This is a genomic window from Nonomuraea sp. NPDC050536, assembly GCF_044457685.1.
Taxonomy (GTDB): domain Bacteria; phylum Actinomycetota; class Actinomycetes; order Streptosporangiales; family Streptosporangiaceae; genus Nonomuraea.
On record NZ_JBITHD010000002.1, the window covers coordinates 390,122 to 446,470 of the forward strand.

Genomic DNA, 56,349 nt, shown 5'->3' on the forward strand with positions numbered 1-56,349 from the left:
CGGGTTGTCTTCCTCGCCGAAAACGTCGTTCATCGCGCTGTTGATCTGCCGCTGCAGGTCGTCGGACGCGTCACGGACCACCTGCTTGATCTTCTCCGACAGTTCGCCCGAGCTGAGCCGCATCGCCTTCGGGTGGAGCTCCAGATCGGTCAGCCCGGCGGCCGTGAAGCCCGCCGAGACCAGCCCGTCCTCATCCTCGGCCCGCCCGACCAGGTCGGCCATGGCCTTCTGCAGCTCTTCGACGCGCGCGAACTGGCTGTCGGCCGTCTTCAGCAACTTGTCGATGTCGATGTTGGCGAAATCCCCGAACTCCTGCATCGCTACTCCATCCTCTTCCCGGAGGGGCAAATGCCGAGCAAGGTACGGCAAGCGCCACTTCTACGCAATCAGGGCGCCTTGTGCGGCAGCTGCTTGTCGGGTGCGATCCACTCGAACTGCTGGCTCCCGGGCGGCAGCTGACCCGGCGTCGCGGGCTGGTTGTAGGAGGGCAGGCTGTGAATGTCGATCTTGGCCTTGGTGAAGTCGATCGCCAGGGGCCCGGTGGGGGTTACGTACTGGAGCTGGTGCCACTTCCTGGTCTCCATCGTGATCGCCCGGGCCGACGCCCCGTACAGCGCCGTCAGCTGCGCCAGCAGCCCCGCCGTCGTCCCGTACGCGAGCGTGCCGATCACCACCTCCTTCATCTTCGCCATCAGGCGAAGCTGCGGGAAGAGGCTGGCCGCCTTGACGGCCAGCGCGGCCCCCAGCAAGACGAACGCGAGGGCGCCGATCTCCGTCCAGTACCTGCGGACGGTGCCGCCGATCTCGTCCACCACGCCGCCGACGCTCTTGAAGGAGTCCCGCAGCTTGGCCACCTCGCTGGACATCCGGGCCACGGCCGCCTCGAAGGCCTCCTGGTCCTCGGCCTTCCAGTTCTTGCGCGACTCGTTGATGATGTTGGGCGAGGTCATCTTGACCCCGTCGTCCAGCGGCATGGACAGGCCCGTGGCCCAGTTGGTGGCGGCCTGCGCGATCCCCGGCTCGTTCACGATCGCGGTGGCCGCCAGCAGTAGGGCCGGCACGACGTACAGCGTCACCCGCCCGACCGACTTCAGCGCCTGCAACCCCGCCGGGGTCGGCCCAGGACCGGCGGGCGGTACCACCTTCGGCACGGCGGCCTCGCCCACAGAGGCTGCCCCCTTGGGCGCGTAGAGGCCGGACGAGGTGCGTTCGAAGCCCGAGGTGGGGTCGAGTGAGTGGGCCAGGCGGGGATTGATCTCCGGCGTGCTCACTGGTAGTCCACCATGTTCGCCTGCTCGGCCGCGGCCCAGTTCTGAGAGGCCGTCCGGAGCAGGTCCTCCCAGCTGCGAACGACGTCGGCCGCGCCGTCCAGGAAGTGCTTGGCCATGAGCTGCGCGTCCGTGTATGCCGCCGCCAGCTTCAGCTGGCCCATCAGGCCGAAGCCCGGTCCCGTGACGTCGGTGGCGGGAACCGCCGTGCTCAGGCCGGTGAAGATCGGCCTCAGCTCCTCGCCTACCCGGACGCTCAGATGTGCGATGCCGTTCGACGTGACGTGGATGTCCTGAGCCACAAGCCCCCCAAACTCCCAGAAACCTACAAATGTCACGTTAGAAGCGGAAATCACGCAGGTAACTGGAGTTCACGGGATTGTCCTGGACAGTTCGGCACTGGTTAACGGAGATCATCTTGGCTGGATCCTGGAAGATCCATGCCTGAGGGGAGCCCGATGTCCTACTTCCAGCCGGACGACCTGTCGCCCGAGAACCTCGAGCGAATGGTTCGAGACAGCGAGGAGTCGCTGCGCCGGCTCGCCGGCATGACTGACGAGCTGGCCTCGGTCACCGGCAAGGGCGAAAGCCGCAGCGGGTTGGTCGGGGCCGTCGTCGACAACGGCGGGCGCCTGGACCAGATCGAACTGGAGCCGCGCGCCATGCGTATGAGCAGCGCGGAGCTGAGCGAGGAGATCGTCGAGGCGGTACGGGCGGCGCAGGACAGCGTGCAACGCCAAAGTGAGGAGCTGCTGGCCCAGGCCATGGGCAGTGCGGAAGCCGGCCTGCCTGACATGGACAAGCTCCAGCGCCAGACCAAGGACATCCAGGACTCCTTCGCCCTGTCGGTGGAGAACAGCCTGGCCGAGATCGACCGACTCACCCGCCGCAACGACTGGTGACGCACCCGCGCAGCCCCGGCACCCGCTTGCGGTGCCGGGGTCACGCATCGCCGTGGCGACGAGGTCAGCCTGACAGGCCGCGCACCCAGGAGTAGATGTCCAGGACGCCGAGCGCGAGCGGGAACAGGGCGGCGATCAGCACCAGGTCGAAAATGTCCCCCGCGCGGCCCCAGAACGGCGACGGCTTGCCCGTCGGCAGCCACATGCCCATCCCCACGGCCATCAGCGCCACCCACAGCAGCGCGATCGCGGCGACCGCCGCCGCGATCCCACCGCGGCCGACGCTGAAGGAGACGGCCAGCAACACGATCCCGGCCAGCCCCACGACCACGAGCCAGACCCGCTGCGGCGGTCCCTGGAAGACGCGCGCCCGCATGATCGTGGTCAGCGACAGCACCACGCTCATGGTCTGCGCGATCCATCCGCCGTCGAGCACGAGCAGCGCCTGGGTGGCGAGGATCACCAGCGCGATCCCGGTGATCATGCCGGTGACGTAGCTCCTGGCCTGGGCGGTGCGCTCCACGATGGACGGCGCGTCCAGCAGGGAGTTGTCGTTGCGCAGTTCCTCGGCGGTGGTCGGCATGTTCGGCAGCGGCAGCCTGGCCAGCTTGAACGACAGCGTCGGGATCAGTGGGCTGAACGCCAGCAGCACGGTGGCGGTCACCGCCGCCACGCCCGCCGCCGAGGTCCCCCAGATCATGACCACGGCCGCGCCCGCCGCCCCCGCCACGGACGCGATGGCAGTGCCGAGGAAGCCCGCGAGCCCGTCGGCGGTCAACGCGCCGGCGAAGGCCGCCACCAGCGCGGTCGCGGCCAGCGCCGACAGCAGACTGGGCGCGCCCAGCTGCAGCATGCTCTGCGCGCCGGTGGCCGGCGCGAGCAGCCCCGCGAGAAAGCCGTACGGCAGGGCCGCGTAGCCCACCGCGGCGCCGGCGCCCGAGTCACCCATCGCCCGCGACAGGACCGCACCCGTGGCCACCAACAGCAACGCCAGCGCGCCCGCGATGATCGCGCCGAGCAGCCAGGGCGGCCCCGCGAGCACCAGGGCCAGCGGCCCGGCCGCCAGCAGCGCGGCGGCGGCACCGATGCCGAGCCGCCGCGTGTGCGAGGGGGTCCACGTGGTGGAGCGCTCCTTGACGCCGGTCGCGACCACGTCGGCCACGTCGTCGAAGAGCGCGGGCGGCATGGCGGCCTCGCGCGGGCGCAGGTAGAGCACCTCGCCGTCGAGCACGCCGAGCGCCCCCAGGCTCTGGGCGATGTCCAGCGGCGCGCCGCCGGGGCGCTGGAGCACCCAGCCGGGTGCGGCGGACGCGTCGCCGCCCACCTCGCCCACCGCGCGCAGCAGTCCCGGCAGGACGTTGGGCAGCGGAAGGTCGGCCGGCAGGGCCAGGTCCGCCCGCCTGCGCGGCGCGACGATCGTCACATGGCACAGCGGCGCCGGCGGCGCAGGTGTCTGCGGCAGCGCCGACTGAGGCAGAGCGTTCTGGGGCACAGGACCCGGCGCTCTCTGGGACAGCGACTTCACGCCTTTTTCTCCCCTTTTGCCACAGCCGTCACAACAGCACGAAGATATCGGTCAAGCGGACGTATGTGCGCTTCTGGTAAGAAAGTCTTCCTCAACCATTGGAGGCATTCCCAGGGTGAGCATCGTCATCGTCCGGCGCCCAGAGCGCCGCCCCAGCCCCAAGCCGCCGCGCGGGGAGATCCTCCTGGAGTCGCCGCCGGAGATCCCCGAGGTGCAGGGCCAGGGCCTCATGATGATCCTGACGTACCTGCCGATGGTGGCCGGCGGCGCGGCCATGGCCCTGATGTTCACCTCGGGCGGCTCGGGCAACCCGCTGATGTACGTGGCCAGCGGCCTGTTCGCCTTCTCGATGGTCGGCGTGAGCATCGGTCAGATGGGCAGGCAGGCGGGCGAGCGCAAGTACCGGCTCAACGGGCTGCGCCGCGACTACTTCCGCTATCTGTCGCAGGCCAGGAAGAGGTCGCGCAGGGCAGCCAAGCAGCAGCGCGAGGCCCTGGAGTGGAGCGGGCCCGCGCCCGACACGCTCTGGTGGATCGCGCTCGGGCCTCGCCTGTGGGAGCGCCGCCCGCGCGATGAGGACTTCAGCACGGTACGGCTCGGCACCGGCGTGCAGAAGCTGGCCATCCAGCTCGTCCCGCCGGACTCCAAGCCGGTCGAGGACCTGGACGCGCTGGCGGCCGGCGCGCTGCGCAGGTTCGTGCGCGCCCACTCCACGGTCTCCGAGCTGCCCGTGGCGGTGGCGCTCGGCTCGTTCGCCCGCATCAAGCTACGCGGCGACCCCCAGGCCATCCGCGACCTGGTGCGCGCCATGATCGCGCAGATGTCCGTCTTCCACTCCCCCGACGACATGCGGATCATGATCTGCGCGAGCCGGGAGTGGATGCCGCACTGGGACTGGGTCAAGTGGCTGCCGCACGCCCTGCACCCGGACGAGATCGACGCGGCCGGGCAGGTCCGGCTCATGTCCGAGAACCTGGGCGAGCTCGACCAGCTGGTGGGCGGCGAGCTGAAGGAACGGGCCAGGTTCAAGCCCGGCGCTCCCTCGGAGGCCCTGCCGTACCACGTGCTGATCGTGGACGGCGGCCACGTGCCGTTGGATTCGCAGCTGGGCATGGACGCCATCCAAGGCGTTACCGTGATCGACCTGTCGGACTCCACCGGGCTGGTGGAGGAGAAGGGCATGCTGCGGCTGGAGATCCAGCCCGACGGCTTCTACATGATCAAGATGGACCACGCGGGCAAGGAGAGCATGACCCGGCTGGGCTCGCCCGACGGGCTCGGCTTCCTCAAGTCGGAGGGGCTGGCCAGGCAGCTGGCGCCGCTGCGGCTGTCCAGCGGGTCCGGCAGCACGGAGGCGCAGGACGTGCTGTCGGTCAACACCACACTGACCGACCTGCTCGGCGTCGGTGACCCGACCCGGCTGGACACGGCGCAGACCTGGCGCCCCAGGGCGGGTCGGAACCGGCTGCGCGTGCCGATCGGCCTCGGCGCCGACGGGCGCGTGGTCGAGCTGGACATCAAAGAGTCCGCGCAGGGCGGCATGGGTCCGCACGGCCTGGTCATCGGAGCCACCGGCTCCGGCAAGAGCGAGCTGCTGCGCACGCTCGTGCTCGGCCTGGCGATCACGCACTCCTCCGAGACGCTCAACTTCGTCCTGGTCGACTTCAAGGGTGGCGCGACGTTCCTGGGCCTGGAGAGGCTCGCGCATGTCTCGGCGGTCATCACCAACCTCGAGGACGAGCTGCCACTGGTCGACCGTATGCACGACGCGCTGCACGGCGAGATGGTGCGCCGCCAGGAGCTGCTGCGGTCCGCGGGCAACTACGCCTCGCTGCGCGACTACGAGCGCGCCCGCGAGCAGGGCGCGCCGCTGGCCCCGATGCCGACGCTCTTCGTCGTGCTCGACGAGTTCAGCGAGCTGCTGTCGGCAAAGCCTGAGTTCATCGAGCTGTTCGTGATGATCGGCCGGCTGGGCCGGTCGCTCGGCGTGCACCTGCTGCTGGCCTCGCAACGGCTGGAGGAGGGGCGGCTGCGTGGCCTGGACACGCACCTGTCCTACCGGATCGGTCTGCGCACCTTCTCGGCGATGGAGTCGCGGGTCGTGCTGGGCGTGGCCGACGCCTACGAGCTGCCGTCCTCGCCGGGCAACGGCTACCTGAAGTTCGATACCACCGGCATGACCCGGTTCAAGGCCGCCTACGTCTCCGGCCCCTACCAGGCCGACCCGCGCTCGAGCGCCTCCGCCGGCCCCGGCGCCCCCATCCCCGAAGTGGTGGAGTACGGCCCGGCCTACCAGCCCGTGCCCCAGCCCGCCGAGCTGCCTGGCGAGTCCACCGTCGACGTCCAGGACAAGGGGCCGCAGATCAGTCTGCTCGACCTGGTGGTCGGGCGGCTCAAGGGGCGGGGGCCGTCGGCGCACCGGATCTGGCTGCCGCCGCTGGCCGAACCGCCCACGCTGCTGCACCTGCTGCCGCCGCTGTCGGTCACGCCCGAGCTGGGCCTGAGCACGGCCGCCTGGCCGGGGCGCGGGCGGCTGCAGGCGGTCGTGGGCATCATCGACAAGCCCTTCGAGCAGCGCCGCGACCCGTTCTGGCTGGACCTGTCCGGCGCCGCCGGGCACGTGGGCATCGCGGGCGGCACGCAGAGCGGCAAGAGCACCGTGCTGCGGACGCTGGTCTCCAGCATGGCGCTCACCCATACCCCGCGCCAGGTGCAGTTCTACTGCCTGGACTTCGGTGGTGGCGCGCTCGGCTCGCTCGACGGTCTCCCCCACGTCGGTGGCGTGGCCTCGCGCCTGGACGGCGACCGCGTCCGCCGCATGGTGGCCGAGATCGCCGGCATCCTCAAGGACCGCGAGCGCCGCTTCGGCGAGCAGGGCATCGACTCGATGCCGACCTATCGCAAGATGATGGCCGACGGAAAGAGCGAGGGCGACGGCTGGGGCGACATCTTCCTGGTCGTGGACGGCTGGCTGACGATCCGCCAGGAGTTCGACCAGCTGGAGCCGATCATCACCGACCTGGCGGCGCGCGGCCTGGGCTACGGCATCCATGTGGTGGCCGCGACCAACAAGTGGTCGGAGTTCCGCCCGGGCATCCGCGACCTGTTCGGCACCAGGGTCGAGCTCAAGCTCGGCGACGCCTACGAGTCGGAGGTCAACCGCAAGGCCGCGATGGCCGTGCCCGAGGGGGTGCCGGGTCGCGGGCTCACCAAGGAGGGGATGCACTTCCTGTCCGCGCTGCCCAGGATCGACGGCGTGCAGGACACCGAGGACCTGGCAGCCGGAGTGCGGACCATGGTCGAGGCCGTGCAGGGCGCCTGGCAGGGTCCGCCCGCGCCCGGGATCCGGCTGCTGCCGGCCGTACTGCCGGCGGAGACGCTGCCCGGGCCGGAGGAGACGGGGCCCAAGCGGATCCCCATCGGCATCGACGAGCAGGCGCTGGAGCCGGTGCTGCTGGACTTCGACGCCGACCCGCACTTCATCGTCGTGGGCGACACCGAGAGCGGGAAGTCGAACCTGCTGCGGGTGATCACCGAGGGCATCGTGGCGCGGATGACGCCGCGGGAGGCGATGATGATCGTCATCGACTACCGCCGGTCGCTGCTGGACAGCGCGGTCACCGAGCACCGCATCGGCTACGCGGCCTCCGGCACGGCGGCCGCCGAGCTGATCGAGAACGCCAAGGAGGCGCTGCTCAAGCGGCTGCCGCCGGCCGATCTGACGCCCGAGCAGCTCAGGTCGCGCAGCTGGTGGCAGGGCTCGGACCTGTACATCGTGGTCGACGACTACGACCTGGTGGCCACCTCCAACAACCCGCTGCTGCCGCTGGCCGACCTGCTGCCGCAGGCCCGCGACATCGGGCTGCACCTGGTGATGGCGCGCCAGATGGGCGGCATCGGCCGGGCCATGTTCGACCCGGTCATCACCAAGATCAAGGACATGGCGACCCCGGCCGTGGTCCTGTCGGGCAACAAGGACGAGGGCTTCGTCTTCGGCAACATCCGCCCGCATCCGCTCCCTGTGGGCCGCGGGTACCACGTCGATCGGAGGTTCGGCAACCGCCTCACGCAGACGGCGTTCCTGCCGATCCCGCAACTGGAGGAGTGACCGGTGCACCTGCCCGCCGCAGCCAGGCTCGCGTTCACGCTCACGGGCAACCCGCTGCCCGACGTCGATCCCCGGGATCTGCTCGCGTCGAGCCGCAGGTTGGTCTCCTTCGCCGACGCGCTCGACCGCCATGGTGGCCGGGCCGACGGAGCGGCCGCCGGGGTCCTGGCGGCCAATGCGGGCGACGGCGTCACGGCCATGCACGACCACTGGGCGTCCCAGGACGGCACCACGGCCCAGGTCCACGACACGAAGCAGGCGACGCTGCTGCTGGCGGCGGGCGAAGCCGGAGCCAGCGTCCCGATCGCCGCCTTCATCGCCACTTCTGTCTGGGCCGGCTACAAGCTGGTGCGGTGGTTGTGGAGCTCAGGGAAGTTCGGTGCAGCCGGGTGGTGGGTCGCCGAGCGGGGCGTCAAGCTGATAGGTGCGCTGCTGAAGTTACTGTGGCGGCTGACGCTCAACGCGCTGAAGTTGATCGGGCGGATGATCTTCAAGCGGGCGGAGATCAAGCTGGAGAAGCAGGCCGCAGCGAGGGCGGCCAAGGAGGCGGCCAGGCCGCTGTCCGAGACCGCACCGAAGCCGCCGCTTTCGCGAGCGGAGCAGCTGGCCAGGGAGCTGGCCGGGAAGAAGCCGCCCACCGTGGACCCGGCGGAGGCCGAGAAGGCCGCGCAGGCACAGCGCGAATTCGAGGCCTGGCAGCAAGCCAGAGGCGTGCAGCGGGGGAAGCCGCCCGGATCCGACGCGTAGTCAGATCTGCCGCATGATCTCGGACTCCGCTGCGTGGTGCGTATCGGACATCTTGCCGACCTTGCCGGAGGAACCCCGGTACTCCTCGGCCAGCTCGGCGCATCGCTCGAACAGGCGGCGCTTCAGAGACGTGTCCACGTCGCCGAGCGTGGCTCCCAGCAGGCCGTGTCCCCAGATGTCGCCCAGGCCACTGAGATCCGTCCTCAGGGCCACGACCTCCTCTTCCAGATCGTCGGCGGCGCCCGAGAGCCCGCCGGACGCGCCGTGCAGGCTCGAATGGGACACCATGCTCCCAGAACCCTTAATCCCCGTTGATCTCACAAGTAACATCAATATCGTCTTTTTCCGTCAAATGGCTAGAAAGAGGTCGCCGGTGGCAGGCGTGGAGTGGAGCCAGAAGGCACTCAAGGAGCTCCAGGACTCGGTTCATGACCGGGCCATCGACCTCGTCAAGCTCAAGGGCGGCAAGCCGGCGGACAACTGGGACAGCCAGGCCACCAGCGACTTCGGCGGCGACATCCCTGCCAAGCGCCCCGAATCCAAGATCTTCGGCAAGCTGCCTCATTCGGAAGGCATGAGCGGCGCCGTGGAGAGCGTGGAGAACAAGATGGGCGAGGAACTGGACACCGCCAAGAGCCGCCTTGACGGCGTCGAGCGTGCGCTCGACGAGGTGATCAAGAACGTCACCAAGGCCAACGCCGCCGCCGGCGCGAAGGGCGACTGATGGCAGACCGTGCCGCGATAGCCGCGCTCAAGGACGGCGAGAAGTTCACCGCGCTCATGGACAAGATCGACGGCAACCCCGCCGAGATCCGGCGCATCGCACAGCGCTGGCGAAACGCCGGCAACGACGCCCTGGGCAACATGAACAGGCTGGCCGGCGGCGTGACCAAGGTCGACAACGGCTGGAGCGGCGAGTCGGCCGACGCGTTCGTGGCCTACATGACCAAGTACGGCACGGCCGGCACCGCGGTCAACAACGCCCTGGTCGACTGCGCCATCTCCCTGGACGACGCGGCCGCGGCACTGGAGAAGGCCAAGACGCTCGTCGACGGGGCCGGCGACGACCTGCTCACCGATGTGGCCGCGCTCCGGCAGAAGTACAAGGGCAAGGACGCCGAGGACCCGAAGGTGGACCTCGACAGCCAGATCTCCGCGAAGGTCACCACGTACGCCGGCAAGGCCCAGCCGTACGTGGACACCGCCGACTCGGCGCTGGAGACGGCGATGAAGGCCATCAACAAGCGCTTCGGCGATGAGAAGCTGCTCTTCGAGGACATCCCGAAGGCCGGCGACCAGACGTGGGTGCCCGACCCGCACCACAAGATGGACTGGGTGCCCACGCCGCCCCAGGACACCCCAGGCTCAACCAAATCGGCCTCCGCCAACGGTTCGTCGGACAACGGCGGCACAGGCTCGTACGGCTACACAGGGACCTCCTCCGGCGGCACGACGCCGCAGCCCAAAGAGAAAGTCGTCGACTGGATCAAGCAGGCCATCACGATCATGAAGTCGCCGGAGATGAAGGCCGAGCTGGCCAGACGCGGCATCAACGTCGACGACCTCGACCCGAACGATCCCAAGGACATCGAGCGCATCTGGACCGTGATCTACCACGAGTCCGGCGGCAACCCGAGCGCCATCAACAACTGGGACATCAACGCCGAGAACGGCGTGCCGTCTCAGGGGCTGATGCAGACGATCCCGCCCACGTTCGACGCCAACTCCCTCCCCGGGCACAAGCAGATCCTCGACCCGGTGGACAACATCATCGCCGGGGTGCTGTACACCTACAAGCGCTACGGGAACATGGCGCATCACCCGGGCATCTACTCCATCGAGCACGGCGGCGGCTACCGCCCCTACTGAGACGAAAAGGCGGCCGGGGAAGCTCCCCGGCCGCCTTTCTGTGTCCGTGGCTGGATCAGCCGCAGTTGGCCCAGCCGGAGCTGGTGTTGTTGCCGCCCGCGCTACCGGCGAACCGGACGCACTTGCTCTTGGCGGGCATCTTCACCGGACCGGCGTACCACTCGTAGTTGCCGCTGTCAGTCTTGCTTCCGGCGCCCTGGACCTCGATCGTGGCGCTGACCGGGCTCGCCTTGCCGACGTCGGGACCGGACTTCAGCGTGACCACGCAGTTCTCACCCGTGCCGCTGTTGTACAGCTGGTACGTGGTGCCGCCGTAGAACGCCTGGCTGCGCTGGACGTAGAAGCCGCCGCCGCACACCTCGGTGGCCGTGTACTTCTGCGTCGGCGCGGTCGGCGTCGGCTTCGGCTCCTCGGTGGTCTTCGTGGGAGTCGGAGTCGGCTTGGGCTCCTCAGGCTTCACTGTCTGAGTCACCGTGCGAGTCGGCACCGGGGTCGGGGTCGGCTTCTCAGTCGGCTTCTCGGTGGGCCTGTCCGACGGCCTGCTCCACGTGGAGCTCGGCGTAGGAGCGGGAGTGGGAGTCGCCGACGGGGGCGGGGTCGGGCTCGTCGTGGGGCTTCCCGCCGGCGAGGGCTCGACCGTCTTGGTGACCGTGGCCGTGGGGGTCGGCTTCTGGTCGTCCTGGTTGTCCTTCGGCTTGTCGGTCGGCTTGCCGTGCCCGCGCCGGTCGGTGGTGGCCGTCGGCTGGACGGTCACCGTCGCCTGCTGGGTGGGCACGACCACCGGCTGTGTCGGCACCGGCGTCGGGACCTGCGTCAGCACCGGCACGCTCGTGGGCGGCAGGCTGGAGTCCGTCGGCAGAACCAGCGGCACCACCCCGTCGTCGTCCGGGCTCGGCGTGGCCGCCCAGGGCGCGGTCACGATCACCTGCGGCTGCTGCGGCTGCTGGGTCGTGCCCGGCTGGGCCGCCTGGCTCGGCTGTCCGTTCTGCGGCACGTTGGCCGCCGCGTCGGACGAGGCCGCCCCGGAGCCCGCGCTCGGCCTGGAGGCCGCGGCCTGCTCGGCGACGGTGGTCAGGTGCAGCGTCGAGTAGTGGCTGGCGCCCCACAGGCCGAGGCCCGACACCAGCACGACCGCGGCGACACCGGCCACCAGGCCGATCGGGAACGGCTTCTTGACCGCGGACGTGGCGGTCTGGCCCCTGACCGTGTTCGGCGGGGTCCAGTTCTGCTGCGGCGGCTGCTGCGGGGCGCCCGGCGGCGGTCCCCACATCTGCTGCGTCGGCTGCTGCGGGATCGCCTCGGGCAGCGGCACCGGCATCGCGACCGGGACGCCCTCGAGCGGCACACCCTCGATCGGCTCGGCCTGCGGCGGCACGGGCACGATCGACTGCATCGCCGGCGCCTTGTCGCCGAGCAGGCGAAGCAGCGCGGTGTAGGCGGTCGGCCTGCCCGCCACGTCCTTGGCCAGCGCCGCCGCCACGACCTCGCGCAGCTGCTCGGGCAGCGCGCCGAGCTGGGGCTCGGCGTTCAGCACGGCCTCGGGGGCCTGGTCGAACGGTGCGGCGCCGGTCCCCGCGAAGACCACGGTCGCGGCCCAGGCGAAGACGTCGGCGTAGGGCCCGTACTGCAGCCCGGCGACCTGCTCGGGCGCCCGGTAGGCGACCTCGCCCGCGGGGTCGCCCATCTCGAAGTCGGTGACTCGCGGCCCGTCGGCCGTGAGGATGACGTTGCGCGGGGTCAGCCCCCGGTGTGCGAGCCCGGCCAGGTGGATGGCGGTCAGCGCGGTCAGTGTTCCGACGGCCACACGCTCGAGCGCGTCGCCGGTCAGTGGTCCCTCGTGCTCGACAACCTCGGCCAGCGAGCGACCCTCGACGTTCTCCCTGACGATGTACGGCACGCCGTCCGCGATCCCCGCGTCGATCGTGCGCGCCACGTAGGAGCTCGATACCCGCTTGACGCTCTTGAGGCGTGGCACGAACTCTGGGTCGGCGCCGGGCACGGTCTTGATCGCCACGACGTCGGAGTCGTCAGACTCCTTACCCAGGTAGACGGTGCCACGGGGGCCATCACCGAGCCGGCCGACGATGTCATAATCGCCGACGCGCCGGGCGTGCTCCGGCTGCGAAGAGTCCTTCTCCGCCATGAATGTCCTTCCAACAGAGCACCATGATCGAGGGACACTTTAGCCAAATACGTCCCATACGCATCAGGGGTTTCGGTTACGATCTATGACATTTCACCGTCAATTCGCCCGACTGGCACGCCAACCCCTCTTCCGCCCCAACGGGATGACTCTGGCCGCCGCCACGAGCAGCGCGGTGAGCAGTAGCGCACCCCCCGCGACGGCGCCGGCGACGCCCATCGCGCGGGTGTCCGGCGGGACCACCTTGTGCACGGCCGTGGCCGGCAGCGGCGGTAGCGCGGGCGGCGCCACGGCCACCTGCTCCGAGGGCAGGATCGCGGTCACCGCGAGCAGCGGGTTCACCATGCCCGCCCCGGTGCCCTTGCCGAGTTCACCGTCGGCGGTCGCGATGATGCGCTGCCGTACCCTGACCTGGTCCAGCCTGGGGAAGCGGGAGCGCACCAGGGCGGCCACCCCCGCCACGTACGGCGTGGCGAAGCTGGTGCCCTTCAGGCCGCTGGCGTAGGCCTTGCGCGGCCACGTCGAGATGATGTCCTGTCCCGGGCCGAGCACCGAGACGGTGGAGTCCACGTTGGAGAAGTCGGACCGCTTGCCGTCGGGGTTGGCCGAGCCGACGGACAGCACACCGTCGTAGGAGGCCGGGTAGGCGGGACCCTCGTCGCTGCCCTCGCTGTTGCCCGCCGCCGCGACGATGACCACGTCCTTCCACAGCGCGTACTTCACCGCGTCGCGCAGGTCCGGCTGGTCGGAGGCCTGGATGGAGACGTTGATGACGCGGGCGCCCAGGTCGGCGGCGGTCCTGATCGCCTTGGCCAGCAGGGCCACGTCACCGGTGTCCTCGTTGGACTGCTTGATGGACAGCAGCCTGACTCCCGGCGCCACGCCGTAGAAGGCCGAGCCCTTGATGTACTGCCCCGCCAGGATCCCCGCCACCGCGGTGCCGTGTCCCACGCAGTCGCGGAACGTGGTGTTGGTCAGGTCGGCCTTGCCCGCCAGCCGGATCTGCGGATGGGTCTGGTCGACGCCGCTGTCGATCACGGCGACGGTGACGCCCTCACCCCGGGTCAGCGGCCAGACGCGCTTGACGTCGAGCCTGCGCTGCGCCCAAGACTCGGCCATCGTGTAGTGCCCGATGGGCGGATTGCACTCGGGCGCGGCTTTGGCCTGCGCCGGCATTGCCCCCGTGGAACCAAGGGCCAGCACCCCCGCCAGAACGGCTCGACCGATCATGCCGCCAGAGCCTACTAAACCCCCACAAACCCCACCCACCCCACAAACAACCCACCCAAACAAGGGAAGTACGGCGGGCCAGGGAACCGCGCCGGGGCTGGCGAGAAGGCACACGGCGGTCGCCGGACGCAACACACGGCGAGCACGAGGAACCACGACGCCCCTCGAGTCACACCGCGCCGGGGTCGGCGAGAAGGAGTACGGCGGTTGTCCGGCGCGATGTACGGCGGGCCAGGGGGCCGTGGTGCCCGGGGAAGGGGGCACCGTGGTGGGCGGAGTGAGGGGTCCGGGGTGCCCGCGTTACGGAGCGCCGTGGCGGCGGGAAACAGTCACCGACTCGCCGGAAGCGCCGGGCGCGGGTCCTCAGCCGGAGTACGGCGGGCGGCCGTTGGCGGCGGCCCGCCGTACAAGATCCCGTAACAGGGAGTACGGCGGGCGGCCGTTCGCGGCGGCCCGCCGTACAGCAGCAAGAAGGAGTTATCGCGTGGCGGATTCGATGTTGCCGCGGTAGGTGTTGATGACGCGCGCCGCCTCCTGGAGTTCCTCGGTCATGCGCTGGAAGGCGGTCCGGTAGTTCTGCCAGGCGCCGTTGAAGCGCTCGGCCCCCGGCCCCGTCCACGCGGTGCCGACCTTGGCCGCTTCCCGGTCCAGGGCCGTCATCGTGGTCCGGACGGCCTCCGACTGCTGGGTGAACTGGGTGGCCATCAGTTGCATTTCACCGGGGTCGCCACCGAGCAGGCTCTGGCCCATGCATACCTCCAAGACCGACGTGAGATCGACGTGAGAGCGCCCTCACCATAGGCATCGCGTGGCCCCATCGCCTCCGGTTATGCCGAGCGGCTATGGTCTTCCAGAGGATTATTCGGATCAAAGGGATGCCATGCGCGAGGTTGTGGTGACCGGCGGCGGCACCGGGATCGGATACGCGATCGCCGCGGCGTTCGTCTCGCTGGGCGACCGGGTCACGATCACCGGCCGCCGCGAGCACGTGCTCAAGGAGGCCGCCGGCCGCCTGGGCGCCTCCTATGTCGCCTTCGACGCCGCCCGCCCGGTGGCCGTCAAGGAGGCGCTGGAGCAGCTGCCCGTCCGGGTGGACGTGCTGGTCAACAACGCCGGCGGCAACACCAACCTGGACCGCCAGCAGGCACGCGAGCTGATCGACGTCGCCGAGGCCTGGTGGGCCAACCTCAACGCGAACCTGCTGTCGGCCGTGCTCGTCACGACCGCGCTGCTGCCCAGGATGCCCAAGGGCGGCCGTGTCATCTCGATCGGCTCGATCGCCGCCCGCGGCACAGGCTCGGGTTCGTACGGCGCGGCCAAGGCGGCCATCGAGTCGTGGACCGCCGATCTGGCGGCCGAGCTGGGCCCGCGCGGCATCACCGCGAACGTGGTCGCGCCCGGGATCGTGGTCGACACCGAGTTCTTCCGCGGCCGGCTGACCGAGGAAGGCATCAGGGCCAGGGTGGAGAACACCCGCAACGGCCGCCCCGGCACGCCGGCCGACGTGGCCGACACCGTGCTCTTCGTCGCCTCCAGGGGAGCACGCCACCTCACGGGCCAGGTCATCCATCTCAACGGGGGCGCGTACCTAGGTCGCTGAGGGCAATTGCCTAAACTCCGTTCAGGACGAGTCGAGGAAGGGTGCGAAGTCGGTGCGGAAGGTTCTCATCGCCAATCGCGGCGAGATCGCGGTAAGGGTCGCCCGCGCGTGCCAGGACGCGGGTATCGCCAGCGTGGCCGTCTACGCCGACCAGGACCTCGACGCCCTGCACGCCAAGGTGGCAGACGAGGCGTACGCGCTGGGCGGGCAGTCGCCCGCCGAGACCTACCTGGACATCGCCAAGCTGCTGGAGATCGCCCAGCGCGCGGGCGCCGACGCCGTGCACCCCGGGTACGGCTTCCTGGCCGAGAACGCCGACTTCGCCCAGGCCGTGATCGACGCCGGGCTGATCTGGATCGGGCCGCCGCCTGAGGCGATCGCCGCGCTGGGTGACAAGGTGCGCGCCAGGCACATCGCGCAGAAGGTGGGCGCCCCGCTGGTGCCGGGCACCAAGGACCCGGTCTCCCGCGCCGACGAGGTGGTCGCGTTCGCCGAGGAGCACGGCCTGCCGATCGCGATCAAGGCGGCGTACGGCGGCGGCGGCCGTGGCATCAAGGTGGCCAGGCGCATGGAGGAGGTCGCCGACCTGTACGAGTCGGCGGTGCGCGAGGCGGTCGCCTCGTTCGGCCGCGGCGAGTGCTTCGTCGAGCGCTACCTCGACCGCCCGCGCCACGTGGAGACCCAGTGCCTGGCCGACAGCCACGGCAACGTGGTCGTGGTCAGCACCCGCGACTGCTCGCTGCAGCGCCGCCACCAGAAGCTGGTGGAGGAGGCGCCCGCGCCGTTCCTGTCGCCGGAGCAGATCGAGACGCTCTACACCAGCTCCAAGGCGATCCTGCGGGAGGCGGGCTACGTCGGCGCCGGCACCTGCGAGTTCCTGGTCGGGCAGGACGGCACGATCTCCTTCCTCGAGGTCAACACCCGCCTGCAGGTCGAGCACCCGGTCACCGAGGAGGTCTCGGGCATCGACCTGGTGCGGGAGATGTTCAGGGTCGCCGACGGTGAGGCCCTGGGCTACGACGACCCGGTGCTGCGCGGCCACTCCATCGAGTTCCGCATCAACGCCGAGGACGCGGGCCGCAACTTCCTGCCCGCGCCCGGCACGCTGACCGTCTGGCGCCCGCCCGCGGGCCCCGGGGTACGCCTCGACGCCGGGTTCGAGCAGGGGATGACGGTCCCGCAGACGTTCGACTCGCTGGTGGCCAAGCTGATCGTGACCGGCAGGACGCGCCAGGAGGCTCTCGAGCGCTCGCGCAGGGCGCTGGCCGAGTTCGAGGTCGACGGCATGCCCACCGTGCTGCCCTTCCACCGGGTGATCGTGGCGGACCCGGCGTTCACCGCCGAGCCGTTCTCCATCCACACCCGGTGGATAGAGACCGAGTTCGACAACCGGATCCCGCCCTACGCGGGCGAGGTCGCCGTCGAGGAGCCCGCCGCCAGGCAGACGGTGACGGTCGAGGTCGGGGGCAAGCGCCTCGAGGTGGTCCTCCCCGAGGGTCTCGGTACGGCCGGCCGTGCGCCCGCCGCGAACGCCAAGGCGCCCAGGCGCAAGGCCGGCGGGGCGAAGCAGGCGGCGGCGGGCGGCGACGCGCTGGTCAGCCCGATGCAGGGCACGATCGTGAAGGTCGTGGCCTCCGACGGCGACACCGTGGCCGAGGGCGACACCGTCGTGGTGCTCGAGGCCATGAAGATGGAGCAGCCGCTGGCCGCGCACAAGTCCGGCATCGTCACCGGGCTCGACGCGGCGGTCGGGCAGACGGTGACGGCGGGCGCGACGATCTGCGAGATCAAGGACGCCTGAGGTCCCAGGATCCGCGAACACGCTGTCCGCTCGCCCGTCCGCTGACGGTAACGTGCGCAGTGAGGAACTTTGCCGACCGCCCGTTCGTCCTCATGGGCGAAGGAGGCTTGCTGCCAATGACCCAAACGCTGCGCCGAGCCGGGGCCGCGATCGCGGCTCTGATCGCCGGTCTACTCGTCGTACTAGCGCTTTCGCCCGCCGCCATGGCCGCGGCGCCGCCCGATGCCAACACGGTGATCACCGGTTGGGAGGGCGGCGATCCGCTCTTCGTGGCCTCGGGCTCGTCACTGAACTCCGACCAGCAGGGGGAGATCCGTGACGCGCTGAAGGGCGCCGACAGCAAGATCTACGCTGTGGCGCTGCCCGACGGCACCGTTGACAACTCCTCCGTCGGCCCCTACATCAAGTCGCTCGGCAACGGGCTGGCCCAGGCGGGCCGTCCTCGTGCGACCGTGGCCGTGCTCGACGGCACGACATTGTTCGCCGCGTCCAGCGCGATGAAGTCGGGTGTCGCCGGCAGGCTGGCCAACCTGTCGGTGAACGCCAACTCCGGCAACGTCGTGGAGGGCATGCAGGACTTCGTCAAGCGTGTCGACCTGGCCGTCGACGGCAAGCGCGCGGCGCTGGAGTCCGGCAGCAAGGCGGGCGCTGGCGGCGGCACCGGCGTGCTGCTCGGCCTCGGCGCGCTCGTGCTGGTCGGTGGCGGCGGCTACTTCCTGTACTCACGCAACAAGAAGAAGCAGCAGGCCATCCAGCAGGCCAAGGACCTGGCCGCGGTCAAGCAGACCGTGGAGGAGGACGTCACCAAGTTCGGTGAGGAGATCACCACCCTCGACACCGACGTCCAGCTCGCCGGCCAGGGCGGCCAGCACATCACCGAGTGGCAGCAGGCCCTCGACTCCTACGAGAAGGCCAAGACGCAACTGGCCGCGGTGCAGCGTGCCGAGCAGGTCCGCGATGTCACGCAGACGCTGGAGGACGGGCGCTACGCGCTGGCCGTGGTGAAGGCCAAGGTCGGCAACCAGCCGATCCCCGAGCGGCGCGCCCCCTGCTTCTTCAACCCGCAGCACGGCCCGTCGGTGCGCGACGTGCGCTGGGCCCCGGCCGGCGGCGCGGTGCGCGACGTGCCGGCCTGCGCGGCCGACGCGGAGGCGGTCGAGCGCGGCTTCGACCCGCAGATGCGCGAGGTCATGGTCGACGGCCAGCGCCGCCCGTACTACGACGCGGGCCCGGCCTACCAGCCCTACGCCTACGGCTACTACGGCGGCTTCGGCGACGTCATGACCGGCATGTTCATCGGCACGCTGCTGGGCAGCTCGTTCGGCGGCGGCTGGGGCTGGGGCGGTGGCGGCTACGAGGCCGGCTACACCGAGGGCCTCCAGGACGGCGGCGGCGGCTTCGGTGACTTCGGCGGTGGCGGCGACAGCGGCGGCGGCTGGGGCGACTTCGGCGGTGGCGGAGGCGACTTCGGCGGGGGCGACTTCGGCGGCGGCGACTGGTAAGCGAGCCACGGCAGGCGGGCGCGTTCCCCTCGGGGAGCGCGCCCGCCGCGTTTTCAGATGCCGATGGCTGCTTCCGGCTGCATGAGGCGGCGGGCGGCCTCGGTGATCGAACCCGACAGCGACGGGTAGACGGCGAAGGTGTGAGCCAGCTGGTCGACCGTCAGGCGCTGCTGGACGGCCACGGACACGGCCAGGATCAGCTCCGAGGCCCGCGGCGCCACCACCACGCCGCCGAGCACGATGCCGGTGTGCGGGCGGCAGAACAGCTTGACGAAGCCGTCGTTGAAGCCCTGCATCTTGGCCCGGGCGTTGGTGGCCAGCGGCAGCTTGACCACGTTCGCCTCGATCTCGCCGGACTCGATGGACCGCTGCGCCACGCCGACCGCGGCGATCTCCGGGTCGGTGAAGATGTTGGAGGCCACCGTGGCCAACCGCAGCGGCTGGACTGCCTCGCCGAGCGCGTGCCAGACCGCGATACGGCCCTGCATGGCCGCGACGGAGGCGAGCATCAGCACGCCGGTGCAGTCGCCGGCCGCGTAGACGCCGGGCGCCGAGGTGCGCGAGACCTTGTCGACCTTGATGAAGCCGCCCCTGTCGAGCTGGACCCCGGCCTCCTCCAGGCCGATGCCGCCGGTGTTGGGCACCATGCCGACGGTCATCAGCGCGTGGGAGCCCTCGGCCACCCGGCCGTCCTCCAGCGTGACCAGCACGCCCTTCTCGGTGCGGGTGACGGACGCGGCGCGCGAGCGGCCCATGACGTTCATGCCGCGGCGGCGGTAGACCTCTTCGAGCACCTCGGCGCCGTCGGCGTCCTCGTTGGGCATCATGCGGTCGCGGCTGGACACCAGCGTGACCTCGGTGCCCAGCGACCGGTAGGCCCCGGCGAACTCCGCGCCGGTCACGCCGGACCCGACCACGATCAGGTGCTCGGGCAGCTCGTCCAGGTCGTAGAGCTGGCGCCAGGTGAGGATGCGCTCGCCGTCCGGCTCGCAGCCCTTGAGGATGCGCGGGGTCGCGCCGGTGGCGAGCAGCACCACGTCGGCTCTGATCGTACGGTCGCCCGCCTTGACGACCTGGGGGTCGACCAGCCGCCCGTGCGCCTTGATGATCTCCACGCCTTCGGCGGCCACCCGGGTCGCGATGTCGGCGGACTGCGCCTGGGCCAGCTCCTTGACCCGCTTGTTGACCAGGGGCAGGTCGACGGTCGCCACGCCGACGTCGTGATCGTCGCCACCGGTGAACGACACGCCGAGCGAGGGCGCGTCGTGCAGTGCCTGCTTGCGGACCGAGGTCGCGATCAGGGTCTTGGAGGGCACGCAGTCGGTCAGGACGCAGGCGCCCCCCGGCCCGTCCTGCTCGATCATCGTGACCTGGGCGCCCAGCTGCGCGGCCACCAGGGCCGCCTCGTAGCCGCCCGGCCCGCCGCCTATGATCACGATCCTAGTCACGTGTCCTATTGTCCCGCATGGTTCACCGTTCCGACGAACGGGTCGCGCTACGCTTGTCTGCTGTGCCTGTCTACGCCGCATACGGCAGCAACATGGATTCGGAACAGATGGCCATGCGCGCGCCGCACTCGCCGGTGCGGGGCGTCGGCTGGCTGCAGGGCTGGCGGTTGACGTTCGGCGGTGAGGGCCGGCTGTCCACGATCGTCGAGGATCCACGCGAGCACGTGTTCGTGGTCCTGTACGACGTGCCCGAGTTCGACGAGACCTCGCTCGACCAGTGGGAGGGCGCCGCCCGCGGCGTCTATCACAAGATCAGGCTGCGCGTGCAGACGCTCGACGGCGAGCAGGTCGCCTGGTGCTACGTGCTCGACGGCTACGAGGGCGGGCTGCCCTCCGCGCGCTACCTCGGCGTTCTGGCCGACGCCGCGGAGCGCGCGGGAGCACCTGCCGACTACGTGAAGGCGATGCGGGAACGCCCGTGCGAACCTAGTTGAGCGGCTGGTCCTTGGTCTCCTTCAGCGCGAAGATGTAGACCAGCGTCGAGACCAGCGCCAGCGCCGACATGTACCAGGGGAAGGCGCCCGGGTTCTTGGCGTCGATGAACGCGGTGCCGATCAGCGGCGCGGTGCCGCCGAACAGCGCCACCGTCAGCGAGTAGGGGAAGCCTGCGCCGGAGGCCCGCACCCGGGTGGGGAACGACTCGGAGTTGACCGCCGCCGAGATCGCCGTGAAGCCGCTCAGGAAGACCATGCCGATGCACTGGATGATCAGCAGGCTGGCGAAGGAGTTCGACAGCAGGCCGAGCAGCGGCACAGGGAGCAGCGTGAAACCGATGCCGAAGGTGATCAGGATCGGCTTGCGGCCGATCTTGTCGGACAGCATGCCCACCAGCGGCTGCAGGATCATGAAGAACAGCAGCGAGATCGTGCCGACGCCCAGCGCCTCGGCCTTGTCGAACTTCACGGTGATCTGCGCGTAGGTCGGCAGGAAGCTGGTCCAGGTGTAGTAGGCGACGGTACCGGCGATCGTGATGCCGACGATCAGCAGCGCCTGCTTGGGGTAGTGGCGGAAGAAGTCCCAGACCCTGGGACGGGCGGTCTCGCCCTTCTGGATCTCCTCGGCCACCTGGGACGTCTCGTCCGCGCCCTTGCGGATCCACAGGCCCACCAGGCTGATCACGGCGCCGACCAGGAAGGGGATGCGCCAGCCGTAGGAGTTCATGCTCGCGTCGGCCAGGGTGGCCGCCAGCACGGCGGCCAGGCCCGAAGCGAGGAGCTGGCCGATGGTCGTGCTGACGTACTGGAAGCTCGAGAACAGGCCGCGGCGCCCGGGCGGCGCGGACTCCACCAGGAACGTGGTGGCCGCCGCGAACTCACCGCCGACAGAAAGGCCCTGGATCAGCCGGGCGATCACCAAGACGATCGGTCCGAAGATGCCCGCCGCCGCGTACGTCGGCGTGACGGCCAGCAACAACGAGCCGACACCCATCAACACGATCGTGAACGTCATCGCAGACTTGCGGCCGAAACGGTCGGCGAACGAGCCCACCAGCAATCCGCCCAGCGGGCGCATGATGAAACCGACCGCGAACACGACATAGGTCGCCAGCAACGGGACGAGGCTGTTGGTGGCCGACTTCGGAAAGATCTGGCCGGAGAAGAAGATCGCCAGGAAGGTGTAGGTGTACCAGTCGAACCACTCGGCGACGTTGCCGATGCTGGCCGCCATGAGCTGGCGCACGCGGCTTCGGGGGATACCGATCGGTGTTGTCGATGCAAGGGGAGGGGTGGCCACGGGGGCTCCTTTGCCTCAGGTGCGGTGATGGCTTACTGTGCAGGCAACAGGTTGAAACAGTCAAACATCCAGAAATATCTTTACATTTCCGACATACGAGCGGTTTGAGGTGGATGTTCTAGACCGGCGGCTGGTAGCCGCACTTCAGGTCAACCCGCGCGCGTCCTGGGGCGACATCGGACGCGCCGTCGGCGAGCACGAGCGCACGGTCGCGCGCCGCCTGCAGCGCCTGATCTCCGACGGCCATCTGCGGGTCACCGCCATCCACGACGACCTGCGCACAGGTCACGGCCGCCCGGTCCACCTGCACGTGCAGGTACGGCCGGGCAGCACCGCCCGCGTGGCCGAGTCGCTGGCCCAGCGGCCCGACACGCGCTCGGTCTACGCGGTGACCGGCGCGGCGGATCTGGCCTGCGAGCTGGTCGCCCCGACCAGGGAGGCGATGCACGACATCCTGACCTCGCAGGTCAGCGCCATCGAGGGGGTCCTGCACACGCGGACCCAGGTCGTGCTGCACACCTTCCGCACGGTCGCCGAATGGCACGCTCCGTTCCTCACCGAGGCCGAGGTGAAGGAGCTCACGGCGGTGGCGCCCTGCGAGGAGCCCCAGGACCAGGACGTGCTGTCGCCGCTGGAGCAGGAGATCGCCGACCTGCTGGCCGAGGACGGCAGGATGAGCTTCACCGCGATCGCCGAGCGGCTGGACATCTCCGTCCCGACCGCGCGCAAGCGGGTCGCCTCGCTGCTCGACCGGCGGCTCATCCTGCCGCGGGCCGAGATGGAGCCGGTGCTGCTCGGGCTGGAGGTCGACGCCATCCTGTGGCTGGCCGTACGCCCGCACGGCCTGGACCGGGTGGGGACCACGCTGGCCGGCCATCCCGGCGTGCGCTACTGCGCGGCCACCTCCGGCACCCACTCCGTGATCGTCCAGGTGACGGTCGCGCACGAGGCCGAGCTCTACCGCTTCCTGACCGCGGTCGTCGGACCGCTCGACGACGTCACCGACGTCGACGTCACGTTGATCACCCGGGCCTACAAGCGCGGTTTCCTGCGCAAGTCGGGCCTGCTGACCCTGGAGAAGGTGCCATGAGCCAAGCCGAGAACGAAGTCGCCGAGCTCTGCGTCGAGCTGATCAAGGTCGACAGCAGCAACTACGGCGACGGCAGCGGCCCGGGTGAGCGCGCCGCGGCCGAGGTCGTCATGTCGCGGCTGGCCGAGGTCGGCATCGAGCCCACCTACGTCGAGAGCGCGCCGGGCCGCGGCAACGTGATCACCCGGGTCGAGGGCAGCGATCCGTCGCTGCCCGCCCTGCTCGTGCACGGGCACCTCGACGTCGTCCCGGCCAACGCGGCCGACTGGTCGGTGGACCCGTTCGCCGGAGAGATCCGCGACGGCTACATCTGGGGCCGGGGCGCGGTGGACATGAAGGACATGGACGCCATGATGCTGGCCGTACTCCGGCAGCTGAAGCGTGACGGGCGCAAGCCGAGGCGCGATCTCGTCTTCGCCTGGGTCGCCGACGAGGAGGCGGGCGGCGTCTACGGCGCCAAGCACCTGACGGCGCACCATCCCGAGCTGTTCGAGGGCGTGACCGAGGCGATCAGCGAGGTCGGCGGCTACTCGCTGGAGGTGGATCCGTCGCTGCGGCTCTACCTCATCGAGACCGCGCAGAAGGGCCTGGCCTGGATGAAGCTGGTCGCCGACGGCAGGGCGGGGCACGGCTCGATGCTCAACGCCGACAACGCCGTGACCGAGGTGGCCAAGGCGGTGGCGCGCATCGGCTCGCACGACTGGCCGCTGACCTACACCCCGACGGTGCGGACCTTCTTCACCGAGGTCGCCGACGCCTTCGGCATCCCCTTCGACCCGGAGGACCCCGGGCCCGTCCTGGACAAGATCGGGCCGCTGGTCCGCTTCGTCGGGGCGACGCTGCGCCAGACGGCCAACCCCACCCAGCTCGAGGCCGGCTACAAGGCCAACGTGATCCCCGGACAGGCCACCGCTGTCGTGGACGGGCGCTTCCTGCCCGGGCACGAGGAGGAGTTCTTCAAGACCATCGACTCGCTGCTCGGCGAGCGGGTCAGGCGCGAGTTCGTGCACCACGACATCGCGCTGGAGACCTCCTTCGACGGGGCGCTGGTGGAGTCCATGATCGCGGCGCTGAAGGCGGAGGACCCGACCGCGCGGGCCGTGCCGTACTGCATGTCGGGCGGCACCGACAACAAGACCTTCTTCGCCGACCTGGGCGTGCGCGGCTTCGGCTTCGTGCCGCTGCGCCTGCCCAAGGACATGGACTTCGCGGCCATGTTCCACGGCGTGGACGAGCGCGTGCCGGTCGAGGCCCTCCAGTTCGGTGTGAGGGTCCTCGACAGACTGCTCCTAGACTACTGAGTTGACGTCCTCCTCGGCTGCGGGAGCCTAGGATTTCAGCACCACCACGAAGGTGGCCTGTTGGTTCGCGGTGCATCGGCCCGGCAACCCGGGCCCTTCCCGCGCAGCAACCGCCCGCCCGGCGGCCGTCAAGCATGCACAACAGTAGCGAAGGGAACCGACAGAAGCGTGAGCAATGCACTAACTGACGCCACGGGGATCGAGTCCTTCGACGTCGCGCTCGTCATGGGGTCGGGCTGGGCCCCCGCCGCCGACGCGCTGGGCGAGCCGGTGGCCGAGGTTCCCTTCGCCGACCTGCCAGGATTCGCACCGCCCGCCGTGGCGGGACACGGCGGCAAGGTCCGCGTGGTGCGCACCGACGGCGACAGGCACCTGCTGGTCTTCCTCGGCCGCACCCACCTGTACGAGGGGGTGGGCGTCGACAAGGTCGTCCACGGCATCCGCACCGCGGCCGAGGCCGGCGTGCGCACGGTGGTGCTGACCAACGCCGCCGGCGGGCTGCGCCCCGAGACGCAACACGTCGGCGATCCGGTGCTGATCAGCGACCACATCAACATGACCGGCGCCAACCCGCTGACCGGCACCCGCTTCCTCGACCTGACCGAGGTCTACTCCAGGCGACTGCGCGCCCTGGTGCACGAGGTCGACCCGACCATCGCCGAGGGCGTCTACGTCGCCTTCCGCGGCCCCACCTACGAGACGCCGGCCGAGATCCGCATGCTGCGCACGCTCGGCGGCGACCTGATCGGCATGTCCACGGTCCTGGAGGCGATCGCCGCCCGCGAGGCCGGGATGGAGGTGCTCGGCATCTCCCTGGTCACCAATCCGGGCGCGGGCCTGTCGGACGAGCCGCTGAACCACGAGGAGGTCCTCGAGGTGGGCAGGGCGACCGCCGCGCGGATGGGCGGCCTGCTCGCCAAGGTGGTCGACCGGCTGTGACCGACCTGCTCCGCCAAGCCAGGGAGTGGCTGGCCCAGGACCCCGACCCCGACACGCGGGTCGAGCTGTCCAACCTCATCGAGCACGGCGACCTGTCCGACCATTTCGGCAAAAAGCTGGAGTTCGGTACGGCAGGCCTCCGCGGCGAGCTGGGCCCCGGCCCGAACCGGATGAACCGGGTGACCGTGATGCGGGCCGCCGCCGGGCTGGCCAAGGTTCTCGGACCCGGCAAGCACGTCGTCATCGGCTACGACGCCCGCCACAAGTCGGACATCTTCGCCCGCGACACCGCCGCCGTGCTGACCGGGGCGGGACTGCACGCCTCGCTGATGGGGCGCCCGCTGCCCACCCCGGTGCTGGCCTACGCGGTGCGCCACCTGGACGCCGACGCCGGGGTCATGGTGACGGCCAGCCACAACCCGCCCAGGGACAACGGCTACAAGGTCTACTGGGGCGACGGGTCCCAGATCGTGCCGCCCGTCGACGCGGAGATCTCCGCCGCCATCGAGGCGGTCGGCCGGGTCGACGAGCTGCCGCTGCACGGCCCCGGCGCGCTGACCGAGCTGGGCGACGGGATCGTCGAGGACTACCTGGAGGCGCTCACCACGCTGCCGCTGGGCGAGGCCCATGACCTGCGGGTGGCGTACACGCCGCTGCACGGGGTGGGCGGCGCCACGCTGACGGGCGCGTTCCTGGCGGCCGGGTTCCACACCCCGATCGCCGTGGCGGAGCAGCGCAACCCCGACCCCGACTTTCCCACGGTCGACTTCCCGAACCCGGAGGAGCCTGGCGCGATGGACCTCGCGCTCGCACTGGCCGACCGGATGGACGCCGACCTGGTGCTGGCCAACGACCCCGACGCCGACCGGTGCGCGGTGGGGGTCCGGCAGTCCGACGGCTCGTGGCGCATGCTGACCGGCGACGAGCTGGGCGGGCTGCTCGGCGAGCACGTGATCACCCACACCTCCGGCGACCGCATGGTGGCCACCACGATCGTCTCCTCCACCCTGCTCGGCAAGATCGCCGCCGCGCACGGCGTGCGGTACGGCGAGACGCTGACCGGCTTCAAGTGGATCATGCGGGCCGGACCCGGGCTGGTCTTCGGTTACGAGGAGGCCATCGGCTACAGCGTGGGCGACGTGGTCAGGGACAAGGACGGCATCGGCGCCGCACTGACCGTGGCCGCGATCGCGGCGGCGGCCAAGCACGACGGCAGCACGCTGCTCGACCTGCTCGACGACCAGGCCAGGCGGTACGGCCTGCACGCCACGGCGCCGCTGTCGTTCCGCCTGGACGACCTGTCGATGATCGCCGACGCCATGGCCAGGCTGCGCGCGAACCCGCCCAAGGAGCTCGGCGGGCGCGCCGTCGAGGCGGCCGACGACCTGGCCAAGGGCGAGGGCGGGCTGCCACCCACCGACGGGCTGCGCTATCGCCTGGTCGGCGGGGCCCGCGTGGTGGTGCGTCCTTCGGGCACCGAACCCAAGCTCAAGTGCTACCTCGAGGTCGTGGTCCCGGTGACCGGGGAGGTGGCCGACGCGCGGGCGCTGGCCGTACACGACCTCGAGGCGCTCAAGGCGGACGTGAGCGCGGCGCTGGGACTCTAGGCCAGCCTGAACTGCAGCTCGGTGTCCCAGTCGGCCATGTCGGGATGCTCGCGCGGGTCGGTCTGATAGTGCTCGGTGCGGGCGCCCCAGTGCTCGCCGTCGGACTCCTCGGTCATGTCCCACTTCAGGCCCTGGTCCGCGGCCCAGCGCAGCAGGTCCGTCGTGACGCTCATCAGCCGGTCGGGGTGGCCGTGGTGGAGCACGGTGGCGTAGCGGCCCGCGGGGAGCACGTCGGCGAAGTAGTCCCCCTCCGGCTCCACCGGGCTCGCCACCGGGATGCCGGCTTGGACGAGCAGCCGATCGTGGGGCATGTCGATGATCTCGTAGCGGAAGAACGGCGCGCCGACCAGGGGGACGCCGCGCTGCGCCAGCCAGCCGATCATCTCTCCGATCCGGTCGCCGACCAGGCCGAACGTGGTCATCGTGATCTCGCGCTTGATCCCCAGGTAAGGGCGGTCAGGGTATTCGGTGATTGTAGGCATGTTTTCCTCCTTCAACCATTGGTACGGAGCCCGGCCTCGAAACTCATCGGCAGCCCGAACAACCGGAACAGTTCCGGATCGAGGTAGGTGGTCGAGCCCGTGACCAGGCCGCCCGCGGTCTCGAGCGCCAGCAGCCCGAAGGCCCGGCCGTCCACGTACTGGCCGTACATCCCCACCCCCGCCCTGACCAGGCGCGCCCCGCCGCACGGCGCGTCAGCCACGCGCAGCACGGCCGCGATGGCCCCGCGCCCGTCGAGCCACCAGCCGAACGGCGGCATCGTCATCGTCGCGTCCTCATGCAGCAGCGACACCAGCAGCTCGACATCGTGCCGCTCGAAGGCGTCCACATACCGCCCGAGCAGCTCCTCGTCCACCTCCTGGTACGGCAGGCCCGCCGCGGGCATCGAGGCCCTGGCCCGCTGCAGGGCGCTGTTGACCGAGGCCACGCTGCTCTCGAGCAGCCCCGCCACCTCGGCGGCCGACCAGCCCAGCACGTCACGCAGGAGAAGCGTGGCCCGCTGCCGCGGCGGCAGGTGCTGCAGCGCGGCCAGGAACGCCAGCCGTACCGACTCCCTGGAGATCGTGACGTCGGCGGGATCCCCGCCGGTGGGCGAGGGCCATAGCCAGCGCTCGCCGGGCAGCGGCTCGCCCAGCGGGGAGCCGGGCTCGACGGCGGGACCCAGGTCCATGGCGCGGGCCCGGCGTTGCGTGCCGCGCAGCATGTCGATGCAGACGTTGGTGGCGATGCGGAACAGCCACGCCCTGGCCGTGCCGCGGTCGGGGTCGAAGCGTCCCTGCCACGCCTTGATGAGCGTCTCCTGCACCGCGTCCTCGGCCTCGAAGCCGGAGCCGAGCATGCGGTAGCAGTAGCCGGTCAGCTCCGCCCGGTGCGCCTCGAGATCCATGGGCTCAGGCTATGCGGGGAAGACTTCGACCTGGAGTTCGGTGACCCACTCGTCGAAGTTGTCCGGGCAGTGCAGTGAGACCTCCCTGGCCAGGCCGAGCGAGCGGTAGCCGTTCTCCTCGATCCAGTGGGCCAGCGTCTGGAAGGTCGGGCCGACGTCGTCCATCGAGCCGTTGTGGATGATGGTCGCCGCGACCTCGATGGGCGGCAGGTCGACCACCTCGAAGTCCGTGCCCTGCGACGCCGAGACCTCCAGCCCGGCGTGCACCATGACGCTGCCGTCGGCCTCGGGCACGTAGTACGCGCAGCCCGGGCCCGTGACGATCACGCCGGCGGCTGCCAGCCTGGCGCTCAGCTCGCGGTAGAGCGGCTTGATCACGGGTCCGATGTCGGGGGCGTCGTAGCTGGCTGCCCTGGCGCTGAGCTCGGCGACCCGGAGCGGAGGGACGCGCTTGATCACCACCTCGTCGGTGTTCAGGTGCCCCTCGGTCTCGATGGTCCTGAGCCTGGCCTCCACACCGCGCAGCCTGGCCAGGTCGGCGCTGATCTGGGCCTCGAGCTGGGCGCGGCGCAGCCGTACCATGCCGTGCAGTTCCTCGGTGCTCACCTTGTCGTCGAGGATGGCGCGGACCTGCTCAAGCGTGAAGCCCAAGTCCTTGATCGCGACGATGCGGTTGAGCCTGGCCAGCTGGGCGGCCTGGTAGGAGCGGTAGCCGGTGACCGGGTCGACGTGCGCGGGCCGCAGCAGCCCGATCGCGTCGTAGTGCCGCAGCATGCGCACTGACACGAGTCCGAGGCGGGCGAAGTCTCCGATGCTGAACATGACCTCTCCAGGTGTAGGGCCTCACACGGTGTCAGGGTCAACCCAAGTCTTGCCGATGAGCGGTTTCGTCAGTTATGTTCCCATCGAAGGCGCGACCGAACGTTCGGTAGGTACTCATGACAGACGCGAAGCTGCGGATCAGGACGGCGGCGGTGCTGCTGTTCGCGCGCCAGGGATACGCGGCCACCAGCATCAGGGACCTCGCCCGGGAGGTCGACATGACCAACGCCGGGATCTACCACCACGTGGCGAGCAAGGAAGCCCTGCTGGCCGAGCTCATGCGGGAGGGCCACCGCGAGCTCATCGACTCCACGCGCAAGGCGCTCGCCGGCGTCGAGGACCCGGCGGACCGCCTGGCGATCCTCATCACCACGCTGACCGCCGTGCACGCCCTGACTCCGATGATCACCCGGGTGATGGACGGCGAGCTCCGCTCCCTCACCCCCGGCTCCGACTCCCACGCTGAGATCATCGGCCTGCGCGACGCCTACGAGGAGTTCTGGCGCGCCACGCTGGCCGACGGGATCGCGCGCGGCGTCTTCCGGGTGGCCGACCAGCGGCTGACCCGGCTGGCGCTGATGTCGATGTGCACGGGCACCAGCGAGTGGTACCGGCCCTCCGGCGACTCCTCGCTGGAGCAGGTGTGCGCGGAGTTCGTGGAGATCGGGCTGGCCGCCGTCCGCTGCCCGGTCCGGCCCTCGGCGGGGCTGGACCTGTCCGTGTTGCCGGATTACCCCTGGGAGCCGCCTCATGACCTATGACTCGATTCCCGACCTGCTCCGACACGCCGCCGAGAGGTACGGCGAGCGGGAGTTCCTCCGCTTCCCCTCCACCTCCCTGAGCTTCGCCGACGTCCACGAGCAGTCGGGACGCATGGCCGGGGCCCTGGTGGACAGGGGCGTCCGCCCGGGCGAGCGGGTGGCCGTGATGATGGACAACGTGCCCGGCTGGCCGCTGAGCTGGCTGGCGATCCTGCGGGCCGGGGCCGTCACGGTCCCGGTGAACGTCCGCTACCGGGCCGCCGATCTCGACCACGTGCTGCGCGACTCGGGGGCCGTGGCCACGCTGACGACGGCCGAGCACGCCTCCCGCATCCCCGGGACCGTGCACCTGGTCGACGACCTCACCGACGGCTCGCCGCCCGACATTTCGCTCTCCCGCCAGGATCTGGCGAATTTTCAGTACACGTCGGGGACGACCGGCTTCCCCAAGGCCTGCATGCTCACGCACGACTACTGGCTCAGGTGCGCCGGGGTCACCGCCGACGTGGTGAAACTCCGCCACGACGACGTCATGATCGTCGCCCAGGCCTTCTCCTACATGGACCCGCAGTGGATCGCGATCATGTGCATGCTGGGCGGCATCCCCCTGGTCGTACTGCCGCGCTTCTCCGCCTCCGGGTTCTGGGCCTCCGCCCGCGAGCACGGCGCGACCATGACCTACGTGCTCGGCACGATGCCGATGCTCATGCACAAGCAGCCGCCGCACCCGCTGGACGCCGAGAACCGGATGCGGCTGGTGCTGTGCTCCGGCATCGCCCCCGCCCTGCACAGCACGTTCGAGGAACGCTGGGGCGCGCCCTGGCGGGAGCTGTACGGCTCGACCGAGAGCGGCCCCGACCTGCTCGTCTCCCCTGACGCCGACGACACCGTCGGCACCGGCGCGCTCGGGCTCCCGCCGCCGGGCAAGCAGGTGCGTGTGCTGGCCCCGGACGGGGAGGTGGGCGAGATCGTGGTGCGCGGCGTGCCGATGATGAACGGCTACTGGAACCACGCCGAGGCCACCGAGAACGCCTTCCGCGACGGCTGGTACCACACCGGCGACCTCGGCTTCCGCGATCGCGACGGCTACATCCACCACGCCGGGCGGCTGAAGGACATGGTGCGCAGGGGCGGGGAGAACATCTCGTGCGCCGAGGTCGAGAGCGTGCTCGGCGAGCATCCGGCGGTGCTGTCGGCGGCGCTGGTGCCGATCCCGGACGAGCTGTTCGGCGAGCTGCCCAAGGCCTTCGTCCAGTTACAGCCCGGGCACGCCTGCGACGCCGCCACAGCCCGTGACATCGCCGACCACGCGCGGCAGCGGCTGGCCCGCTTCAAGGTGCCCGCCTACCTCGAGTTCGTCGAGGGCTTCTCGCTGACGCCGTCGGCCAGGATCGAGAAGCGCCACCTGCTCCAGCCCGGACGTGACCAGCGTGCCGGGGCCTTCCACGTCGAGGAGTCGTCATGATCGAGACAACCATCCGGGACGAGGTGGCCGTGGTCACCCTGCGGCGGCCGGAGAAGCTCAACGCGCTCACCGCCGAGATGCGTGCCGAGCTGGCGGCAGCCGTACGGGCTCATGGCGACGGGAAAGCGGCCCGCGGGATCGTGGTGACAGGCACCGGGCGGGCGTTCTCGGCCGGAGAGGACCTGCGGGAGGCGGCGAACCTGCCGATGACCGAGGGAGTGGAGAGCTTCCACGACCTGACCAGGGCCGTGCTGGAGACCCGGGTGCCGGTCGTGGCGGCGGTGAACGGGCTGGTCGTGGGCGGGGCCGCCGAATGGACGCTCTGCTTCGACGCCCGCATCGGCACGCCGGCGACCGAGTACTTCCTGCCGGAGAACGGGATCGGGCTGTCGATCTCCAACGCTTCCAGCTACCTGCTGCGCAGGGTGGTCGGCGGGCGGGCGCTGCGGCTGGTGCTCGACTCCTCCAGGACCGGCGCCGCCGACGCGCAGGCGCTGGGGCTGCTCGACGAGATCGTCGAGCCCGACGTGCTCATGCAGACCGCGATCGGGCTGATCCACCGCTGGACGCTGCCCGGCACAGCCACCTCGGTGCACCTGCGGCTGCTGCGGCCGCCGCTGGAGGAGGTGGAGCGGGCCTTCGCCAGGGAGACCGAGGCGGCGCTCGAGGTGGAGGCGAGCGGCATCGCCAAGGCGGGGATGAACAGGTTCATCGCCCGGCGGCGCTGACGCGCCTCAGAAGACGATCGCGACCACCACGAGGACCACGGCCAGGACCAGGACGGCTATCGCGTCGATCGACCAGGTCACCTTCGTGGTCACGGGCTCCTGGCCACCTTGCTTGGCTGCCTGGGAGCGCTCGGTGATCTGCTCCCCCACCCAGTCGGCGTGCGTCTTGCCGGTGAAGGCCTCGGCAGCCATCTGCTCGGCCTTGGTCTGCACCGGCTCGGTCTGGAAGCGCCCGCGGCGCGGCGTCTTGGGCACGCCGCGGCGCTGGGCCCTGGCCCGCTCGCGGGCCGAGCTCATCGGCGTCCACAGCCGCAGCACCTGGCCGCCGTCGTGCTCGACGTTGATCGAGTGGGAGACGCTCACGCTCTCGACGAGGGCCCACGGCACGAACGTCGAGCGCAGCGGGTTGCGCCCGAGCAGGCCCGCCTCGGTGAGGACGGTGGCGGGACGCAGCGCGATCACGTAGACCAGCGCCGTGATCACGCCCAGCACGGCGGCGGCGATCAGCGACGGCTTGCCGTTGTAGCGGGCGGTCAGGTCCCAGGCGTTGAACGCCACGAACGCCAGCCAGAGGCACCCGAGAGAGAAGGCGGTCTTGGAGCGGTAGGTCTGTTTCACGGCTGCCACTTCAGCTGCGCGAACCCGGGCTTGATCACACCGTTGATCAGCGCGAGCCGCTCGTCGAAGGGGATGAACGCCGACTTCATCGCGTTCACCGTGAACCATTGCAGGTCATCCCAGCCGTATCCGAACGCCTCGACCAGCTTGGCGAACTCCTCCGACACGCTGGTCGAGCTCATCAGCCGGTTGTCGGTGTTGACGGTGACCCGGAAGTGCAGGCGCCGCAGCAGCCCGATTGGGTGCTCGGCGATCGAGGCGGCCGCCCCGGTCTGCAGGTTGGAGGTCGGGCACATCTCCAGCGGTATGCGCTTGTCGCGCACGTAGGCCGCCAGCCGCCCCAGCTTGGCGCCGTCCTCGGAGATGTCGTCGATGATGCGGACGCCGTGGCCCAGCCGGTCGGCCCCGCACCACTGGATCGCCTGCCAGATCGACGGCAGCCCGAACGCCTCGCCGGCGTGGATGGTGAAGTGCGCGTTCTCCCGCTGCAGGTACTCGAAGGCGTCCAGGTGCCGGGTGGGCGGGTAGCCCGCCTCGGCGCCGGCGATGTCGAAGCCCACGACGCCGACGTCCCGGTAGCGCACCGCCAGCTCGGCGATCTCCATGGAGCGCGCCTGGTGCCGCATCGCGGTGAGCAGGGTGCCGACCTTGATCCGGCCCTCCGAGCCCTCCTTGAACCCCTCCAGCACCGCCTGGACCACCTCGTCCAGGCTCAGCCCGCGGGTGGTGTGCTGCTCGGGCGCGAAGCGCACCTCGGCGTAGACGACCCCGTCGGCGGCCAGGTCCTGCGCACACTCGGCGGCCACCCGCCGCAGCGACTCGCGGGTCTGCATGACGCCGACCGTGTGGGTGAACGTCTCCAGGTAGCGCTCGAGCGAGCCCGAGTCGGACGCCGCCTCGAACCACTGGCGCAGGTTGTCAGGATCCGTTGTCGGCAGGTCGCCGTAGCCGGATTCCCGCGCCAGCTCCACGATCGTCTCGGCGCGCAGTCCGCCGTCGAGGTGATCGTGCAGCAGCACCTTCGGCGCTCGCCGGATCTCGTCAAGGGTGGGGCTCATCTGGCCATGATACGGTCGCCCGCGCCAAGCGCCGCTCCCCTGGTACGGCGGACGTTTTCCGGTACGGCGAGCGGCGCGGCATCCTGGGCGCACGCCACAGCCCGGAACGGGGCCGACCTTGCCCACTTCTTCCACCAACCCGCGGCCGGGCCGACTTCGCCGACGTCCGGGCCACCAACCTCGCCGGACTCCGGGCGGCTACCCGGCCTGCCGTGACACCTCAGTCGCGGTTGGCGCTGTCCGGGCTGAAGGCGGGCAGGCAGACGGCGATGTACTCGGCGCCGTCGTCACCCGTGCTGTAGCGGACCTTCTCTCCCGGCTCCGTGACGATGGCCTGACCGGCCGTCACCTCGGTGGTCCCGCCCGCGTGCTCCACCAGTACGGTGCCCCGGAGCACCACCGTGTACTCGGTGAAGGACGGCGTCTGCGCGGGCTCGTCCCAGCCGGGCGGAGCCACCATGTGCGCGATCGAGACCGCCTCGTCGCCGCTGTTGACGCGGCCCACGTGCTCGTCGATGACCTTGCCGCCGGGCACCGGGATCCGGGTCGCCCCTTCGATCTTTCTCACCACGCAGCTCAGTTTGCCACGTCGATGACCAGCCGGTCCGGCCCCCTCTGCTCCGAGACCCGGAAGGGCGCCCGGTGGTCGAGCACGATGCCGACGCCGACGCGGCCCTCGAAGTCGCCCGTCTTGACCACGTCCGACACGTTGCCCAGGTCGGCCTGGAAGACCGGCCCGCCGGTCCAGGTGGGATCGCCCTTCTGCGTGTGGGCGTCGGCCGGGGTGAGCACGACCTGGAGGTAGGCGCCGCCCTTGACGTCGATCGGCTTGCCCGAGGCGTCCTGGACCAGCTCGTCCACCCATTTCACGCTATAGCCGGGCATGTCGCCGCGCAGGTCGATCACTACCCGGTCGTACCCCTCGTGCGTGGCGAAGCGCACGGCCGTCACCAGGGCCGCCCCGGAAGGCTCGTGCCGCACGTCCACCTCCCGCGTGGAGGTGGGCACGGCCACGGGACTCTCGGTCGGCGAAGCGGCCCTGGAAGCCGTCGAGGAGGCCGGCGGGGAGGCCGTGGCCGTGGTGACGGTGACCGACGTGCCGGACGGCGGAGCCGTACCGCACGCCCCCGCCAGGAGACACAGCGCGACGAACGCGGACAAGCCGCTGCGTGAGGGCCGCATATCCGAGGGATTCCCTGCTCACGCCGCATGCATGCGACGTACGCGGTATCGGCATGGCACCGCGGGTTTACCTGGTGACCAACTCCCCCGTACTGTGATCAACTCCACGAGGAGTCGAGCAATTGACCAAGAACGATGGCTTAGCGCAGTTCGCCGCCGACCATGCGGAGTGGTTCGCCCGATCGGCCTACCTCCTGACAGGAGACCCGGAACGCGCCAGGGACCTGGCCATCGGGGCCCTGGTGACGACGGGCCGCCGCTGGTCCATGCACCGATGGAACAGACCGGTCGAGGCAGTGCTCAGCGCGCTCTACCGGGCATACCTCACCACCCCCGCGGAGCCGCCCGCGGGCTTCCCGCTGGCCGGGATGTCCCCGCTCGGGCGCGTGGCCGTGGTCGCCCAGTTCCACGACAGCCTGGACCCGCAGCGCGCCGCCCAGCTGGTCGGCACCTGGATGCCCGGCGCGCTCCACGAGGAGACGGAACGCGTCCGGGTCACCCACCCGCACATCTTCGACCTCGGCGAGGAATCCACCGCGGGGCCCCGCCCCCATGAGGCCACCGAAGCGCCCGGGGACAGCCCGTGGGCGGCCCCCTGGCAGGCCGACGGCCTCGCGGCGCCCCCGAGCCCCTGGACGGCCTCGCCCTCACCGGCCCCGTTCACTCCGTCGCCCGCCCTGGTACGGCTGGCGGCCGAGTTGCCCGCCGCGGTACCCGTGGACGTCGCCCAGACCGCGCCGCGACTGGTCCTCAGACGCCGCCTCGTCAAGCGGAGCGTGTTCACCACGCTGAGCCTCGCGGGCGCGGGAGCGTTCGTGGCGGTCACCATCCTCGCCCTGAACGCGATAGCCGACAGGGCGGACATGGCCGTCCAACAAGCCGACGCCCCGTTCTCCGAGCCCGACCTCACGCCCACCGAGCTGGACCCCACGCCCACCACTGAGGACGCGCAGCCCGAGCGGTTGCCGGAGCGACTGGACGAGCCGATCAGCCGGGCCTATCAAGGCTTCTGCAACAGCGACGCCCCCTACGACACGCGTAAGCCTCCGGAGTGCGCACAGTGGCGGCTCGTGGGCAAGTCGGGCACGGAGTGGCGGCTGGACGCGGCCCAGACTGACAAGCCCCACCAGGGGACGTACGTACCGGAGGTGGGCGTCAGCCAGGACGGCCGGCGCATCGCCTACCTGGACAACCAGAACGACTACGTGGTCCGCGACCTGGCCACCGGCAAGTACAAGACGTTCGCGATCCAGCTGCACGGCTCCGATCCCGAGTTCGTCTCCTCGCGCAACGGCCGCTATTTCGCGGTCAACTTCCTCCAGAGCGGCGTCGACAGCCCGATGCTTGACTTCACCAAGGGCACGACGACGTACGGCGCCTGGACCATGGCCATCACGGACGACGGCAAGCGCGTGATCGACGAGTCCATGGAGAGCGAGGCGTCGTCGGACACGAAGATAAAGCTGGCCGGACGCCGCTTCCGCGTCGACGCCGAGGTGGGCATCAGCGGCGCGGCGCTCTCACCCGACGGCCGGACGCTCGCCGTGGCCGACGACGAGCGCGTGATCACGCTGGATACGCGCACCGGACACGTCACCAGGATCCGCAAGCTGGTGGACGGCGACGAGGAGGAGATCGACCAGATCGAGCGCTGGCTCGACGCCGATGAGGTGGTGGTCCGCACCGAGGACGACGAGGACGCCGTCTCCCTGGTCTCGGTGAACGTGCGCACAGGCAAGACGCGCAAGCTCGACGCCGACGGCCTCGAATACGGCGACGTGCTCGGCGCTTACGCCGAATAGCACAAAGGCCCCCGGCACGCGCCGGGGGCCTTTCGCCGAGGGGTCAGACCGTCTCGTAGGCCTTGGCCTCCTCGACGGCTGGAGCCGTACGGGGAGAGCGCAGGCCCAGCGCCGAGATCAGCAGGCCGATCACCGCGAGCACCAGCGGGACGACGATCGCCGAGCGGAGCGAGTCGACCGTCATGCCGTGCGGGGAGTTCGAGGTGAGCACGGCGGTGACCACCGCCAGCACGATCGCGCCGCCCACCTGGCCGGAGGTGTTGAGCAGCCCGGAGGCCAGGCCCTGCTCGTCGTCGTCCACGCCGTTGGTGGCCTGGATGTTGAGCGAGGGGAACGACAGCGCGAAGGCGATGCCCATGAGGATCATGCCGGGCAGGACCAGGCCGCCGATGCTGGGGTGCTCGTCGATGCCCAGGAAGATCGCGTACCCGCCGGCCAGCGCGGCGGCGCCGATGACGATGAGCTTGCCGGTGCCGAAGCGGTCGGCGAAGTCGCCCATCTTGGTCGAGGTGATGGCGACCAGCAGGCCGGCCGGGAAGAACGCCAGCGCGGTGCCCAGCGCGGACCAGTGCAGCAGGTTCTGGAAGTACTGCATGGCCACGAACTGGAAGGCCACGTAGGAGCCCATCAGGATGAGCAGGCCCAGGTTGGCCCTGACCAGCGAGGCGGACTTGAGGATGCCGAGCCGGACCAGCGGGTGCTTCATCCGCTGCTCGGCGAAGACGAACAGGCCGAGCAGGGCGGCGACGCCGACCAGCGAGCCGATGGTGCGCAGCGAGCCCCAGCCGACCTCGGGCGCCTGGACGACGGTGTAGACCAGCAGCAGCATCGAGGCGGTGATCAGCACGGCGCCGAGGAGGTCGTGGCCGCCCTCGGCCCGCTCCTCCTGCTCGTTGCTCCGCAGCACCCTGAAGGCGGCCAGCAGCGCGATGATCGCGACGGGCACCGGCATGAGCAGCGTCCACCGCCAGCCGATCTCGGTCAGGATGCCCGACAGCACCAGCCCCAGGGAGTATCCGCTGGCGCCGCAGGCGGTGAAGATGCTGAGCGCCCTGTTGCGCTCCGGCCCTTCAGGAAATGTCGTAGTGATGATGGACAATGCCGCAGGCGCGGTGAACGCGGCGGCAACACCCTTGATGAACCGGGCCGCGATCAGCAACCCCCCGTCGTCGACGAGGCCGCCAAGCAGCGACGCCACGGCGAAAACACCCAGCGCGACCAGGAACACCCTGCGCCGCCCGAGCAAGTCGGCGGTCCTGCCTCCAAGGAGGAGCAAACCGCCATAGCCAAGCACGTAGCCGCTGACAACCCACTGAAGAGAAGAGGTGGTGAGCCCTAGATCCTTCTGGATGGAGGGAAGCGCCACACCGACCATCGAGACATCAAGCGCGTCAAGAAAGATCACTGCGCAGAGCACGGCAAGCGCGCCCCAACGGGATGAGGAAGAGGACATGGATCAGAACACTACATGCATCGGCATCTTATGCAACAGCATTTAATTCCGTTGCATGAGATTTAGCGAGGTGGTAACCTCCGCGTCATGGACGAGGAGTTCGTGGTCGGGACCTGGCACTACGTCCTGGCCAAGCATGCGAAGGCCATGTGCGCGCTCGAACGCGAGCTCGGCGAGAAGCACGATCTCGGGCCCAGCGAGTTCGAGGTGCTCGACCGCATCGTCCATCACGATGCCAACCTGCGCATCCAGGAGCTCTGCGACGAGGTGCACCTCAGCCAGAGCGCGTTGTCTCGCGTGGTGGCCCGCCTGGAGAAGGCCGGTCTCGTCACCCGCGGCGTGTGCGCCGTCGACCGGCGCGGAGTGTTCGTCTGCATCACGGAAGAGGGCCGGGCACGCTACGAACAGGCGCGCCCGACCCAGCTGGCCGTGCTGAAAGAGATCTTCGCCGAGGATCCCGCCCTCGTCTAACCCGCCGTGATCCGGTCGATCACCAGCGGGAGCTGCTCCTGCGACGCGGGACCCACCGCGTAGCCGCCCTCCAGCGCCTCCAGTGCGCGGGCGAAGCGCTCCGTCTCGTCCGCGTGCAGGGTCAGCAGCGGCTGTCCTGCCCGCACCACGTCGCCGGGCTTGGCGTGCAGGGTGACCCCCGCGCCGAACGACACCGGGTCCTCCTTGCGTGCCCGGCCCGCGCCCAGCCGCCAGGCGGCCAGGCCCACGGCGTAGGCGTCCAGGCGGGTGAGCACGCCCGACTCGGGCGCCTCCACGGTCATCGTCTCGGCCGCGCGCGGCAGCAGAGCGTCGGGGTCGCCGCCCTGAGCGCTGATCATCCGCCGCCAGGCGTCCATGGCCGAGCCGTCCTTCAGCGCGTCCTCGGGATCGCGGCCGGAGACCCCGGCCGCCTCGAGCATCTCGCGCGCCAGCCGTACGGTCAGCTCGACCACGTCGGACGGCCCGCCGCCCGCGAGGACCTCGACCGACTCCTCGACCTCGAGGGCGTTGCCCACCGCGCGCCCGAGCGGGCGGTCCATCGCGGTCAGCAGCGCTACTGTGCGCACGCCCGCGTCGGTGCCCAGCGCGACCATGGTCTCGGCGAGCTCGCGCGCCGTGTCGACGGTCTTCATGAACGCGCCGGAGCCGACCTTCACGTCGAGCACCAGCGATCCGGTGCCCTCGGCGATCTTCTTGGACATGATGGACGAGGCGATCAGCGGGATCGACTCGACCGTGCCCGTCACGTCGCGGAGCGCGTACAGCTTCTTGTCGGCCGGCGCGAGCCCCGATCCGGCCGCGCACACGACCGCTCCGGCACTACGCAGTACGGCCAGCATCTCCTCGTTCGACAGCGAGGCGCGCCAGCCGGGGATGGACTCCAGCTTGTCCAGCGTGCCACCGGTGTGCCCGAGCCCGCGCCCGGACAGCTGCGGCACGTAGGCGCCGCACGCGGCGACCAGGGGCGCCAGCGGCAGCGTGATCTTGTCGCCGACGCCGCCGGTGGAGTGCTTGTCCGCGGTCGGCCGGTCGAGCGCCGACCAGTCCATCCGCTCGCCGGAGCTGATCATCGCCTGGGTCCAGTCGGCGATCTCGCGCCTGTCCATGCCGTTCAGCAGGATCGCCATGGCCAGCGCCGACATCTGCTCGTCGGCGACCACGCCACGGGTGTAGGCGTCGATCACCCAGGCGATCTGGTCGGAGGACAGCTCGCCGCCGTCGCGCTTGGCGCGGATGACCTCGATGGCGTCCATCACGCGCCCCTGGTCAGGTCGTCGGGACCGAAGGCGTAGGGCAGGATCTCCGACATCGGCCTGGGCCCGTCCACGGTCTCGATCAGCAGTTCCTCGCCGCCGAACTCGTAGAGCAGCTGGCGGCAGCGCCCGCACGGCATGAGCAGCTCGCCGTGGCCGTCCACGCAGGTGAAGCCCACCAGCCGCCCGCCGCCCGAGGCGTGCAGGGCCGAGACCAGACCGCACTCGGCGCACAGGCCGAGCCCGTAGGAGGCGTTCTCCACGTTGCACCCGGTGACGATCCGGCCGTCGTCGACGACGGCCGCGGCGCCCACGGGGAACTTGGAGTAGGGGGCGTAGGCCTTGTGCATCGCCTCGACCGCCTCGGCGCGCAGCCCGTCCCAGTCGATGTCCATCACCATCAGTGTTGTTCTCCCCGTCGGTAGCGCACGCCGTCGGCCGCGGGGGGCCGCAGCCGCTGCGAGGCGACCGAGAGCACCAGCAGCGTGAGCACGTGCGGAGTAACGAAAACCAGCTCGTTGGGCAGCGCCTTGACCGTCAGCCACAGCCAGAACAGCGCGATGGAGCCGACCACGGCCACGCCGAGCATGGTGTATTCCTTGGCCCCCGGCCCTGCCAGCTCGGGCGCGAGCCGGCTGGCCAGGTGCGTGCGGACCCGGTTGACCACCCAGAGCAGCAGCAGGATGGAGCCGAACAGGAAGAACCCCGTGATGGCGGTGGAGCTGCGCAGTTGCAGGCTGTCGGCGTAGCCGAACAGGGACGCGCCCAGTGCCAGGCCGCCGGGCCGCCAGTTACCGAAGATCATCGCGGCGAGGCCGATGAAGCCGCGCCCGCCTGTCTGGTTCTCGACGTACTTGGTGCTGATGAAGACCAGGAACACGCCGCCGAGCCCGGCCATCGCGCCGGAGATGACGGTGGCGATGTACTTCATCCGGTAGACGGGCACGCCGAGCGACTCGGCCGCCCACGGGTTCTCACCCGCGGAGCGCAGCCGCAGGCCGAACGCGGTGCGCCAGAGCACGTAGAACGTCAGCGGCAGCAGTAGCACGGCCAGGATGACCAGCACGTTGACGTCGTGGGTGACGCCGCGCAGGATGCCCGCCACGTCAGAGATCAGGAGCCAGTGCGTGTTCTCCAGCTTGCCCAGCAGGTCGGGCCCGTCAGAGAGGACCGGCAGGCTGACCGTGGGCGCCTGCGAGGTGATGGCGGGCGAGCTGGTGATGCCGGCGCCCGCCTTGTTGGCCGGGGTCCCCTCGCGGTAGAGCACCTCGGACAGGAAGCGGGTGATGCCGGGTCCGAGCAGGTTGATCGCCACGCCGCTGATGATGTGGTCGACGCCGAAGCCGACCGTGGCGATGGCGTGCAGCAGGCCTCCGACGGCGCCGGCGATGAGCCCGGCGACGAGCGCGGCCGTCGCACCCCACTGGTAGCCGGCCCAGCCGGCGAACCAGGTGCCGAGCACCATCATGCCCTCGAGGCCGATGTTGACGATGCCGGCCCGCTCGGCCCACAGGCCGCCCAGACCGGCCAGGCCGATCGGCACGGCGAGCATGAGCGCCGCGGAGAACGTGCCGGAGGAGGTGATGTCGGTCTGCCCGGAGATCCACCGGACCAGCGACAGCAGGATGATCAGCCCGGCGGCGCCGACCAGCATGAGGTGGTACTTGCGGGTCTTGGTCGCGGTCGTCGTCGTGGCCATCACGCGCCCACCTTCACCGGAGTAGCCTGCGCCAGCTGCTTGGCCGCCCGCCGTTCCTCCTGGCGGAGCGCGATCCTGTCGGTCAGCTCGCTGGCGACGACGATCAGCAGCACGATCGCACCTTGAATGATCATGGTGACCGAGGGCGGCACGTTCGCGAACTGCAGCGGGCCCGTCGCCCGGTTCAGGAAGCCGAACAGCAGCGCGGCGATCGCGATGCCGACCGGCTTGTTCCGCCCGAGCAGCGCCACCGCGATGCCGTTGAAGCCGAGCTGCGGGGTGAAGTTGGAGCCGAAGGCGAACTTGTCGCCCAGGATCTCCGGCAGCCCCACCAGGCCGGCGATCGCGCCGGACAGCACCATCGCCGAGATGACCATCCGCCGCGGGTCGACACCCGAGGCCAGCGCCGCGGGCGCGTTCAGCCCGCTGGCCTTGACGTCGAACCCGAACCGGGTGCGTTCGAGCAGCAGCCACACGACCACCCCGAGCAGGACCGCCACCCAGAGGAAGCCCCACAGTCCTGTCCCGCGCGCCGGCGGCAGGCCGATCAGCGAGAACAGGTCGTTCAGGTTCGGGAAGTGCGCCGGCTCGGGCAGCATCGGGGTGTTCGTGGTCAGCGTGCCCGGCTGGCGCTCGCCCCTGAACGGCCCGCGCACCAGGTAGGCGGCAAGGCTGATCGCGATGTAGTTCAGCATGATGGTCGAGATGACCTCGTTCACCCCGCGGGTCACCTTGAGCACGGCGGGGATGAACGCGTACGCGCCGCCGACCACCATCGCGACCAGGATGATCACCGTGATCTGGAACGGCGCCGGCAGCACGAAGGTCGAGCCCACGTACGCCGCGCAGATGGCCGCGATCCGGTACTGGCCCTCGACCCCGATGTTGAAGAGGTTCATGCGGAAGCCGACGGCCACCGCCAGACCCGAGATGAACAGCGGCACGGCCTGGTTCAGCATCGACGCGATGCCGGTGGAGACGGCGCGCGGGGTGGCGCCGAAGTTGAAGAAGGCGGTCAGCGCGTCGATGGGGCTGGCGCCGGCCGCGATGATGGCCACGCTGCAGATCGCCACGGCCAGCACGATCGCCACGATCGCACCGGCCAGGGTCAGCAGCGCGCGGTTGAGCCCTGCGGGCATCACGTCTCCTCGGTGATGGCGCCGGTCATGTACCCGCCCAGCCGGTCGGGGGTGACGTCGGAAGGATCGAGCCTGGCCACCAGCCGGCCGCGCAGGATCACGTACAGGGTGTCGGACAGGCCGATCAGCTCGTCCAGGTCGGCTGAGATCAGCAGTACGGCGAGGCCGGCCGCCCTGGCGTTGCGCAGGTGGTCCCAGATGGCGGCCTGGGCGCCCACGTCCACGCCGCGCGTGGGGTGCGCGGCGATGAGGAACACCGGCTCGCCGCTCATCTCGCGCCCGACGATCAGCTTCTGCTGGTTGCCGCCGGACAGCGCCAGCGCGAGCGTCTCCACGCTGGGGGTGCGGACGTCGTACTCCTTGACGATGCGCTCGGTGTCGGCCCTGGACGCCTTCCTGTTGATCCAGATGCCCTTGCGCGCCGGCGGCCTGGTCTGGTGGCCGAGCACCCGGTTCTCCCAGAGGGAGGCGTGCAGGAGCAGGCCCTGCCGGTGCCGGTCCTCGGGGATGTAGCCGATGCCCGCCTCGCGGCGCTTGAGCGTGGCCCAGGAGGTGATGTCCTCCTCGCCCAGGTGGATCGCGCCGCCGTCGAGGGCGCGGATGCCCATGATCGATTCGATCAGCTCGGACTGCCCGTTGCCCTCGACGCCGGCGATGCCCACGACCTCGCCCGCGTGGACGGGGAACGTCACGTCGGACAGCAGCGGACGGCCGGGGCCGTTGAGCGTGAGGCCCTTCGCGTCGAGCACCACCCTGTCGGTGACGGTCGACTCGCGGGTCTCCGGAGTGGGCAGCTCGCTGCCCACCATCATCTCGGCCAGCTGGCGCGCGTCCGTCACGGCGCTGCGCGGCATGCTGGCGACGGTGGTGCCACGACGGATCACGGTGATCTCGTCGGCGATGCTGAGCACCTCGTCGAGCTTGTGGGAGATGAAGATGACGGTCAGGCCCTCGGCCTTGAGCTCGCGCAGGTTGTCGAAGAGCTCGTCGACCTCCTGGGGCACCAGCACGGCGGTCGGCTCGTCCAGGATGAGGATGCGGGCGCCGCGGTAGAGGACCTTGAGGATCTCCACGCGCTGCCTGTCGCCGACGCCCAGGGCCTCCACCAGACGGTCGGGGTCGACGCGCAGGCCGTGGGTCTCGCCCAGCTCCAGGATGCGCGCGCGGGCCGCGGCGGTGTCGAGGTTGGCGCCCTTCTTCGGCTCGGCGCCCAGGACGATGTTCTCCAGCACGGTGAGGTTGTCGGCCAGCATGAAGTGCTGGTGGACCATGCCGATGCCGACGTCGATGGCGTCGCTGGGGGTTCGGAAGGACACCACTTCGCCGTTGACCTTGATGGTTCCCTCGTCCGGCTTCTGCATGCCGTACAGGATCTTCATCAGGGTGGACTTGCCGGCGCCGTTCTCGCCGACGATGGCGTGCACACTGCCGGCCTCGACGGTGATGCGGATGTCGTGGTTGGCGACGACGCCGGGGAAGCGCTTGGTGATGCCCTCCAGGTCGACGGCGGGTTTCGCCGGGGCGAGGGTGTCGGAAGTCATTGTTCGCTCCCGCTCATGAATTCTCCTCGTGGGGGCGGATAGACCGAAGGCCCGGGTTTCCGTATTCGGACCCCGGGCCCTCAATCGTCGTTGTCACCCAGATTACGGCTTGGTCGGAACCTGAATCTCGCCGCTGATGATCTTCTGCTTGGCAGCGTCGATCTTGTCCTTGATGTCGTCGATCTCGCCGCCGGTGGTGGCCAGGCCCACGCCGTCGACCTTCAGGTCGTAGACGGTGTTGCTGCCGCCCTTGGCGCCGCCCTGGAAGGCCTTGATGTACTCGAAGACGCCGACGTCGACGCGCTTGAGCATCGAGGTCATGATGACCGGCTGCAGCGCCGCGTCCACGGTCTGCCGCTGGTCGGAGTCGACGCCGATGGCCTTCTTCTTGGCGGCCGCGGCGGCCTGGAAGACGCCCTGACCGGAGTCGCCCGCCGCGTGGTAGACGATGTCCGCGCCGTCCTGGTACATCTTGTCGGCCGCGACCTTGCCCTTGTCGGGGGACTTGAAGCCGCTGAAGTCGCCGTCAGGCGTCAGGTACTTCGTGTCGATCTTGACCTTCGGGTTGGTGGCCTTGACGCCCGCCAGGAAGCCCGCCTCGAACTTCTTGATCAGGTCGGTCTCGACGCCGCCCACGAAGCCCACGTGGTTGGACTTGGTCTTCAGCGCCGCCACGACGCCCGCCAGGTAGGAGCCCTGCTCCTCGGCGAACTGCAGGCCGGTCACGTTGGCCGCGTTCGAGGCCGAGTCGACGATGGCGAACTGGACCTCGGGGTACTCGGCCGCCACCTTCTTGACATCGTCGCCGTAGGCGAAGCCCACCGCGATGATCGGGTTGTAGCCCGCGTCCGCCAGTTGCTGCAGCAGCGCACCGCGGTCAGAACCGTCAGCCTTCGGGCTCAGGTCCTTGATGTCGGCGTTGAGCTCCGACTTTGCCTTCTCCAGACCGGCGTAGGCCGAATCGTTGAACGACTTGTCACCGCGACCGCCGACGTCGAACGCCAGGCCGACCTTCAACGCCCCCGACTTCGGCGCCTCACTGCTGGCGGCGCCCGAAGGCTGCGCGCTCGACGTGGTGCCGCCTCCGCTGCCACCGCACGCCGCGGCGGCCATGAGCATGGCGCCGGCGAACGCACCGACCGCCATCCTGCCGAATCGCTTGCTGAGCAAGGCGACTCCCTTCCATTTCCCCGCCGTCAAACTTCATCGCAGGCGCGAAGAAATGTACGGCAACCCTGCACGGAAGATAGTTGCTTGACCAGGGACAACCAAACCAGCACACAGTGTCGCAACCGCTCCGTTATCGACATCAGTCGCGTCTGTGACCTGGATCCGGAATCTTGCCAGGCGCTTCTCCTTGTCAGAAGTTTTCACTTGTAGGTGGAAATCTTTGCCATTGGGGAGTCATGCATGCTTGCTCGTAGATCTTTAGCCATCCCGCTGGCGGCCGCCCTCATCCTGGCGATGAGCACCGCGACCGCCCATGCGGACACTCCAGCGATCAAGATCGAGAACAACGCCACGCAGCCCGTCTTCTCCCGCGCCGACGCCATCAAGCAGACGGTCTACGTCGAGGTCGCGGGCGTCGACAGCGACAGCGACAGCAAGCCCGACCGGGTGGCCGTCGACATCCTGCGCCCCAAGGAGACCGACCAGGGGCTCAAGGTCCCCGTGATCATGGAGGCCAGCCCCTACTACGCCGGCGGCAACGACGTCGCCAACCACGTCGTCGACGTCGACGAGAACGGCAACCCGCTGCCTTCCCTGCTGTCCCTCAGCAGCAAGCTCGCCGCCGAGCCCTTCGACGGTTACTACGACAACTACTTCCTGCCCCGCGGCTACGCGATCGCGCTGGTGGAGAACCTGGGCAGCGGCCGCGCCACCGGCTGCCCCACCACCGGCGACCGCAACGAGACCCTCGGCCCCAAGGCCGCCATCGACTGGCTCAACGGGCGAGCTCGGGGCTTCTCGGCTGACGGCCAGCCCGTCGAGGCGACCTGGTCCACCGGCAACGTCGGCATGATCGGCGTCTCCTACAACGGCACGCTGCCCAACGCCGTGGCCACCACCGGCGTCGAGGGGCTGAAGACGATCGTGCCGATCGCCGCGATCTCCTCCTGGTACGACTACTACCGCGCCAACGGCGGTGTCGTCGCCGCCGGCGGCTTCCAGGGCGAGGACGCCGACGTGCTCGCCAAGTACGTCCTGACCAGGGCCGACGGCCAGAACGTGTGCAAACCGGTGATCGACTACCTGACGAACACGCAGGACAGGATCACCGGCGACTACAGCGCCTTCTGGGACGCCCGCAACTACCTCAACGACGTCTCGCGCGTGCGGGCCAGCGTCTTCCTCGTGCACGGGCTGAACGACTGGAACGTCAAGAGCAAGCAGTTCGCCCAGTGGTGGTACGCCCTGGCCAAGCGCCACGTGCCGCGCAAGATCTGGCTCCACCAGGGCACCCATATGAACCCCTTCAACCTGCGCACGGTCGAGTGGCTGCGCCAGCTGCACGGCTGGTTCGACTACTGGCTCTACGGCATCGACAGCGGCATCATGCGTGAGCCCCAGGCCGACGTCGAGATCGGGCCGGGCCAGTGGCAGCAGGCCGCCTCGTGGCCGCTCCCGGGCACGTCACCGGTCCGTTTCTGGCTCGGCTCCGGCGGCAGGCTCGGCCTCCAGCCCCGCGCGCTGTCGTCTTCCGAGTCGTTCACCGACCAGAAGGTCCGTACGGCGGAGCAGCTCGTCGAGACGGCACCGGCCACGGATCCGAACCGCCTGGCCTACCTGACCGATCCGCTCGAATCCGACGTCCGCATGTCGGGCACGCCGTACGTCTCGGTGCGCGCCTCGTTCCGCGGCGGCGCCTCGCCGTACCTGACGGCCCTGCTGGTGGACTACGGCACGGACGTCCGCACCAACGACACGCTCGTGCCCACGGGCGAGACCCTCTGCTACGGCCAGGGCATCCCCGGCGACACGGGCTGCACGGCGATCCGCCGGCTCGGCACCGCCGAGACGCCCTGGAAGATCGTCTCCCGGGGCTGGCTCGACGTCCGCAACCGGCACCGTCCTGACGTCACGCAGCCACTGCGCGCCGGCAAGCCGTACAGCTTCACCTGGGACTTCCAGCCCAAGGACTACCTGTTCAAGAAGGGCCACAAGATCGGCCTGGTGATCATCTCGACGGACGTGGACTACACCCTCCGCTACCCGCCGGGAACCCAGATCGAACTCTCCCCCGCCCACTCGTCGCTCTCTCTCCCGATCACCCCGTCCTAACCCAGCTGGTACGGCGGGCGGATCCCCACGGATCCGCCCGCCCTTTCGTCGGGGTTTGCCCACCTTTGAAGCTTGAGCGTCGCGCGCCTGGCCAGGTGGGGGTCCGCTCACCCTTGACGCATGCGCGTCGTGCCTGGTCAGGTGATTTCTGCCCGCGAAGGGGCGGGAAGACGGCCGACACGCATCCCAGGGGCGAGTCGGTCCACTTCCTGGACGGCACGATCCGCTTCCACATCGGCCAGGAACCCGTGGAAGGCGGCCCCGGCTCCTTCTCCCACCTCGCGCACCGTGCATCGGATCGCAGCAGCGACGCCAGCAGAACCGCATCGCGGCCCAGCCGCACCAACAATCGACGATCTCCCAGCGATCGCCGTACTTCGCCTCCAACGCCTCCAACGTCACGTTCATAGGGGGCGCCCCTCGATCGGTTGACGCGGAGAATGCGTGATCTTGAGAGCTCCGCATCGTTGTGCGACACAGCGCGCCACGGTTGCCGGGCTGTCCACCGCATAGATCAGGTACAGCCGTCGTCCGGTGGTCTGCGATATGCCTCCGGACCACCACCGGAAGACGAACCCGTCTGTCCAGACCACCAGTCCGGTCCACACGGATACCAGTGCCATGCCGTAACCCACGTGAACGTCGGCTTGAATGCCCAAGACATCAAGCTCTGCCTGCAGCCTCTCCGCCGACATAGAAGCGTTGCGGCGACTGCCCGAGCTGACCGCCTTCGGCGGGGAAGCAACCATGCCTGCAAGCATCACGGAGAGTCAACGATCACTCCAGATGCGTGATGTGGTACTTGGAGATCCCCGCTACGACATCTGCCACATGCGGTGGCAGTTGGTCAGGACTCGATGCCGAGGAAGGTGGCTATCTCGGCCTGATCCGCGCGGAGTGCCCGAGACCGGTCCTCAATTAGTTGGTCAACCACCCGCCGGGCGAACGACTGGTATCTGAGCCAGTGCGGTACCCGAGTCCTCAGGTCGCGAAGGATCGCCCATGATTCAGCCGTGTTGTGTTCGGAGGCATGAGCGCTGGCCACGTCGAGCATGTGGCGATGCCTGGTGCTGCTGGACAGCTTGCCGGAAAGGTGGATGGTGTCTTGTATCTCCAGGGCTCGCGCGGTGTTGCCCTGGACCACGGCATACTCCACCGCCTTGATCTGGATCAGCTCCGGCGAGAACCCGGCGAAGGTCGATGCGCCTCGCGCTGCCCAGAAGGGAGGCGCCTCAAGCTCCTGCCCTTGGATGCGGTGTGCCCCTGCCTCGGCCAGCGCCAGCATGTCCTCTGCTTGATCGCCCTGGTTGTTGCGCACCGCCGCAGCAGAAGCCCACAAGAGCAACCAACCCCACGTGGCGAACTCGGCCGGGTTCCCGGTGGAGAATCGAGGTTCGATCGTCTCGGCGGTCGTCAGTGCCGCGCGCCTGGAGTCCTCCAGGCGACCCTCACGCAGGAACAACCAGCACTCGTTGAAGACGTGCCATGCGCCGAGCAACGGATCGTCGGCCAGCTCCGCGTTGGCTATCCCTTCGGTGATCGCCTGGTAGGCGAGGTCGTACTGCTGAAGCTGGATGAGTGCCTGGGCTGAGAACTGGAACGTCTGGGACAACAGCGTCCTGGCGGCACGATCGCTATCGGGACTGCCCGCTTCAGCGACCAGCGTCATTGCTTCCAGCAGCAGCGTCGGGATCGTCTGAACCACGGCCCGGTAATCGTCTTCCCGATACAGGGCATTGGCCGCCAGGAACGACGTCCGTACGGATTCGTACGTGACCTCACCGTCGAAGTCCGGCATGTGGATCCCGGACAGACCTCGCACCGGCTTCAGCGTCCGCCGCAGAGCGAAGAGATCTGTGTGCACGCTCTCATCCAGAGGTGAAACAGGCTCCGGCGACGGCTGGAACAGATCGGAGGTCCGCACGTCCAGAGCTTGTGCCAACCTGCGGAGCGTTGAGACGCGGGCGCTCTTTCGGTCGTTCTGCTCGAGCTTGCGAATCGTGGACACGCTGACGCCCGACCGCTCTTCGAGATCCTCCTGCGTGAGACCCTTGCTCACGCGGATGCGCGCCAGGTTGTCACCGAGGGCTGGTTCGTGCGCCATGATCCAGAACACCTCATGGAGTTGGGGGTCTGCTTCGAGGGTAGCCGCTTGTTTGCTCATACCCGCAGGCGGACGGGTATGTTCATAGGCCCATCGCGGCGGTCTTGATCTCGTTGGATACCCGTCATGTTTGCGTGGTGTGCACGGTCTTCACTTCGGCGAGTGGGCGCCAGACTGCCAACCACACAATTGGGGCCTTCAGAACTCACCGACCGGCCAGGGTTGGGAACGTAGACCGCCTGCCACCCGGGCGGAGCGGGTGGGTGTCAGTCCGATTACCACCCAACCGGGCAACGGGTGGGGCCTCAAATAGAGCGTGTGAGCGTAGCGAACGCCTTTGTGCCGGGCGCTTGCCGTACTAGGTCAGGGCGTTGGTGATGTGGTCGAGGGTGGGGATGGGGCTGTCCCAGAGGGATGTCAGGGCGGTGGCGGCCATGAGGCGGACGCCCATGCCGATGGCCTGCTCGTCGACGTCGAACGTGCCCTGGTGGATGTCGTAGGTCGTGCCGCCGGGCGTCCGGGTGCCGAGGCGGGCGAAGGCGCCGGGGATGGACTCCAGGTACCAGGCGAAGTCCTCGCCGCCGAGCGACTGCTGGGTGGACACGACGCTGCCTGAGCCGAGGGCGCGTTCGGCGGCCTCGGCGAACATGTCGACGCTCGACTCGTCGTTGACCACCGGCGGTACGCCGCGCGTGTAGTCCATGGTGGCCTCGACACCGTAGGCGCCGGCGACCGACTCCAGCAGCGCCTTGATGAGGTCGGGGGCGGCGTGCCAGGCGTTCTCGTCCAGGCAGCGTACGGTGCCCTCGGCGAGGCCGTCGTCGGGGATGGCGTTGGCGGCCGTGCCGGCCTCGACCTTGCCCCAGACGAGGCTGAGCGAGGAGCGCGGGTCGACGCGGCGCGAGAGGGCGGCGGGAAGCTCAGTGAGGATCTTGGCCAGGGCGAAGACCAGGTCGGCCGTCAGGTGGGGGCGGGCCGTGTGGCCGCCGGGGCCCTTGACGCGGATCGCCAGCTTGTCGCAGGCGGAGGTGATCGGGCCGGTCTTGAGGCCGATCTGGCCGACGTCCACGCGCGGGTCGCAGTGCAGGCCGAAGATGCGGTCGACGCCGCTGATGCCGCCGTGGGCCATGACCTCCAGGGCGCCGCCGGGGAGCTCCTCGGCGGGCTGGAAGATCAGGCGGACGCGGCCGGGCAGCAGTCCGGCGGCGGCCTGCTGGGCGAGGAAGAGCGAGGTGCCGAGCAGGATCGTGGTGTGCACGTCGTGACCGCAGGCGTGGCAGGCGCCGTTGACGGTGGAACGGTAGGAGGCGTCCTTCTCGTCCTGGAGCGGGAGGGCGTCGATGTCGGCGCGCAGGGCGATGGTGGGGCCGTCGCCGCTGCCCACGTCGCAGATCAGGCCGGTGCCGCGCGGCAGTACCGAGGGCGCCAGGCCGGCGGCGGTGAGCCGGTCGGCGATCCGCTGGGTGGTCCTGTACTCGGCGAAGGCAAGCTCAGGGTGCCTGTGGAGGTCGCGGCGGAAGGCTACGAGGTCCTGCTCGTTCTCCGCCAGGAACGCGTCCAGTTCCCCCCGAAGCTCACGTCCCCGCATCGTTCACCGTCCCGTCATGCCGTACGAATCACCAGGATTGCACGGCCGTATATATCGTCACTTGTCCCGACAGCGGTTAGCTGTCCGGTCTGGGCAGCTACCCTGCGATTCGAATGCCGCACCCGAAGGTTCGGTGCCGGAGATCGTCAGCACGGGTGCAGCGCGGCAAGGTTGGCCGTGAGCCCGATGGCGATGACATCGACTTTATCGCTCTCGCAGGCGTTCTCGCGGACAACTACACCAAAAGTTAGCCCGCTGCATGCCCGAAACCGCTGGTCGTCACGTTGTGTACACGGCGACGTGGTCAGGAAATAGTCACAAGGGATCATTAGATCATCACCCGTCGTGGCTCTGTCCAAACGTGCTCGCCGATTTCGAATCGTGTCACCTTACCGGCTTGAGTATGACACTACGGCGCTGGCTGCGTTTGAGAAGAATGCGTGCTTCACTCGCAATATGATCACTAATATCCCGTTCGGGGAGAAGCATGCACAGTTGAGCATCTTCGAGCCGAGCGAGGGGACCCTGGTGGTCGTGCCCTCGCTCTCCCTGCCGCAGGACGAGCTGCGTCGCATCACGGGGGTGAGGTGCTACGAGGAGCGCCTGCTGTTCCTCCTCCTGACGTTACGCGAGCCGGGGGTCAAGGTGGTCTACCTGTCCTCCATGCCCGTCGATCCCGACATCGTCGACTACTACTTCGGCTTCCTGCCCGACCCGGATGGCGCCGCCAAGCGGCTGCATCTGATCAGCCTCGACGACCCGTGCTCCCAGCCGCTGACCAGAACCCTGCTCGATCGCCCCGACGCCCTGGGCAAAATCAGCGAGGCCATCGACGGCGACGACGCGTGGGTGGTCCCGTTCGTGCTGAGCGAGCTGGAGGAGGAGCTGGCCTCGTTACTGAACGTCCCGCTCTACGGTCCGGCCACCTCGCTGGCCTACTACGGCTCCAAGAGCGGCGCCAGGGAGATCGGGCAGGAGGCGGGCGTGCCGATGGCCCGCGGCTTCCGCGACGTCCACCTGCTGACCGAACTCGAGGAAGCGATCGAGGAGTTGCCGGGCGAGCAGGTGATCATCAAGCTGAACGACGGTTACTCCGGGCTCGGCAACGCGCTCGTGCGCAAGACCGACAGGGCGGGCACCAGCTTCTCCGCCGAGGGCGAGACCTGGGAGAGCTTCTCGGCCAAGATCATGGACAGGGGCGCGGTGGTCGAGGAGTTCATCGAGCACCGGCCGCTGTACTACCCCAGCGCGCTGGCCAGGATCACGCCGGGCGGCCACGCCGACGTGGTCGCCACCCATGACCAGGTGCTCGGCGGTGCCAACAACGACGTCTACCAGGGCTGCACGTTCCCCGCCGCGCCCGAGTACCGCGCCGAGGTCCAGGACTCCGCGACGCGGATCGCGAACCTGCTGGCCGACAGGGGTGTCGTGGGCCTGTTCGGGATGGACTTCTTCGCGCTCAAGGCCGACGCCGGGTACGCGGCGCTGTTGTGCGAGATCAACCTGCGCATCGGCGGGACCACGCACCCCTTCGGCGCGGCCCTGCTGACCACCGGCGGCACCTACGATCCCGGGCTCGGGCTGCTGGTGGCCAACGGGCAGCCGAAGTACTACACCGCCACGGACAACTGCGCCGCCTACTGTCTGAAGGGGCGCTCTCCCGGCGAGGTGGTGCGGATGGTGGAGTCGCTGGGACTCGGGTTCGACGCGGCCAGCCGTACCGGGAACGTGCTGCACCTGCTCGGGGCCATTCCCGAGTACGGCAAGCTCGGCTTCACCTCGATCGGCAACTCCCGCGAGGAGGCCGACGAGCTCCACAGGCTTACCCGGCGCGCCCTCTGCGGAGCAGAGCCCGCACCCCGATGAAACCGACGATGATCCCCAGGATCACGTTGACGACGATCAGGATGCCGTGGACCACGTAGAAGCTCGTCTTATGGCCCGGGGCCAGGTTAAACCCAAGGTTCACCCACTCGAAGATCATGAACACTCCGAGAATCGCGAGGAAAACGGCCAACTTTCTCGACATAGTCGCCTCTCATGCATCGAGGGTGGATCTTCGGGGGATGTGTCGCCACATGGGCAATGACACGAAGCTACGCTGAGACTCGCCATGTGGATGAAACTGGTGCCTGTCACGGCACTCTTCGCGACGGTCACCATGACCACCCCGGCACAGGCCGCCCAGGGCCCGATCGGCGGTGACATGCTGGGCCACCGCGGGCTGGTGCACCCGGCGGGCATCAAGGCGCCGCCCAAGACCAAGGCCACCTCGTACGTGATCGCCGACGCCGACACCGGTCAGGTGCTCGCGGCCAAGGACGCGCACGGGCGCTTCGCCCCCGCCAGCACGCTCAAGACGCTGACCGCCGAGACCCTCATCCCCAAGCTCGACCGCAACCTCAAGGTGAAGCCGAGCGCCAACGCCGTCAACCAGGAGGGCTCGGCCGTCGGCCTGACGACCAAGGCCGTCTACAAGGTCGACGACCTGTTCAAGGGCCTGTTGCTGTGCTCCGGCAACGATGCGGCGGTGGCGCTGGCCGAGACGAACGGCGGGATGCGCAAGACGCTGGCGGACATGAACGCCGAGGCCAAGCGGCTGCAGGCGAACGACACCCTGGCCAAGACGCCCAACGGACTGGACAAGCCCGGCCAGCTCAGCTCCGCTTACGACTTGACGCTCATTGCCCGCGCCGGTCTGAAAAATCCGGACTTCCGGCGGTATGTGAGCCTGAAGAGCGCCAAGTTCCCCGCCCCGAAGGGCAAGTCGTACGAGATCGGCAACCACAACAAGCTCCTGTGGCGCTACAAGGGCATGATCGGCGTCAAGAACGGCTGGACGTCCAAGGCCCTGGGCAGCTTCGTCGGCGCCGCCACCCGCGCCGGCCACACCATCATTGTAACGATCATGCGGTACGACGGCTCGTTCTGGAACGAGGTCTCGAGCCTGATGGACTGGGGCTTCGCGGCCCGCGGCAAGGTGCAGCCGGTCGGCCAGCTGGTGGACCCGCTTCCCGACCAGCCGGCGCTGGAGCAGACAGCGGCCTCGCCGTCGACGGCGGCCAAGGTGCCGTTGCTCGGCGCGGCGGCCGCCAAGCAGACCGACACCAGCAGGTCCGTGGGCGCGTTCGTGATCGGCGGCGGGCTGGTGTTCGGCCTGGCGTGGGTGGGTTTCGGCATCCGGCGCAGGCGCGCGTCACGACCATGAGCCGGGCAGGGGCGTCGGCGACGGCGGTGGCCCCATCCCCGCGGTGGCGGTCCACGCGGCCACGTAGAGCACGAGCCGCGCGGAGAAGTTGATCCACAGCAGCAGGCCCACCATCACGGCGAACGTGCCGTAGATGGGGTTCGTCAGGGTGTGCCCGAGTATCAACCCGGCCAGCAGCTTGAGCAGCCCGAACCCGACGGCCCCGAGCAGGGCGCCGCGGGCGATGACCCCGAAGGGCTGGGTGGGCCGCGCCACCCAGCCGAGCACGATCAGGAACAGCGTCCAGTCGGCCACCACGCCGGCCAGCACCCCGGTGCTCCAGACCGCGCCCCTGCTGAGCAGGTCGCCGCCGTCGAGGCCGAGGAAGCCCGTCAGCCAGGTGGTGGCCTGGTTGGCGAACCCGCTGACCACCACGGAGGCCAGCATCGTCAGCCCCATGAGGACGAGCGAGACCAGGTCACGCGCCTTGCCGAGGAAGAAGTTGAGCGGCTGCGAGAGTGACATCGACATCTCCCGCAGCGCCCCGCGCAACGCGTCGACCGCGCCCAGCCCGGCGTAGAGCAGACCGATCAGGCCGACGACGGAGATCGTGGTGGCGTACTGGCTGATCTGGTCGAGCTGCAGCTGGCCGGCGATGCCAGGCAGTTGCTCGTTCATCGCCTGGTCGAAGGCCTTCGTCAGCCCCGGGCTGGCCGCCGCCACCTTCACGAACAGCCCGTACGCCAGGGCGACCAGCGGGAAGAACGACAGGAACGCGAAGTAGGTGATCGCTCCCGCGAGCCGGTCACCGTACCGCCCCTGATAGCGGCGGAACGTGCGGATGAGGTGGTCGATCCAGGCGCGGCGGACGCGCCAGTGGTCGACGAGCCGGCGGCCGCGTTCCTTGGCCGCCTCGACCCGTTGCATCAGCCATGCCATCACCGTCGTCCGCGCCTCCTTCGAGACCCCACCTGCCCCGGCGAACGACGATCAAGTCTGCATGCTCAGCCCTCGGGAGTACCGAGAACGCGCCGAGCCGCCTCGTCGAGGTCGGAGAGCACCTTGGGGAGATCATGGCCTACGAGCCGCCCGTCGCGCTTGACCACCTTTCCGCCGACCAGCACGGTGTCGACGGCGCTGGTGTCGGCGTTGAGCACGACGGCGCCGATCGGGTTGTGCGCCGCGGCCATGCCGAGCGTGTCGGTGCGCAGCAGCACCAGGTCGGCCTGCTTGCCCGGCCGCAGCGACCCGGTGACGTCGCCGAGCCCGACGACCTGGGCGCCTTCCAGCGTGGCCATCCGCAGCGTGTCGGCCACGGTGATCCTCCCCCGCTCCAGCGTGAACGCCGCCCGCATCAGGCTGAACATGTCGCCGGGCGCGGACACCACCGTGTCGGCGCTGAAGGAGACGGGGACGCCCGCCGCCCGCGCCCGCCCGGTGATCGGGTAGCCGATGCCCAGCGTCATCTCGTCGACCGGCGAGACCGAGATGCTGCCGCCCGACTCGGCGATCACCTTGAGCGCCTCGTCGGTGTAGTCGTTGGCGTGGATGTAGGTGATGCGCTGCCCGAGCAGGCCGTTGTCGCGAAGCCAGTTCAGCCCGCGCTCGGCGCTCTGCACGCCGTGCCCGCCCATGTGCGTGGTGACGGACAGGTCCAGCTCGGCGGCCAGCCGCCATTCGCGTAGCGCCTGCTCCTGGCTGACGATCTCGGGCCCGAGCGCCGCCATCGCCATGGGCACGCCGAGCTCGCGCACGCGGCGCGTCTCCGCCTCGAAGCCCTCGGGCGACCCGCCGTAGCAGTAGCCGAAGATCGCCCGGATCCCCGAGGCTCGCAGCGCGTCCACGGTGGCGTCGGAGTGGTCGGGTGTGAGCTGGATGTGCGACCAATCCAGCAAGGTGGTGATGCCGGCGTCC

At 69.6% G+C, this 56,349-nt stretch carries 51 protein-coding genes (2 of these 51 only partly in view); 21 read left to right on the forward strand and 30 right to left on the reverse strand.

Annotation, left to right across the window (positions count from 1 at the left end; genetic code table 11):
• The 3 genes from ACIBHX_RS08800 to ACIBHX_RS08810 all read right to left on the reverse strand — a co-directional run.
• Positions 1-318, reverse strand: partial view of a YbaB/EbfC family nucleoid-associated protein gene (locus ACIBHX_RS08800; RefSeq protein ID WP_397065643.1) — the 5' portion only. The gene continues 126 nt to the left of window position 1, outside the view; 318 of the gene's 444 nt are visible here — the first part of the coding sequence; its start codon is at positions 316-318; its stop codon lies off the left edge, out of view.
• Positions 319-386: 68 nt separating this feature from the next.
• Entirely contained in the window at positions 387-1,271 is an 885-nt protein-coding gene (locus ACIBHX_RS08805) for a hypothetical protein (protein WP_397065645.1), read from the reverse strand.
• Positions 1,268-1,570 (reverse strand): hypothetical protein, encoded by a 303-nt coding sequence (locus tag ACIBHX_RS08810; RefSeq protein ID WP_397065646.1) that lies wholly within the window; start codon positions 1,568-1,570, stop codon positions 1,268-1,270. Before ACIBHX_RS08810 ends, ACIBHX_RS08805 begins: the two co-directional genes overlap by 4 nt.
• 138 nt (positions 1,571-1,708) lie before the next feature.
• Here ACIBHX_RS08810 and ACIBHX_RS08815 point away from each other — a divergent pair, with 138 nt between their 5' ends.
• Positions 1,709-2,170, forward strand: a complete 462-nt coding sequence (locus tag ACIBHX_RS08815) for a YbaB/EbfC family nucleoid-associated protein (protein WP_397065647.1) — start codon at positions 1,709-1,711, stop codon at positions 2,168-2,170.
• Between the two features lie 64 nt (positions 2,171-2,234).
• On the opposite strand, the gene eccD is transcribed toward ACIBHX_RS08815, so the two are convergent.
• The gene (gene eccD, locus ACIBHX_RS08820) at positions 2,235-3,695 is read right to left on the reverse strand and encodes a type VII secretion integral membrane protein EccD (protein ID WP_397065649.1); all 1,461 of its coding nucleotides are present in this window, start codon (positions 3,693-3,695) and stop codon (positions 2,235-2,237) included.
• A 115-nt stretch (positions 3,696-3,810) separates the two neighbouring features.
• On the opposite strand from eccD, the gene eccCa reads away from it, so the two are divergent.
• Both eccCa and ACIBHX_RS08830 read left to right on the forward strand, forming a co-directional pair.
• Complete coding sequence (eccCa, locus tag ACIBHX_RS08825) at positions 3,811-7,803, forward strand: type VII secretion protein EccCa (protein WP_397065651.1); 3,993 nt, start codon at positions 3,811-3,813, stop codon at positions 7,801-7,803.
• Between the two features lie 3 nt (positions 7,804-7,806).
• A complete protein-coding gene (locus ACIBHX_RS08830; RefSeq protein WP_397065653.1) occupies positions 7,807-8,550 on the forward strand; it encodes a hypothetical protein in 744 nt (247 codons plus the stop codon).
• On the opposite strand, the gene ACIBHX_RS08835 is transcribed toward ACIBHX_RS08830, so the two are convergent.
• Positions 8,551-8,838: a hypothetical protein gene (locus ACIBHX_RS08835; RefSeq protein WP_397065655.1), complete on the reverse strand. Its 288-nt coding sequence runs from the start codon at positions 8,836-8,838 to the stop codon at positions 8,551-8,553. It lies immediately after the preceding gene.
• A gap of 64 nt (positions 8,839-8,902) precedes the next feature.
• On the opposite strand from ACIBHX_RS08835, the gene ACIBHX_RS08840 reads away from it, so the two are divergent.
• Both ACIBHX_RS08840 and ACIBHX_RS08845 read left to right on the forward strand, forming a co-directional pair.
• On the forward strand, positions 8,903-9,274 hold the full coding sequence (locus ACIBHX_RS08840) for a hypothetical protein (RefSeq protein ID WP_397065657.1): 372 nt from the start codon (positions 8,903-8,905) through the stop codon (positions 9,272-9,274).
• A complete protein-coding gene (locus tag ACIBHX_RS08845) occupies positions 9,274-10,419 on the forward strand; it encodes a WXG100 family type VII secretion target (RefSeq protein WP_397065659.1) in 1,146 nt (381 codons plus the stop codon). The genes ACIBHX_RS08840 and ACIBHX_RS08845 overlap by 1 nt, the downstream gene beginning before the upstream one ends.
• A 55-nt stretch (positions 10,420-10,474) precedes the next feature.
• Here ACIBHX_RS08845 and ACIBHX_RS08850 read toward each other — a convergent pair whose 3' ends face one another.
• From ACIBHX_RS08850 to ACIBHX_RS08860, 3 genes are all read right to left on the reverse strand, one after another.
• A complete protein-coding gene (locus ACIBHX_RS08850) occupies positions 10,475-12,562 on the reverse strand; it encodes a serine/threonine protein kinase (RefSeq protein WP_397065661.1) in 2,088 nt (695 codons plus the stop codon).
• 99 nt (positions 12,563-12,661) lie between these two features.
• Positions 12,662-13,792, reverse strand: coding sequence for a type VII secretion-associated serine protease mycosin (gene mycP, locus ACIBHX_RS08855; RefSeq protein WP_397065662.1), 1,131 nt, complete (start codon positions 13,790-13,792; stop codon positions 12,662-12,664).
• Positions 13,793-14,269: 477 nt separating this feature from the next.
• Complete coding sequence (locus ACIBHX_RS08860; RefSeq protein ID WP_397065663.1) at positions 14,270-14,542, reverse strand: WXG100 family type VII secretion target; 273 nt, start codon at positions 14,540-14,542, stop codon at positions 14,270-14,272.
• Between the two features lie 130 nt (positions 14,543-14,672).
• On the opposite strand from ACIBHX_RS08860, the gene ACIBHX_RS08865 reads away from it, so the two are divergent.
• From ACIBHX_RS08865 to ACIBHX_RS08875, 3 genes are all read left to right on the forward strand, one after another.
• Positions 14,673-15,392, forward strand: coding sequence for an SDR family NAD(P)-dependent oxidoreductase (locus tag ACIBHX_RS08865; RefSeq protein WP_397065665.1), 720 nt, complete (start codon positions 14,673-14,675; stop codon positions 15,390-15,392).
• Positions 15,393-15,444: 52 nt separating this feature from the next.
• Positions 15,445-17,193 (forward strand): acetyl/propionyl/methylcrotonyl-CoA carboxylase subunit alpha, encoded by a 1,749-nt coding sequence (locus tag ACIBHX_RS08870; protein WP_397065666.1) that lies wholly within the window; start codon positions 15,445-15,447, stop codon positions 17,191-17,193.
• Positions 17,194-17,309: 116 nt separating this feature from the next.
• Positions 17,310-18,695, forward strand: a complete 1,386-nt coding sequence (locus ACIBHX_RS08875; protein WP_397065667.1) for a hypothetical protein — start codon at positions 17,310-17,312, stop codon at positions 18,693-18,695.
• 53 nt (positions 18,696-18,748) lie between these two features.
• Here ACIBHX_RS08875 and ACIBHX_RS08880 read toward each other — a convergent pair whose 3' ends face one another.
• Entirely contained in the window at positions 18,749-20,143 is a 1,395-nt protein-coding gene (locus ACIBHX_RS08880) for an NAD(P)H-quinone dehydrogenase (RefSeq protein WP_397065668.1), read from the reverse strand.
• A gap of 62 nt (positions 20,144-20,205) precedes the next feature.
• Between ACIBHX_RS08880 and ACIBHX_RS08885 the strand changes: the two genes are divergently transcribed.
• Positions 20,206-20,637, forward strand: coding sequence for a gamma-glutamylcyclotransferase (locus ACIBHX_RS08885; RefSeq protein ID WP_397065670.1), 432 nt, complete (start codon positions 20,206-20,208; stop codon positions 20,635-20,637).
• Here the strand turns inward: ACIBHX_RS08885 and ACIBHX_RS08890 are convergent.
• Positions 20,630-21,883, reverse strand: coding sequence for an MFS transporter (locus ACIBHX_RS08890; protein ID WP_397065672.1), 1,254 nt, complete (start codon positions 21,881-21,883; stop codon positions 20,630-20,632). The two genes, ACIBHX_RS08885 and ACIBHX_RS08890, sit on opposite strands and share 8 nt — an antisense overlap.
• A 163-nt stretch (positions 21,884-22,046) precedes the next feature.
• Here ACIBHX_RS08890 and ACIBHX_RS08895 point away from each other — a divergent pair, with 163 nt between their 5' ends.
• The 4 genes from ACIBHX_RS08895 to ACIBHX_RS08910 all read left to right on the forward strand — a co-directional run bounded on the left by ACIBHX_RS08895 (position 22,047) and on the right by ACIBHX_RS08910 (position 26,874).
• Positions 22,047-23,027: an Lrp/AsnC family transcriptional regulator gene (locus ACIBHX_RS08895; RefSeq protein ID WP_397065673.1), complete on the forward strand. Its 981-nt coding sequence runs from the start codon at positions 22,047-22,049 to the stop codon at positions 23,025-23,027.
• On the forward strand, positions 23,024-24,328 hold the full coding sequence (locus ACIBHX_RS08900; protein WP_397065675.1) for a M20/M25/M40 family metallo-hydrolase: 1,305 nt from the start codon (positions 23,024-23,026) through the stop codon (positions 24,326-24,328). Before ACIBHX_RS08895 ends, ACIBHX_RS08900 begins: the two co-directional genes overlap by 4 nt.
• Before the next feature lie 225 nt (positions 24,329-24,553).
• On the forward strand, positions 24,554-25,267 hold the full coding sequence (locus ACIBHX_RS08905; protein WP_397066063.1) for a purine-nucleoside phosphorylase: 714 nt from the start codon (positions 24,554-24,556) through the stop codon (positions 25,265-25,267).
• The gene (locus tag ACIBHX_RS08910) at positions 25,264-26,874 is read left to right on the forward strand and encodes a phospho-sugar mutase (RefSeq protein WP_397065677.1); all 1,611 of its coding nucleotides are present in this window, start codon (positions 25,264-25,266) and stop codon (positions 26,872-26,874) included. The genes ACIBHX_RS08905 and ACIBHX_RS08910 overlap by 4 nt, the downstream gene beginning before the upstream one ends.
• Here the strand turns inward: ACIBHX_RS08910 and ACIBHX_RS08915 are convergent.
• The 3 genes from ACIBHX_RS08915 to ACIBHX_RS08925 are packed head-to-tail and all read right to left on the reverse strand — an operon-like array spanning position 26,871 to position 29,083.
• Positions 26,871-27,356 (reverse strand): GyrI-like domain-containing protein, encoded by a 486-nt coding sequence (locus ACIBHX_RS08915; RefSeq protein WP_397065678.1) that lies wholly within the window; start codon positions 27,354-27,356, stop codon positions 26,871-26,873. The two genes, ACIBHX_RS08910 and ACIBHX_RS08915, sit on opposite strands and share 4 nt — an antisense overlap.
• Before the next feature lie 11 nt (positions 27,357-27,367).
• Positions 27,368-28,261 carry an RNA polymerase subunit sigma-70 gene (locus tag ACIBHX_RS08920; RefSeq protein ID WP_397065680.1) on the reverse strand — a complete coding sequence of 298 codons (894 nt, stop codon included), beginning with the start codon at positions 28,259-28,261 and terminating at the stop codon, positions 27,368-27,370.
• Between the two features lie 9 nt (positions 28,262-28,270).
• Positions 28,271-29,083, reverse strand: a complete 813-nt coding sequence (locus ACIBHX_RS08925; RefSeq protein WP_397065681.1) for a MerR family transcriptional regulator — start codon at positions 29,081-29,083, stop codon at positions 28,271-28,273.
• A gap of 116 nt (positions 29,084-29,199) precedes the next feature.
• Between ACIBHX_RS08925 and ACIBHX_RS08930 the strand changes: the two genes are divergently transcribed.
• The 3 genes from ACIBHX_RS08930 to ACIBHX_RS08940 are packed head-to-tail and all read left to right on the forward strand — an operon-like array spanning position 29,200 to position 32,037.
• Positions 29,200-29,844 (forward strand): TetR/AcrR family transcriptional regulator, encoded by a 645-nt coding sequence (locus ACIBHX_RS08930; protein ID WP_397065683.1) that lies wholly within the window; start codon positions 29,200-29,202, stop codon positions 29,842-29,844.
• Positions 29,834-31,309, forward strand: coding sequence for a class I adenylate-forming enzyme family protein (locus tag ACIBHX_RS08935; protein WP_397065685.1), 1,476 nt, complete (start codon positions 29,834-29,836; stop codon positions 31,307-31,309). The genes ACIBHX_RS08930 and ACIBHX_RS08935 overlap by 11 nt, the downstream gene beginning before the upstream one ends.
• Positions 31,306-32,037, forward strand: coding sequence for an enoyl-CoA hydratase/isomerase family protein (locus ACIBHX_RS08940; RefSeq protein ID WP_397065686.1), 732 nt, complete (start codon positions 31,306-31,308; stop codon positions 32,035-32,037). Before ACIBHX_RS08935 ends, ACIBHX_RS08940 begins: the two co-directional genes overlap by 4 nt.
• A 6-nt stretch (positions 32,038-32,043) precedes the next feature.
• Here the strand turns inward: ACIBHX_RS08940 and ACIBHX_RS08945 are convergent, their stop codons facing one another.
• The 4 genes from ACIBHX_RS08945 to ACIBHX_RS08960 all read right to left on the reverse strand — a co-directional run bounded on the left by ACIBHX_RS08945 (position 32,044) and on the right by ACIBHX_RS08960 (position 34,895).
• Positions 32,044-32,655 (reverse strand): PH domain-containing protein, encoded by a 612-nt coding sequence (locus ACIBHX_RS08945; RefSeq protein ID WP_397065687.1) that lies wholly within the window; start codon positions 32,653-32,655, stop codon positions 32,044-32,046.
• On the reverse strand, positions 32,652-33,713 hold the full coding sequence (locus tag ACIBHX_RS08950) for an adenosine deaminase (RefSeq protein WP_397065689.1): 1,062 nt from the start codon (positions 33,711-33,713) through the stop codon (positions 32,652-32,654). Before ACIBHX_RS08950 ends, ACIBHX_RS08945 begins: the two co-directional genes overlap by 4 nt.
• A gap of 220 nt (positions 33,714-33,933) precedes the next feature.
• Entirely contained in the window at positions 33,934-34,284 is a 351-nt protein-coding gene (locus ACIBHX_RS08955; protein ID WP_397065691.1) for a cupin domain-containing protein, read from the reverse strand.
• 5 nt (positions 34,285-34,289) lie between these two features.
• Complete coding sequence (locus ACIBHX_RS08960) at positions 34,290-34,895, reverse strand: hypothetical protein (RefSeq protein ID WP_397065693.1); 606 nt, start codon at positions 34,893-34,895, stop codon at positions 34,290-34,292.
• Between the two features lie 122 nt (positions 34,896-35,017).
• Between ACIBHX_RS08960 and ACIBHX_RS08965 the strand changes: the two genes are divergently transcribed.
• Positions 35,018-36,697, forward strand: coding sequence for a hypothetical protein (locus tag ACIBHX_RS08965; RefSeq protein ID WP_397065694.1), 1,680 nt, complete (start codon positions 35,018-35,020; stop codon positions 36,695-36,697).
• A gap of 43 nt (positions 36,698-36,740) precedes the next feature.
• Here ACIBHX_RS08965 and ACIBHX_RS08970 read toward each other — a convergent pair whose 3' ends face one another.
• Positions 36,741-38,150, reverse strand: a complete 1,410-nt coding sequence (locus tag ACIBHX_RS08970) for an MFS transporter (protein WP_397065696.1) — start codon at positions 38,148-38,150, stop codon at positions 36,741-36,743.
• 87 nt (positions 38,151-38,237) lie between these two features.
• On the opposite strand from ACIBHX_RS08970, the gene ACIBHX_RS08975 reads away from it, so the two are divergent.
• The gene (locus ACIBHX_RS08975) at positions 38,238-38,621 is read left to right on the forward strand and encodes a MarR family winged helix-turn-helix transcriptional regulator (RefSeq protein WP_397065697.1); all 384 of its coding nucleotides are present in this window, start codon (positions 38,238-38,240) and stop codon (positions 38,619-38,621) included.
• Here ACIBHX_RS08975 and ACIBHX_RS08980 read toward each other — a convergent pair.
• The 6 genes from ACIBHX_RS08980 to ACIBHX_RS09005 form a co-directional block, all read right to left on the reverse strand.
• Positions 38,618-39,895, reverse strand: coding sequence for a thymidine phosphorylase (locus ACIBHX_RS08980; protein ID WP_397065699.1), 1,278 nt, complete (start codon positions 39,893-39,895; stop codon positions 38,618-38,620). The genes ACIBHX_RS08975 and ACIBHX_RS08980 overlap by 4 nt on opposite strands.
• Positions 39,895-40,290, reverse strand: a complete 396-nt coding sequence (locus tag ACIBHX_RS08985; RefSeq protein ID WP_397065701.1) for a cytidine deaminase — start codon at positions 40,288-40,290, stop codon at positions 39,895-39,897. The genes ACIBHX_RS08980 and ACIBHX_RS08985 overlap by 1 nt, the downstream gene beginning before the upstream one ends.
• 5 nt (positions 40,291-40,295) lie before the next feature.
• The gene (locus ACIBHX_RS08990; RefSeq protein ID WP_397065703.1) at positions 40,296-41,594 is read right to left on the reverse strand and encodes an ABC transporter permease; all 1,299 of its coding nucleotides are present in this window, start codon (positions 41,592-41,594) and stop codon (positions 40,296-40,298) included.
• Positions 41,594-42,733, reverse strand: a complete 1,140-nt coding sequence (locus ACIBHX_RS08995; RefSeq protein ID WP_397065705.1) for an ABC transporter permease — start codon at positions 42,731-42,733, stop codon at positions 41,594-41,596. Before ACIBHX_RS08995 ends, ACIBHX_RS08990 begins: the two co-directional genes overlap by 1 nt.
• Positions 42,733-44,274: an ABC transporter ATP-binding protein gene (locus tag ACIBHX_RS09000; protein WP_397065707.1), complete on the reverse strand. Its 1,542-nt coding sequence runs from the start codon at positions 44,272-44,274 to the stop codon at positions 42,733-42,735. The genes ACIBHX_RS08995 and ACIBHX_RS09000 overlap by 1 nt, the downstream gene beginning before the upstream one ends.
• Positions 44,275-44,376: 102 nt before the next feature.
• The gene (locus ACIBHX_RS09005; RefSeq protein WP_397065708.1) at positions 44,377-45,444 is read right to left on the reverse strand and encodes a BMP family protein; all 1,068 of its coding nucleotides are present in this window, start codon (positions 45,442-45,444) and stop codon (positions 44,377-44,379) included.
• A 240-nt stretch (positions 45,445-45,684) separates the two neighbouring features.
• Here ACIBHX_RS09005 and ACIBHX_RS09010 point away from each other — a divergent pair, with 240 nt between their 5' ends.
• On the forward strand, positions 45,685-47,556 hold the full coding sequence (locus tag ACIBHX_RS09010) for a Xaa-Pro dipeptidyl-peptidase (protein WP_397065710.1): 1,872 nt from the start codon (positions 45,685-45,687) through the stop codon (positions 47,554-47,556).
• Between the two features lie 404 nt (positions 47,557-47,960).
• Here the strand turns inward: ACIBHX_RS09010 and ACIBHX_RS09015 are convergent, their stop codons facing one another.
• The 3 genes from ACIBHX_RS09015 to ACIBHX_RS09025 all read right to left on the reverse strand — a co-directional run bounded on the left by ACIBHX_RS09015 (position 47,961) and on the right by ACIBHX_RS09025 (position 51,248).
• Positions 47,961-48,317, reverse strand: a complete 357-nt coding sequence (locus ACIBHX_RS09015) for a hypothetical protein (protein ID WP_397065712.1) — start codon at positions 48,315-48,317, stop codon at positions 47,961-47,963.
• A gap of 86 nt (positions 48,318-48,403) precedes the next feature.
• Positions 48,404-49,720, reverse strand: a complete 1,317-nt coding sequence (locus tag ACIBHX_RS09020; protein ID WP_397065714.1) for a helix-turn-helix domain-containing protein — start codon at positions 49,718-49,720, stop codon at positions 48,404-48,406.
• Between the two features lie 298 nt (positions 49,721-50,018).
• A complete protein-coding gene (locus tag ACIBHX_RS09025; protein WP_397065716.1) occupies positions 50,019-51,248 on the reverse strand; it encodes a M20 family metallopeptidase in 1,230 nt (409 codons plus the stop codon).
• Positions 51,249-51,704: 456 nt separating this feature from the next.
• Between ACIBHX_RS09025 and ACIBHX_RS09030 the strand changes: the two genes are divergently transcribed.
• Complete coding sequence (locus ACIBHX_RS09030) at positions 51,705-53,114, forward strand: peptide ligase PGM1-related protein (protein WP_397065718.1); 1,410 nt, start codon at positions 51,705-51,707, stop codon at positions 53,112-53,114.
• Here ACIBHX_RS09030 and ACIBHX_RS09035 read toward each other — a convergent pair.
• Positions 53,071-53,277 (reverse strand): SCO4848 family membrane protein, encoded by a 207-nt coding sequence (locus ACIBHX_RS09035; RefSeq protein WP_397065719.1) that lies wholly within the window; start codon positions 53,275-53,277, stop codon positions 53,071-53,073. The genes ACIBHX_RS09030 and ACIBHX_RS09035 overlap by 44 nt on opposite strands.
• 90 nt (positions 53,278-53,367) lie before the next feature.
• On the opposite strand from ACIBHX_RS09035, the gene ACIBHX_RS09040 reads away from it, so the two are divergent.
• On the forward strand, positions 53,368-54,456 hold the full coding sequence (locus tag ACIBHX_RS09040; RefSeq protein WP_397065720.1) for a D-alanyl-D-alanine carboxypeptidase family protein: 1,089 nt from the start codon (positions 53,368-53,370) through the stop codon (positions 54,454-54,456).
• Here the strand turns inward: ACIBHX_RS09040 and ACIBHX_RS09045 are convergent.
• Positions 54,445-55,374 carry a YihY/virulence factor BrkB family protein gene (locus tag ACIBHX_RS09045; RefSeq protein WP_397066065.1) on the reverse strand — a complete coding sequence of 310 codons (930 nt, stop codon included), beginning with the start codon at positions 55,372-55,374 and terminating at the stop codon, positions 54,445-54,447. The two genes, ACIBHX_RS09040 and ACIBHX_RS09045, sit on opposite strands and share 12 nt — an antisense overlap.
• Positions 55,375-55,439: 65 nt before the next feature.
• Positions 55,440-56,349, reverse strand: partial view of an amidohydrolase family protein gene (locus ACIBHX_RS09050; protein WP_397065721.1) — the 3' portion only. 329 nt of this gene lie beyond the right edge of the window; 910 of the gene's 1,239 nt are visible here — the last part of the coding sequence; the start codon falls outside the window, past its right edge; the stop codon is at positions 55,440-55,442.

Excerpts from the sequence above, each read along its gene's own strand:
- ACIBHX_RS09010 (WP_397065710.1), top strand. The coding sequence starts at position 45,685 with ATGCTTGCTCGTAGATCTTTAGCCATCCCGCTGGCGGCCGCCCTCATC.
- ACIBHX_RS08925 (WP_397065681.1), bottom strand. The coding sequence starts at position 29,083 with ATGTTCAGCATCGGAGACTTCGCCCGCCTCGGACTCGTGTCAGTGCGC.
- ACIBHX_RS09030 (WP_397065718.1), top strand. The coding sequence starts at position 51,705 with ATGATCACTAATATCCCGTTCGGGGAGAAGCATGCACAGTTGAGCATC.
- ACIBHX_RS08850 (WP_397065661.1), bottom strand. The coding sequence starts at position 12,562 with ATGGCGGAGAAGGACTCTTCGCAGCCGGAGCACGCCCGGCGCGTCGGC.
- ACIBHX_RS08915 (WP_397065678.1), bottom strand. The coding sequence starts at position 27,356 with ATGCCTACAATCACCGAATACCCTGACCGCCCTTACCTGGGGATCAAG.
- ACIBHX_RS08845 (WP_397065659.1), top strand. The coding sequence starts at position 9,274 with ATGGCAGACCGTGCCGCGATAGCCGCGCTCAAGGACGGCGAGAAGTTC.
- ACIBHX_RS08985 (WP_397065701.1), bottom strand. The coding sequence starts at position 40,290 with ATGGACATCGACTGGGACGGGCTGCGCGCCGAGGCGGTCGAGGCGATG.
- ACIBHX_RS09015 (WP_397065712.1), bottom strand. The coding sequence starts at position 48,317 with ATGCTTGCAGGCATGGTTGCTTCCCCGCCGAAGGCGGTCAGCTCGGGC.
- ACIBHX_RS08970 (WP_397065696.1), bottom strand. The coding sequence starts at position 38,150 with ATGTCCTCTTCCTCATCCCGTTGGGGCGCGCTTGCCGTGCTCTGCGCA.
- ACIBHX_RS08950 (WP_397065689.1), bottom strand. The coding sequence starts at position 33,713 with ATGAGCCCCACCCTTGACGAGATCCGGCGAGCGCCGAAGGTGCTGCTG.
- ACIBHX_RS08930 (WP_397065683.1), top strand. The coding sequence starts at position 29,200 with ATGACAGACGCGAAGCTGCGGATCAGGACGGCGGCGGTGCTGCTGTTC.
- ACIBHX_RS08900 (WP_397065675.1), top strand. The coding sequence starts at position 23,024 with ATGAGCCAAGCCGAGAACGAAGTCGCCGAGCTCTGCGTCGAGCTGATC.
- ACIBHX_RS09000 (WP_397065707.1), bottom strand. The coding sequence starts at position 44,274 with ATGACTTCCGACACCCTCGCCCCGGCGAAACCCGCCGTCGACCTGGAG.
- ACIBHX_RS08995 (WP_397065705.1), bottom strand. The coding sequence starts at position 42,733 with ATGCCCGCAGGGCTCAACCGCGCGCTGCTGACCCTGGCCGGTGCGATC.
- ACIBHX_RS08960 (WP_397065693.1), bottom strand. The coding sequence starts at position 34,895 with ATGCGGCCCTCACGCAGCGGCTTGTCCGCGTTCGTCGCGCTGTGTCTC.
- ACIBHX_RS09035 (WP_397065719.1), bottom strand. The coding sequence starts at position 53,277 with ATGTCGAGAAAGTTGGCCGTTTTCCTCGCGATTCTCGGAGTGTTCATG.
- ACIBHX_RS08815 (WP_397065647.1), top strand. The coding sequence starts at position 1,709 with ATGCCTGAGGGGAGCCCGATGTCCTACTTCCAGCCGGACGACCTGTCG.
- ACIBHX_RS09040 (WP_397065720.1), top strand. The coding sequence starts at position 53,368 with ATGAAACTGGTGCCTGTCACGGCACTCTTCGCGACGGTCACCATGACC.
- ACIBHX_RS08840 (WP_397065657.1), top strand. The coding sequence starts at position 8,903 with ATGGCTAGAAAGAGGTCGCCGGTGGCAGGCGTGGAGTGGAGCCAGAAG.
- ACIBHX_RS08860 (WP_397065663.1), bottom strand. The coding sequence starts at position 14,542 with ATGGGCCAGAGCCTGCTCGGTGGCGACCCCGGTGAAATGCAACTGATG.
- ACIBHX_RS08935 (WP_397065685.1), top strand. The coding sequence starts at position 29,834 with ATGACCTATGACTCGATTCCCGACCTGCTCCGACACGCCGCCGAGAGG.
- ACIBHX_RS08990 (WP_397065703.1), bottom strand. The coding sequence starts at position 41,594 with ATGGCCACGACGACGACCGCGACCAAGACCCGCAAGTACCACCTCATG.
- ACIBHX_RS09045 (WP_397066065.1), bottom strand. The coding sequence starts at position 55,374 with ATGGCATGGCTGATGCAACGGGTCGAGGCGGCCAAGGAACGCGGCCGC.
- ACIBHX_RS08835 (WP_397065655.1), bottom strand. The coding sequence starts at position 8,838 with ATGGTGTCCCATTCGAGCCTGCACGGCGCGTCCGGCGGGCTCTCGGGC.
- mycP (WP_397065662.1), bottom strand. The coding sequence starts at position 13,792 with ATGATCGGTCGAGCCGTTCTGGCGGGGGTGCTGGCCCTTGGTTCCACG.
- ACIBHX_RS08980 (WP_397065699.1), bottom strand. The coding sequence starts at position 39,895 with ATGGACGCCATCGAGGTCATCCGCGCCAAGCGCGACGGCGGCGAGCTG.
- ACIBHX_RS09020 (WP_397065714.1), bottom strand. The coding sequence starts at position 49,720 with ATGAGCAAACAAGCGGCTACCCTCGAAGCAGACCCCCAACTCCATGAG.
- ACIBHX_RS08920 (WP_397065680.1), bottom strand. The coding sequence starts at position 28,261 with ATGGATCTCGAGGCGCACCGGGCGGAGCTGACCGGCTACTGCTACCGC.
- ACIBHX_RS08905 (WP_397066063.1), top strand. The coding sequence starts at position 24,554 with ATGGGGTCGGGCTGGGCCCCCGCCGCCGACGCGCTGGGCGAGCCGGTG.
- ACIBHX_RS08940 (WP_397065686.1), top strand. The coding sequence starts at position 31,306 with ATGATCGAGACAACCATCCGGGACGAGGTGGCCGTGGTCACCCTGCGG.
- ACIBHX_RS08975 (WP_397065697.1), top strand. The coding sequence starts at position 38,238 with ATGGACGAGGAGTTCGTGGTCGGGACCTGGCACTACGTCCTGGCCAAG.
- ACIBHX_RS08875 (WP_397065667.1), top strand. The coding sequence starts at position 17,310 with ATGACCCAAACGCTGCGCCGAGCCGGGGCCGCGATCGCGGCTCTGATC.
- ACIBHX_RS09025 (WP_397065716.1), bottom strand. The coding sequence starts at position 51,248 with ATGCGGGGACGTGAGCTTCGGGGGGAACTGGACGCGTTCCTGGCGGAG.
- ACIBHX_RS08865 (WP_397065665.1), top strand. The coding sequence starts at position 14,673 with ATGCGCGAGGTTGTGGTGACCGGCGGCGGCACCGGGATCGGATACGCG.